At 63.2% G+C, this 47,890-nt stretch carries 46 protein-coding genes and 2 pseudogenes (1 of these 48 running past the window's edge); 16 read left to right on the top strand and 32 right to left on the bottom strand.

Annotated elements, in window-relative coordinates:
• From M1B34_RS21115 to M1B34_RS21100, 4 genes are all read right to left on the bottom strand, one after another.
• On the bottom strand, positions 1 to 277 hold a 277-nt coding region (locus tag M1B34_RS21115; protein ID WP_268266146.1), incomplete at its 3' end, for an EAL domain-containing protein.
• A 124-nt stretch (positions 278 to 401) separates the two neighbouring features.
• Entirely contained in the window at positions 402 to 743 is a 342-nt protein-coding gene (locus M1B34_RS21110; protein WP_123328215.1) for a hypothetical protein, read from the bottom strand.
• On the bottom strand, positions 740 to 1,120 hold the full coding sequence (locus M1B34_RS21105) for a phage holin family protein (RefSeq protein ID WP_123328214.1): 381 nt from the start codon (positions 1,118 to 1,120) through the stop codon (positions 740 to 742). Before M1B34_RS21105 ends, M1B34_RS21110 begins: the two co-directional genes overlap by 4 nt.
• Before the next feature lie 2 nt (positions 1,121 to 1,122).
• Positions 1,123 to 1,437: an ElaB/YgaM/YqjD family protein gene (locus M1B34_RS21100; protein WP_123328213.1), complete on the bottom strand. Its 315-nt coding sequence runs from the start codon at positions 1,435 to 1,437 to the stop codon at positions 1,123 to 1,125.
• 334 nt (positions 1,438 to 1,771) lie between these two features.
• On the opposite strand from M1B34_RS21100, the pseudogene M1B34_RS21095 reads away from it, so the two are divergent.
• Positions 1,772 to 2,979, top strand: a pseudogene (locus M1B34_RS21095) (ammonium transporter).
• Between the two features lie 53 nt (positions 2,980 to 3,032).
• Here the strand turns inward: M1B34_RS21095 and M1B34_RS21090 are convergent.
• Complete coding sequence (locus M1B34_RS21090) at positions 3,033 to 4,991, bottom strand: monovalent cation:proton antiporter family protein (RefSeq protein WP_268266145.1); 1,959 nt, start codon at positions 4,989 to 4,991, stop codon at positions 3,033 to 3,035.
• A 214-nt stretch (positions 4,992 to 5,205) separates the two neighbouring features.
• On the opposite strand from M1B34_RS21090, the gene M1B34_RS21085 reads away from it, so the two are divergent.
• From M1B34_RS21085 to M1B34_RS21060, 6 genes are all read left to right on the top strand, one after another.
• Complete coding sequence (locus M1B34_RS21085; RefSeq protein ID WP_123328210.1) at positions 5,206 to 6,300, top strand: acyltransferase family protein; 1,095 nt, start codon at positions 5,206 to 5,208, stop codon at positions 6,298 to 6,300.
• Between the two features lie 33 nt (positions 6,301 to 6,333).
• Positions 6,334 to 7,305, top strand: a complete 972-nt coding sequence (locus M1B34_RS21080; protein WP_123328209.1) for an acyltransferase family protein — start codon at positions 6,334 to 6,336, stop codon at positions 7,303 to 7,305.
• Positions 7,306 to 7,375: 70 nt separating this feature from the next.
• The gene (locus M1B34_RS21075) at positions 7,376 to 7,612 is read left to right on the top strand and encodes a glutaredoxin family protein (protein WP_123328208.1); all 237 of its coding nucleotides are present in this window, start codon (positions 7,376 to 7,378) and stop codon (positions 7,610 to 7,612) included.
• 107 nt (positions 7,613 to 7,719) lie between these two features.
• Complete coding sequence (locus tag M1B34_RS21070) at positions 7,720 to 8,157, top strand: S24 family peptidase (RefSeq protein WP_123328796.1); 438 nt, start codon at positions 7,720 to 7,722, stop codon at positions 8,155 to 8,157.
• 58 nt (positions 8,158 to 8,215) lie between these two features.
• Positions 8,216 to 8,536 carry a transcriptional regulator gene (locus tag M1B34_RS21065; protein ID WP_123328207.1) on the top strand — a complete coding sequence of 107 codons (321 nt, stop codon included), beginning with the start codon at positions 8,216 to 8,218 and terminating at the stop codon, positions 8,534 to 8,536.
• Between the two features lie 101 nt (positions 8,537 to 8,637).
• Positions 8,638 to 9,528 carry a pseudouridine synthase gene (locus M1B34_RS21060; RefSeq protein WP_268266144.1) on the top strand — a complete coding sequence of 297 codons (891 nt, stop codon included), beginning with the start codon at positions 8,638 to 8,640 and terminating at the stop codon, positions 9,526 to 9,528.
• Positions 9,529 to 9,604: 76 nt separating this feature from the next.
• Here M1B34_RS21060 and M1B34_RS21055 read toward each other — a convergent pair whose 3' ends face one another.
• Together M1B34_RS21055 and mobA are read right to left on the bottom strand one after the other, a co-directional pair.
• A complete protein-coding gene (locus M1B34_RS21055) occupies positions 9,605 to 9,826 on the bottom strand; it encodes a YgdI/YgdR family lipoprotein (protein ID WP_123328205.1) in 222 nt (73 codons plus the stop codon).
• 76 nt (positions 9,827 to 9,902) lie between these two features.
• Positions 9,903 to 10,505: a molybdenum cofactor guanylyltransferase MobA gene (mobA, locus tag M1B34_RS21050; protein WP_268266143.1), complete on the bottom strand. Its 603-nt coding sequence runs from the start codon at positions 10,503 to 10,505 to the stop codon at positions 9,903 to 9,905.
• A gap of 79 nt (positions 10,506 to 10,584) precedes the next feature.
• Between mobA and moaB the strand changes: the two genes are divergently transcribed.
• Both moaB and M1B34_RS21040 read left to right on the top strand, forming a co-directional pair.
• Positions 10,585 to 11,124, top strand: a complete 540-nt coding sequence (gene moaB / locus M1B34_RS21045) for a molybdenum cofactor biosynthesis protein B (RefSeq protein ID WP_268261576.1) — start codon at positions 10,585 to 10,587, stop codon at positions 11,122 to 11,124.
• A complete protein-coding gene (locus M1B34_RS21040; RefSeq protein WP_268266142.1) occupies positions 11,108 to 12,334 on the top strand; it encodes a molybdopterin molybdotransferase MoeA in 1,227 nt (408 codons plus the stop codon). The genes moaB and M1B34_RS21040 overlap by 17 nt, the downstream gene beginning before the upstream one ends.
• Positions 12,335 to 12,384: 50 nt before the next feature.
• Here M1B34_RS21040 and M1B34_RS21035 read toward each other — a convergent pair whose 3' ends face one another.
• From M1B34_RS21035 to M1B34_RS20975, 13 genes are all read right to left on the bottom strand, one after another.
• Positions 12,385 to 12,636 (bottom strand): hypothetical protein, encoded by a 252-nt coding sequence (locus tag M1B34_RS21035; protein ID WP_123328201.1) that lies wholly within the window; start codon positions 12,634 to 12,636, stop codon positions 12,385 to 12,387.
• A 127-nt stretch (positions 12,637 to 12,763) separates the two neighbouring features.
• Positions 12,764 to 13,690, bottom strand: coding sequence for a glycosyltransferase family 2 protein (locus M1B34_RS21030; protein ID WP_268266141.1), 927 nt, complete (start codon positions 13,688 to 13,690; stop codon positions 12,764 to 12,766).
• 16 nt (positions 13,691 to 13,706) lie between these two features.
• Positions 13,707 to 15,122, bottom strand: a complete 1,416-nt coding sequence (locus M1B34_RS21025; protein ID WP_268266140.1) for a lipid II flippase MurJ — start codon at positions 15,120 to 15,122, stop codon at positions 13,707 to 13,709.
• An 8-nt stretch (positions 15,123 to 15,130) separates the two neighbouring features.
• The gene (locus tag M1B34_RS21020) at positions 15,131 to 15,952 is read right to left on the bottom strand and encodes an acyltransferase (protein WP_123328199.1); all 822 of its coding nucleotides are present in this window, start codon (positions 15,950 to 15,952) and stop codon (positions 15,131 to 15,133) included.
• Entirely contained in the window at positions 15,949 to 17,349 is a 1,401-nt protein-coding gene (locus M1B34_RS21015; RefSeq protein WP_268266139.1) for an O-antigen ligase family protein, read from the bottom strand. The genes M1B34_RS21020 and M1B34_RS21015 overlap by 4 nt, the downstream gene beginning before the upstream one ends.
• A complete protein-coding gene (locus M1B34_RS21010; RefSeq protein ID WP_123328197.1) occupies positions 17,349 to 18,449 on the bottom strand; it encodes a glycosyltransferase family 4 protein in 1,101 nt (366 codons plus the stop codon). Before M1B34_RS21010 ends, M1B34_RS21015 begins: the two co-directional genes overlap by 1 nt.
• Positions 18,440 to 19,657: a glycosyltransferase family 4 protein gene (locus M1B34_RS21005; RefSeq protein WP_268266138.1), complete on the bottom strand. Its 1,218-nt coding sequence runs from the start codon at positions 19,655 to 19,657 to the stop codon at positions 18,440 to 18,442. The genes M1B34_RS21010 and M1B34_RS21005 overlap by 10 nt, the downstream gene beginning before the upstream one ends.
• Positions 19,658 to 19,659: 2 nt before the next feature.
• Positions 19,660 to 20,982 (bottom strand): beta-galactosidase, encoded by a 1,323-nt coding sequence (locus tag M1B34_RS21000; RefSeq protein WP_268266137.1) that lies wholly within the window; start codon positions 20,980 to 20,982, stop codon positions 19,660 to 19,662.
• Entirely contained in the window at positions 20,972 to 22,162 is a 1,191-nt protein-coding gene (locus M1B34_RS20995) for a glycosyltransferase (RefSeq protein WP_268266136.1), read from the bottom strand. The genes M1B34_RS21000 and M1B34_RS20995 overlap by 11 nt, the downstream gene beginning before the upstream one ends.
• Positions 22,162 to 24,156, bottom strand: a complete 1,995-nt coding sequence (locus M1B34_RS20990; RefSeq protein ID WP_123328193.1) for a GumC family protein — start codon at positions 24,154 to 24,156, stop codon at positions 22,162 to 22,164. Before M1B34_RS20990 ends, M1B34_RS20995 begins: the two co-directional genes overlap by 1 nt.
• Before the next feature lie 18 nt (positions 24,157 to 24,174).
• Positions 24,175 to 24,951, bottom strand: coding sequence for a polysaccharide biosynthesis/export family protein (locus M1B34_RS20985; RefSeq protein WP_268261567.1), 777 nt, complete (start codon positions 24,949 to 24,951; stop codon positions 24,175 to 24,177).
• Positions 24,952 to 25,019: 68 nt separating this feature from the next.
• Entirely contained in the window at positions 25,020 to 26,474 is a 1,455-nt protein-coding gene (locus M1B34_RS20980) for a mannose-1-phosphate guanylyltransferase/mannose-6-phosphate isomerase (RefSeq protein ID WP_268266135.1), read from the bottom strand.
• A complete protein-coding gene (locus tag M1B34_RS20975; protein WP_123328190.1) occupies positions 26,475 to 27,911 on the bottom strand; it encodes an undecaprenyl-phosphate glucose phosphotransferase in 1,437 nt (478 codons plus the stop codon).
• Positions 27,912 to 28,356: 445 nt separating this feature from the next.
• On the opposite strand from M1B34_RS20975, the gene yegS reads away from it, so the two are divergent.
• A complete protein-coding gene (gene yegS / locus M1B34_RS20970; RefSeq protein ID WP_268266134.1) occupies positions 28,357 to 29,262 on the top strand; it encodes a lipid kinase YegS in 906 nt (301 codons plus the stop codon).
• Here yegS and M1B34_RS20965 read toward each other — a convergent pair.
• From M1B34_RS20965 to M1B34_RS20955, 3 genes are all read right to left on the bottom strand, one after another.
• Positions 29,259 to 29,918, bottom strand: coding sequence for a response regulator (locus M1B34_RS20965; protein WP_268266133.1), 660 nt, complete (start codon positions 29,916 to 29,918; stop codon positions 29,259 to 29,261). The two genes, yegS and M1B34_RS20965, sit on opposite strands and share 4 nt — an antisense overlap.
• Positions 29,915 to 30,808, bottom strand: a complete 894-nt coding sequence (locus M1B34_RS20960; protein ID WP_268266148.1) for a sensor histidine kinase — start codon at positions 30,806 to 30,808, stop codon at positions 29,915 to 29,917. The genes M1B34_RS20965 and M1B34_RS20960 overlap by 4 nt, the downstream gene beginning before the upstream one ends.
• Positions 30,809 to 31,340: 532 nt before the next feature.
• Positions 31,341 to 31,790, bottom strand: coding sequence for a hypothetical protein (locus tag M1B34_RS20955; protein WP_268261565.1), 450 nt, complete (start codon positions 31,788 to 31,790; stop codon positions 31,341 to 31,343).
• Between the two features lie 555 nt (positions 31,791 to 32,345).
• Here M1B34_RS20955 and M1B34_RS20950 point away from each other — a divergent pair.
• Positions 32,346 to 33,281, top strand: coding sequence for a chemotaxis protein CheV (locus M1B34_RS20950; protein WP_123328185.1), 936 nt, complete (start codon positions 32,346 to 32,348; stop codon positions 33,279 to 33,281).
• 104 nt (positions 33,282 to 33,385) lie between these two features.
• A complete protein-coding gene (locus M1B34_RS20945; protein WP_268266132.1) occupies positions 33,386 to 34,189 on the top strand; it encodes an MOSC domain-containing protein in 804 nt (267 codons plus the stop codon).
• 82 nt (positions 34,190 to 34,271) lie between these two features.
• Here M1B34_RS20945 and ppnP read toward each other — a convergent pair whose 3' ends face one another.
• The 8 genes from ppnP to M1B34_RS20905 form a co-directional block, all read right to left on the bottom strand.
• Complete coding sequence (ppnP, locus tag M1B34_RS20940; protein WP_003226701.1) at positions 34,272 to 34,556, bottom strand: pyrimidine/purine nucleoside phosphorylase; 285 nt, start codon at positions 34,554 to 34,556, stop codon at positions 34,272 to 34,274.
• An 80-nt stretch (positions 34,557 to 34,636) separates the two neighbouring features.
• Positions 34,637 to 35,179 carry a 3'-5' exonuclease gene (locus tag M1B34_RS20935; RefSeq protein ID WP_268261563.1) on the bottom strand — a complete coding sequence of 181 codons (543 nt, stop codon included), beginning with the start codon at positions 35,177 to 35,179 and terminating at the stop codon, positions 34,637 to 34,639.
• A 70-nt stretch (positions 35,180 to 35,249) separates the two neighbouring features.
• Complete coding sequence (locus M1B34_RS20930) at positions 35,250 to 37,211, bottom strand: acetyl/propionyl/methylcrotonyl-CoA carboxylase subunit alpha (protein WP_268266131.1); 1,962 nt, start codon at positions 37,209 to 37,211, stop codon at positions 35,250 to 35,252.
• A 78-nt stretch (positions 37,212 to 37,289) separates the two neighbouring features.
• Positions 37,290 to 38,087, bottom strand: coding sequence for an enoyl-CoA hydratase/isomerase family protein (locus tag M1B34_RS20925; protein WP_268266130.1), 798 nt, complete (start codon positions 38,085 to 38,087; stop codon positions 37,290 to 37,292).
• On the bottom strand, positions 38,084 to 39,241 hold the full coding sequence (gene atuD / locus M1B34_RS20920; protein ID WP_123328180.1) for a citronellyl-CoA dehydrogenase: 1,158 nt from the start codon (positions 39,239 to 39,241) through the stop codon (positions 38,084 to 38,086). Before atuD ends, M1B34_RS20925 begins: the two co-directional genes overlap by 4 nt.
• Positions 39,242 to 39,276: 35 nt before the next feature.
• Positions 39,277 to 40,893 carry a geranyl-CoA carboxylase subunit beta gene (gene atuC / locus M1B34_RS20915; RefSeq protein ID WP_268266129.1) on the bottom strand — a complete coding sequence of 539 codons (1,617 nt, stop codon included), beginning with the start codon at positions 40,891 to 40,893 and terminating at the stop codon, positions 39,277 to 39,279.
• Positions 40,894 to 40,896: 3 nt separating this feature from the next.
• Positions 40,897 to 41,766, bottom strand: coding sequence for an SDR family oxidoreductase (locus tag M1B34_RS20910; RefSeq protein WP_268266128.1), 870 nt, complete (start codon positions 41,764 to 41,766; stop codon positions 40,897 to 40,899).
• A gap of 12 nt (positions 41,767 to 41,778) precedes the next feature.
• Positions 41,779 to 43,569 (bottom strand): acyclic terpene utilization AtuA family protein, encoded by a 1,791-nt coding sequence (locus M1B34_RS20905; protein ID WP_268266127.1) that lies wholly within the window; start codon positions 43,567 to 43,569, stop codon positions 41,779 to 41,781.
• Between the two features lie 193 nt (positions 43,570 to 43,762).
• Here M1B34_RS20905 and M1B34_RS20900 point away from each other — a divergent pair, with 193 nt between their 5' ends.
• The 3 genes from M1B34_RS20900 to M1B34_RS20890 all read left to right on the top strand — a co-directional run bounded on the left by M1B34_RS20900 (position 43,763) and on the right by M1B34_RS20890 (position 45,666).
• Positions 43,763 to 44,386: a TetR/AcrR family transcriptional regulator gene (locus M1B34_RS20900; RefSeq protein ID WP_268266126.1), complete on the top strand. Its 624-nt coding sequence runs from the start codon at positions 43,763 to 43,765 to the stop codon at positions 44,384 to 44,386.
• Between the two features lie 121 nt (positions 44,387 to 44,507).
• Positions 44,508 to 45,302: a substrate-binding periplasmic protein gene (locus tag M1B34_RS20895; protein ID WP_268266125.1), complete on the top strand. Its 795-nt coding sequence runs from the start codon at positions 44,508 to 44,510 to the stop codon at positions 45,300 to 45,302.
• Between the two features lie 10 nt (positions 45,303 to 45,312).
• Positions 45,313 to 45,666 (top strand): hypothetical protein, encoded by a 354-nt coding sequence (locus M1B34_RS20890; protein ID WP_268266124.1) that lies wholly within the window; start codon positions 45,313 to 45,315, stop codon positions 45,664 to 45,666.
• A gap of 10 nt (positions 45,667 to 45,676) precedes the next feature.
• Here M1B34_RS20890 and M1B34_RS20885 read toward each other — a convergent pair.
• A pseudogene (locus M1B34_RS20885) lies at positions 45,677 to 46,224 on the bottom strand (RNA polymerase factor sigma-70).
• A 374-nt stretch (positions 46,225 to 46,598) separates the two neighbouring features.
• On the opposite strand from M1B34_RS20885, the gene M1B34_RS20880 reads away from it, so the two are divergent.
• On the top strand, positions 46,599 to 47,890 hold the 5' portion of the coding sequence (locus M1B34_RS20880; RefSeq protein ID WP_268266123.1) for a non-ribosomal peptide synthetase. 11,737 nt of this gene lie beyond the right edge of the window; only the first 1,292 of its 13,029 coding nucleotides appear in the window; its start codon is at positions 46,599 to 46,601; the stop codon falls past the right edge of the window.

The following is a 47,890-nucleotide window of genomic DNA, read 5'->3' as shown; positions in this document are numbered from 1 at the left end:
CGGCGCGCAGGCGGCTGATCCAGCGCGGGGAAATGTTCAGGCTCAGGAACCAGTCGGGCGGCGCTTCATGCAGACGGCTCAGGGCGTTGTCGCGGATCTGCCGGTCAAGGCGGCGCAAGGCGCTGGAAGCGGTCTTCGGTTCGGCGAACAAGGGCCCCACCGACTGCATTCGGCCATCGGCCTGGAGCAGGCGTCCCAGTGCTTCGACGCCGGCGATACGGCCGGTGGCGGTATCGATAAATGGCTGAAAGCAGGCAAGCGGTTGCCCGTCGATCACAGGGCCTCCTTATGAAGAGTCTTGTTGGAATTGGAGCCGTGACTGTCATGGGGACAGGCAGGAGTCGGCCCCCGAAAGGGCCTATCCAGGTTGCTTAGCAAGAATGTAGCCAGATAGTGACTGCTCAGTTTTTGCGTGAGGAGCCTTGCATCACCAACTTGATCAGCGGCAGCAGGCCGGTGCCCAGGCGCACCAGACGAGTCAGGCTGCCGACACCGCGGCTTTTGGCGCCTTTGCCGGTGATGAACCCCAGCAGGGTGACCACAGCCACGCCCCATAACGGCGCGTGCTTGATGCCCAGGCCTTCCTGCCAGTTCTGACCGAGGCCGCGCATGCGTTGCAACGGTTGCATGAGTTGCTGGGACTCATGACGAATTTCCTGGCGGTGCATTTCCATGCGCAGGCGGATCAGGGCCTTGCGCATTTCCCGGCGGGAGTTGCTTTGCGGAATCTCGGGCAGGCTCATGGCAGCAGGCGCTCCCGGTCATTGGCCAGCTCTTCGAGGGTGGCGTGGAAGGGCGAAGATTCATCGTAGATCGCGGCTTTCAGGCGCAGGCCGCAGAACATCGCTGCCAGGGTATAGAACACGCAGAGGCCGATGATGCCGGCCAGGCGATAGCTGTCCCACAACAGGATCAACACCAGCGCCGACAGCCCCACCAGCAACAGCAGGGCAAAGACCAGCGCCAGGCCGGCAAACAGCAACAGGCTGACGGTGCGGGCTTTCTGTTCTTGCAGCTCGATGCCGAACAGCTCGACATGGCTGTGCAACAGGCCCAGGACAGCCGCGCCCAGGCGCCGCGATGAGGAGGTCGAGGACGAGCCGGATTCACCGATCGCCATGATCAGCGCCGCGTGGCCAACAGGCCGATCAGAAAGCCCACGCCGGCAGCGATGCCCACGGACTGCCAAGGGTTGGCCTGTACGTAGTCCTCGGTGGCGGTGACGGCAGCCTGGCCGCGTTCACGCAGGGAGGCCTCGGTCAGTTGCAGGGTTTCCCGGGCGCGCAGCAGGCTGTCGTGGATCTGCTCGCGCAACTCATCGGCCTGATCACCGGCCAGGCTGGCGGTGTGTTCCAGCAGACGCTCCGTGTCACTGACCAGTGCCTGAAAGTCCGCCATGAGTATTTCTTGAGCCGTCTTTGCTGTTTTGCTGGCCATGGTTATCTCCGTAATGGCTTGTGTGTGCTTCGAGTATGAGCCTTGGGCGAAGGTTCACTGCAATTGTCTGGTACAGCTTTTGCTTTGTGCTGGTGCGCCAGGGAGGCCGATTGCGCTGAAAACGCGCATGCGGTGGCGCAGGGCGCGCGAAACCTTAGCCTAAAAAATTAGAAACTTAACAAAACCTCTTCAAGCAGGATTTCGCTCTTCGACGTCGTGCGCCAAAACGGTTCGCCAAACGCGCTTCAATAGCGTGCCCGGCGCCAACTTGGTGCGACTGGAAGGGCGCCATCATTGGCTTGGAGCTGTTGCTGATAGCAGGTCTGCCAACTCCATGGAAAATTTGCAAAGCGCTGTGGACAGTCTGGTCCATGGTTCCAATACCCTGTTCATCCTGATCGGCGCGGTGATGGTGCTGGCCATGCACGCCGGCTTCGCCTTCCTCGAGGTCGGCACGGTCCGGCAGAAGAACCAGGTCAATGCACTGTCGAAAATCCTCAGCGACTTCGCGGTCTCGACCCTTGCTTATTTCTTTATAGGCTATTGGATCTCCTACGGCGTGAGCTTCCTGCAGCCGGCGGCAGTGATCAGCGCGACCACGGTTACGGCCTGGTCAAGTTCTTCTTCCTGCTGACCTTCGCCGCTGCCATTCCGGCAATCATTTCCGGGGGTATCGCCGAACGGGCGCGCTTCGTGCCGCAGTTGTGTGCGACGGCGCTGATCGTGGCCTTCGTCTACCCCTTCTTCGAAGGCATGGTGTGGAACGGCAACTTTGGTTTGCAGGCCTGGTTGCAGGCGCGCTTCGGCGCCGGCTTCCATGACTTCGCCGGGTCCGTGGTGGTGCACGCCATGGGGGGGTGGCTGGCGTTGGCGGCGGTGCTGTTGCTGGGCCCGCGCAACGGTCGCTACCGCGATGGCAAGCTGGTGGCCTTCGCGCCGTCGAGCATTCCGTTCCTGGCCCTGGGCTCGTGGATCCTGATTGTCGGCTGGTTCGGTTTCAACGTGATGAGCGCCCAGACCCTGCAAGGCCTGAGCGGGCTGGTGGCGGTGAACTCGCTGATGGCCATGGTCGGCGGCACCATGGCGGCCCTGATTGTCGGGCGCAACGACCCGGGCTTCCTGCACAACGGTCCCTTGGCCGGGCTGGTAGCGATCTGCGCCGGTTCCGACCTGATGCACCCGGTGGGCGCCCTGGTGACTGGGGCCATTGCCGGTGCCTTGTTTGTCTGGTGCTTTATCGCGGCCCAAGGCAAATGGAAAATCGACGACGTGCTGGGCGTATGGCCGCTGCACGGCTTGTGCGGCGTGTGGGGCGGCATTGCCTGCGGGATTTTCGGCCAGGGCGCCTTGGGCGGCCTGGGGGGCGTCAGCCTGATCAGCCAGTTGATCGGCACCGCGTTGGGTGTGGTGGTGGCACTGGTGGGCGGGTTTGTCGTGTACGGCGCGATCAAGGCCTTGCACGGGCTGCGCCTGACCCAGGAAGAAGAGTATTACGGCGCCGATCTGTCGGTGCACAAGATCGGCGCTGTCAGCCAGGACTGATGGTCGGGGGCGGTGCGGGCGAGGGGCGTGCGGTGCCTCAGCCCCGCCCGATTTCATTGTCCGCCCTGCAACCGTGCCTCAGCGGCTTCGATGGCCGCCAGGGGGCCGGACATCAGCACCGTGTCCCCGGGCTGCAACAGCGGGTTGGTGTCCAGGGCCTGCTCCTGGCCCTCGCGCTGCAGCCCTTGCACATCCACGCCTAACGGCTCCAGGCCGAGGTCCTTCAACGTGCGCTGGCAGGCGTAGGCGTCGGTGTCGAGCTTCACCGCATGCATCAGCACTTTGGGCTGGCCGCGGTTATCCAGCAGGTTGCTCTGGGCGCCGTGGTAGAAACCATGCAGCAGGCGATAACGGTTGTGGCGGACTTCGTCGACCTTGCTTTGCACCTGCTGCTCCGGTACGCCAAGCATGATCAGGGCGTGGGACGCGAGCATCAGGCTCGACTCCAGTAACTCCGGTACTACTTCGCTGGCGCCCGCCGCCTTGAGTTCAGCCAGTTGGCTGTCGTCGCGGGTGCGGACCAGGATCGGCACCTGGCTGTTGAGGTGTCGCGCCGCTTTGAGGACGGCCAGGGCGATGTCGGTTTTATCCACCGCGATCACCAGCAGCCGGGCCCGTTCCAGGCCCACCGCGCTGAGCAGTTCACCTCGGCGGGAATCCCCGTAGTGCACGCAGCTTTCACCGGCGGCGGCCTCTTGCACCCGCACCGGATCGTCGTCCAGGGCCAGGAAGCGCTGTTGCTCGCGCCGCAGGAAGCGGCCGATGGATTGCCCCACGCGGCCGTAGCCACAAATCACCACGTGCCCCGCCATCTCGGCGGTCATGGCACTGATGTGTTCCAGTTGTGCCTCCTGGTTCGGCTTGCGGTGCAGGGCGGCGGCGAGCCGGGGGGCGGCACGCAGCAACAGCGGGGTCAGCAGCATGGAGCAGAAGGTGGCGGCCAGTAGCAGGCCACTGATTTCACCGGGCATCAGTTTGCTCTGTTGCATCTGCGCCATCAGTGCGAAGCAGAATTCACCGCCTTGGGCCAGGGCCAGGCCGCTGCGCCAGGCGGTCTCGCCATCGCGGCCCCGGATGATCAGCACGGCAGCCACCACGCCGCCCTTGATCAGCATCAGGGCCAGGGTCAGGCCGAGGATCAGCAGTGCGTGACTGGTGAACAATTGCAGATCGATCAGCATGCCGATGCTGACAAAGAACAGGCCCAGGAGAATGTCGCGAAAGGGGCGGATATCCGCTTCGATCTGATGCCGGTAATGGCTTTCCCCCAGCAGCATGCCAGCGAGGAAAGCGCCCAGGGCGGGCGACAGGCCCAGCAGGTGAGTAAGCCAGGCTGTCAGCAAGACGATGACCAGGGCCAGTAGCACAAACAGTTCGGCGGAATGGGAAGCGGCGACTTCATGGAACAGGCGCGGCAGTAACCAGCGGCTGGCCAGCAGCAGGCCGACGAACAGCACCAGGGTCTTGGCCAGGGTGCTGGGTAGCGCCCAATACCAGGCCAGGTCGCTGCTGCCGGCAAACACCGGGACCAGGGTCAGCAACAGCACGGCCACCACGTCCTGGAACAGCAACACGCCAATAGCGTTCTGCCCATGACTGCTGAATATCTCCCCCAGGCTGCTCAACTCCTTGCTGACGATGGCGGTGGAGGAGAGCGCCAGCCCGGCGCCGAGCATCAACGCCGCCACCCAGGGCATGCCAAACGCCACCAGCAAGGCGCCGAGTACGCTGCCGGTGCACAGCACCTGCACGCTGCCCAGGCCGAATACCACGCGGCGCAGTGCGAGCATCTTCGACAGCGAAAATTCCAGCCCCAGGGAGAACAGCAGGAACACCACCCCCAACTCCGCCAGGTCCGGCAGGTCCTCGCTGTCGTTCACCCAGTCCAGGGCAGTGGGGCCGACCAGCAGGCCGACGCACAGATAGCCGAGGACCGGCGGCAGGCGCAGGCGTCGGAACAGCGCGATTACCACCAGGGAGGAGGCGAGGATGATCAGCAGATTGGCGAACACAGATGTCTCCCGACAGGGGGCGCTGGCGATAACCGAGCGTAGCGGCAAAAAGGTCGCGAGGGTCGCTCAATCCACAAAGCGTGACGCTGATGTGCATCATTCTTTATGGAAGATGTCTCAAATTGAACATGCTTCGCTATGCTCAAGGGCGGCCGGCGAAGGTCGTGGTGCACCAGGCACAGGGTGGCCTGTCAGTGAGGAGCCGGAGAGGTTTATGGAGCGTCTGTATTCACTGCAAGGGTTGCGCGGGGCGGCGGTGCTGGGAGTGGTGCTGTTTCACATGACGTCTGTGGAGTTCAAGTACGCCGCGGGCGATGTGTTGTTGCCAGCGTTCTTGCAGTTCTTCCAATTGGGTGTCGATCTGTTTTTCGTCATCAGCGGTTTTGTCATGGTCATCGTCAGCCGCGGGCGTTTCCAGAACGTCGTCGAGACCCAGCGCTTCCTGTTCAATCGCTTGTCGCGGATCTACCCCACCTATTGGTTGTATTTTTTTATCACCCTGGGCGTTTACCTCTGGCAGCCGAGCCTGGTCAACAGCTCCCACGGCGGTTCCAACCTGTGGATGTCGTTCCTGTTATTGCCCAATGAACGGGTGCTGCTGGTGATGGTGGCCTGGTCGCTGGTGTTCGAATTGTGGTTCTACCTGCTGTTCAGCGCCTTTATGTGCCTGCGGGAGAAAAGCTTGCCGTGGCTGTTGCTGGGCTGGGCCGGGGTGATCGTGGTCTTCAACCTGCTGTTCAATTGGCAGGATTACTCGCCGGCGCTGAAAATCATGCTCCACCCCTACGCCCTGGAGTTCATTGTCGGCAGCGCCCTGGCACTGTTTTTCTATGGCCCCCACAGTGGCAGGCTGCCGAGCTCCTTGCTCTGGGTGGCACTGGCGGTGGCGCTGCTGCTGGGCTTTCCGTTGATTTACCTGAGTGGCCTGTACGCCAGTGAAGGGTTGCCGCGGATGGTTGCCGTGGGCCTGACCTTTGGTGCCCTGACCTTGTCCCTGGCGCTGCTGGAGCGGCGCAGCCTGATCAAGGTCCCGACGTTCCTGACGGCGGTTGGCGACATGTCCTACACCCTTTATCTGTCTCACCTGCTGGTGCTGGGGGTGATCGGTCGCGCTTGGCAAATGATCGGCGCCTGGCCTTCCAGCCCGTGGGACAACGCGTTTTTTGCCGTGCTGATGATGACCGCGGTGCTTTGTTATGGCTGGGTGGGTTATCACTTCTATGAGAAGCCGATCCTCGACCGGGCGACGGCTTACTGCAAGCGTCGATTCCGCGTGGCCCCGAGCCGCAAACATTACGATCCGGTGTAAGCCGGTTCTGCCTCGTTCCAGCAGGGAGCTTCGATGGCCAAAGTCCTGAATGGCAATCTCGACCTTCTCAAAGTCGTGCTCGCAGTCATGGTGGTGGCCTTGCATTGCAAGTTCCTCGGAGGCAACTACAACGCTCTGGGTTATGTGCTGTGCAATGGCCTGTTCCGGGTCGCGGTGCCGGCGTTTTTCATCATCAACGGTTACTACCTGTTCCAGACGCTGAGCGCCGGGCATTCGTTTGCCCAGTGGTTCAAGCGTGGGCTGCTGATCTATCTGTTCTGGATGCTGGTGTACAGCCCGCAGTACGTGGACCCGGCAACGTTGTTCAGTCTCGGTGGCGTGCTGGGCGTGGTGAAGAAACTGCTGATCGGCTATTTCCACCTCTGGTATCTGCTGGGCATGCTCGGTGGCGGCGTGCTGTTGCTGATGTTGCGCCGACGCGCCTCGGGGCTGCTGATCGGCCTGGCCTTGGGGGCGTTTGCGATCGGCCTATGCCTGCAATATGCGCGGGTGTACTACGAGTTGCCCAACGCCTTCCTGCAGCACTTCAACCAGAACGACTACACCGCACGCAATTTCCTGTTTATGGGCTTTCCGTTCATGACCATCGGCTTTCTGTTCGCACGCCATCAGGTCCCGGAAAAGGTGACCCGGCGTGGGGTCTGGCTTGGGTTGCTGCTGGGCCTGGGATTGATCCTGGCGGAGGCCGGATTGAACTTCGTCCTGCGCGCCGACGTTGAGCAGAACTTCGATTTTCTTGCCTCATTGCTGGTGGTCACCCCGGCGCTGTTTCTATTGCCGTTCGTGTACTACCGGGCGTCCAGCAACGGCATTCCGGCCAAGCTGTCTTCGGCGGTGTATTACGTGCATCCCTGGTTTATCTACGCAGCGCTGGGTGCGGGGCTGGCCTATGGCAATGTGATGAGCGGGCTGGTGCTGGTGCTGGCCTTCGCGGTGGCGCCGCTGCTGATTCTGGCCAGCCGCCGGGTCAAATTCATTCTCTGAGGCTGTGGCGGTCGACGGCTTTTTTACAGGGGCCTAGAATACGTGCCTGTCCTTTTCTGGTTGCACGGTCATGCCATCTGAATGCCAGTTGTTCGGCACCCTGGGGTGCCACCTTTGTGAACTCGCCGAGGCCGAGCTGATGCCCCTGGTGGAGCATGGGTTGATGGTCGAACTGGTGGATATCGGTGAAAGCCAGGCGCTGTTCGACGCCTACGGCTTGCGGATTCCGGTGTTGCGCCGGGTCGACACCGGTGCCGAGCTGGACTGGCCCTTTGATGCTGAACAAGTGGTGGCTTTTGTACGTTGAGCCCTCTCACGATCGGCGTTCCGCTGGTCGCCCCCTGATCTAATTCATTGGCGAGATCCGCTGATTCGTTTACTGTATGCATGTACAGCTATTCGGAATGCCTCGCCATGTCTCTCACCATCCTCGCTCGCGCCGAGCGTTTGCAGCACTTGCCCTCATCCTCCATCGAACCTGACGGCGTCATGGCGTCGCGGGGTGTGGATCACGCCGACGGCGGGTTCTCCCTCGATCGCACCGTGGGCCTTGGCGCGCCGCAGATTCGTGCGGTACTGGTCGACGATGACAGCCTGCTGGGGTTTGGCATCTATCCGGGGGACCGGTTGATTGTCGACCGTTCGGCCACCCCGGTGGTGGACCAGTACGTGGTGGTGCAGTTGGAGGGGGCCGCACCCTTCGGCGTACGCCTGGTGGCGCCGGACCCCAAGGGCGGCCTGTTGCTCAAGGCCTCACGTCCTTCCATCCCATCCATTGCCCTGGATGACCGGGAGACGGGGGCGATCTGGGGCGTGGTGTTGTGGGTGGTCAGTTATGTGGGGCGCAGTTGAGGCCAGGGTATGCCGCTTCAGAGGCTCAGGGCGAATCAAGAGGACAAAGGAACAGATGATGGTCAATGTCGAACAACTGAAAAACAGCGTAAACCGAATGTCCGCCGACGTAGTGCGTGAGGCGGTGCTTGAGTTGCGCCTCGATGGCCTGGTCACGGAAGGCAAGACGCCCTTCAACAAGCTGCACTTCAACACCTGCTTTGCTGAAATCGAGGCCCTGTTCCAGCGTGCGGGTTACCACCGGCAACTGGATGTGGTGGGGTATCAGGGCCTGCTGTATGCGCTCTATGACCCGGGGCGCTGGGACGCCGTGGATGTTCTGCGCTGGCTCAAGGAATTCACCGACGCCGCCGCCCATGCCCGGGGGACACCGGCTTAGGCTCGGTTATGGGTCAGGTGCCGGGTTCGGGGAAACTCCCCTAGGCTCCCCGCAGCCCTTGCTGGATAATGCCGCCTTGCCTTGATCGCTTGAGCGTTTGTATGTCCACCGCATCCTTTTCTGCCGCACAGCACCAAGCCAGCACCCTTTACCTGCCGCCCGGCTCCTGGTTGACGGTGCTTGATTGCCTGTGTGATCACTTCAAGGCCATCAGCCGTGAACACTGGCTGGACCGTATCGCCCGTGGCCGGGTGCTGGACGGGCAGGGGCAGCCCATCGCCATCGACCTGGCTTACCGTGAAGGCCTGCGGATTCATTATTTTCGCGAAGTGCCCGACGAAAAGGTCATTCCGGTGCAGGAGTCGATCCTGTACGCCGGCGAGCATCTGGTGGTGGCGGACAAACCGCATTTTCTGCCGGTCACGCCGGCAGGCGAGTACGTTGAGCAAACCTTGCTGCGCCGTTTGATCCGGCGCCTGGACAACCCCCATCTGGTGCCGTTGCACCGGATCGACCGGCACACGGCGGGGCTGGTGCTGTTTTCCGCCAACCCCGAGACGCGCTCGGCCTACCAGGCACTGTTTCCCACGCGGCAGATCGAAAAGCATTACGAGGCGATTGCCCCGGCGCTGCCTGAGTTGGCGTTTCCCAGGGTGCATAAAAGCCGCCTGGTGGATGGGCAGCCGTTTTTTCGCATGCAAGAGGGGGAGGGACCGAGCAATACCGAAACCGCCATTGAGGTTCGGGAACAGAACGGTGAGCTCTGGCGTTATGGTCTGTACCCGGTGACCGGTAAGAAGCACCAGTTGCGGGTGCACATGAGTGCCTTGGGGGCGGGTATCTGCAATGACCCGTTCTACCCTGAGGTCTTGCCGGATGCGGCCGATGATTACGCCAACCCCCTGAAGTTACTGGCCCAAGGGCTGCGGTTTATCGACCCGGTCACTGGCCAGGAGCGATCATTCGACAGCCGCATCACCTTGCAGTGGTGAAGTGTTTTCTTAGCGCTACAACGATAAAGCCCGAACGAGTCGGGCTTTATTCATTTCAGGGGCAGCGTCTTGAGGCTTACAGCTCTTTGACGGTACGCACCTGATCCTTGTTGATCCGGGTTTGCTTGCCGTCCAACTGTTCGAACTCGTAGAAGCCGGAATCCTTATCGTATTGAGGGGTGTCCACGGCCTGGATTTCACGGCCGTCATTCAAGGTTATCACTGTCGGCGAGGCGCAGCCGGCGAGTGTGCCGAGGCCCAATGCAAGCATCAGCGTGGCGAGGGTCCGTTGAGTCATGGTGTGTCTCCGAAATGAGTACTTTTAAGTGCTGATCTTCAGACGTATAGGCTGTCTGCAAGTTCCTTGACCGCGGTCATTCTGCCACGTTGTACGGTTGAAGAAGCAGCTCCGGTGTATTCAGATTAGCTAACCTTGGGTCATTTTCCGGACATTGCAGGGCTTGAGCCTGCAAGTGGCGCATGACCCGCCCGGGGCTGCGTTCGCCAGCCTGCCAGGCGCGCTCGAATGCTGGCAGCAGGGCTGTGGGAATAACACAGAGCAAGGGTTCCCAATGCGCGCCATGACGCACCATCAAAGGGTGTTCCGGTTGCTGGCTGGCGCTGTGGCGCATGGCCTGGATCAGCGTGGCATCGATTTGCGGTACGTCGCAGGGCAGCACCAGCAGGAACGGGTGGCGGGCCGCGCGCAAGCCGGCGCGGATACCGGCCAACGGCCCGGGAAAATCGTCGCTGTCGTCATGCACCAACTGGTCGGCGTACGGCGCGTAGATCTCTTTATTGCGGTTGCAGGAGATGATCAGGTCATCACTTACGCCTCGGGTCAGGCGCTGCAAGTGGGCAATCAGTGGCTGCCCTTGCCACTCCACCAGCCCCTTGTCCCGGCCGCCCATGCGCTGGCCCCGACCTCCCGCCAGCAGCAGGATGGAGCAAGGGGGCAGCGGCGCGATCAGGGTCATGGCGGGTCTCCAGAGGGGCGGTGAAACAGAGCGCTGTGATATAACACCGGGCTGTTTCTCCGACAACTGGAACGAGCCGATGAAAGCCAAGGCTGATGTACCTTTCGTGCCGCTGAACATCGCGGTGTTGACTGTCAGCGATACCCGCACCCTTGAAACCGACACCTCCGGGCAGGTCTTTGTCGACCGGCTGGGCGCCGCCGGCCACAACCTGGCGGCTCGGGTCTTGCTCAAGGACGATCTGTATAAAATCCGTGCCCAGGTGGCCCACTGGATCGCCGAAGACGTGGTGCAAGTGGTGCTGATTACCGGTGGCACCGGCTTCACCGGCCGCGACAGCACCCCCGAGGCGGTCAGTTGCCTGTTGGACAAGCAAGTCGATGGTTTTGGTGAGCTGTTCCGGCAGATATCCGTGGCCGATATTGGCACGTCCACCGTGCAGTCACGGGCGCTGGCCGGGCTGGCCAATGGCACCCTGGTGTGCTGCCTGCCGGGCTCCACCAATGCGGTGCGTACCGGCTGGGACGGGATCCTTGCCGAGCAGTTGGACTCACGCCACCGCCCTTGCAATTTCGTGCCTCATTTGAAGCAGGCCGCTCCTTGTGAATCCCGTGGGTAAGTCGGGCAAGGGCGGTGCCTTGATGCCGGTTGAAGACGCCTTGGAACGTCTGCTGGCGCTGGCCGAGGCCGCTCCGATCGTTGAGCGCGAGCGTTTGCCGCTGGCCGATACCCAGGGGCGGGTGCTGGCCTCAGACCTGATCTCGACCCTCGACCTGCCGCCTTGGCCCAACAGTGCCATGGACGGTTACGCCTTGCGCGTGGCGGATTGGCAAGGCCAGCCCTTGCCGGTCAGCCAACGGATTTTTGCCGGCCAAGCACCCCAGCCGCTGACCCCCGGCACCTGTGCCCGGATCTTCACCGGGGCACCGGTGCCTGAAGGCGCCGACTGCGTTGAGATGCAGGAAAATGCCCAGGTCCAGGCTGACGAGCGCGTGGTGTTCACCGAGGCCTTGAGCATCGACCAGAACATCCGTCCCCAGGGTCAGGAAACCACCTTCGGTGAATGTGTGCTGCAGGCCGGCACGCAGTTGGGGCCGATCGAACAAGGGTTGGCCGCTTCCCTGGGGTGTGCCGAGCTGGAGGTGGTTCGGCGGGTGCGGGTGGCGGTGTTGTCCACCGGCGACGAACTGGTGGAGCCCGGGCAGCCGTTGGGGCCGGGGCAGATCTACAACAGCAACCGGGTCCTGCTGTGCAGTTGGCTACAGCGCCTGGGCTGCGAAGTTCGGGATGCCGGGATTCTGCCCGATGACCTGGCCACCACCCGCCAGCGCCTGGCGGAATTGGGGGATGTCGACCTGATTCTGTCCACCGGCGGCGTTTCAGTGGGCGAGGCGGACTTCTTGGGGATTGCCCTGCGTGAAGAGGGCGAGATCGCCCTGTGGAAGCTGGCCATCAAACCTGGAAAGCCCCTGACCTTTGGCCATTTCCGTGGGGTGCCGGTGATCGGCTTGCCGGGCAACCCGGCATCGACACTGGTGACCTTCGCGCTGCTGGCACGACCTTACCTGTTGCGCCGTCAGGGCGTGCAGGACGTGCGGCCGTTGCAGTTTCCGGTTCCGGCGGGGTTTACCTGGGGCAAGCCGGGCAATCGCCGCGAGTACCTGCGCGGGCGACTTGAGAATGGGCGAGCAATCATCTACCGCAATCAGAGCTCCGGCGTCCTGCGTAGCGCAGCCTGGGCCGAAGGCTTGGTGGAAGTTCTGGAAGGCCAGACCCTGGCCGAAGGCGACTCGGTCAACTTCATTCCGCTGAGTGAAGTCCTGGGTTGACCCTGCGGAGCGAGCCCGGTCGGCAATGACCGGGCTTGAGTCCCTGGCGGTCAGCGCAGCAGAAGCAGGAGCAACAACCCGAAACGGCTGTGGAAACCCCAGGTCACCAAGGCCAGCATGACCGTGGTCGAGGCACCGAGCCAGGCGAGCCGCTTGAGCAACTGCCGGTGCCGCGCAGGGCGCTGACGGCGTTCGGGAGCCGGATGCCGATCGAGTTGCTGTGCGGAGTGGTTGGCCAGCCAGGCCTGGTTTTCCAGGCGATTGACCGGGTGGGATCCAGCATAAATATTCTTGTCGTTCATCGCGGTGCACTTCCTTGTGTGAGGCATTTGCGCCTGCGATAAACCTTCACCGATTGCCTGAAGGGGGTCAATTCAGGCGATTCTCAATATGCTGTCAGACAAGTCACTTCATGTTGTCGGGCATGCCTTAAGCGTAGGGGCTGTCCCAGTAACGCCGGTACATTCCCAGGTTCTTTTTCAGGCCCAGCGGCAAGAATCGCTCTTGTTGGCTGAGTTTGTAGGCGACCAGTTTCACCGCGTTGCGCAGCAGCGAGCCGGGCCATTGCAGCACGCGCCCGGGGCCGAGAAACGCCAGCTCCGATTTGACGTAGCGCAGGCCTTCGCCGCCGGCGCCGCCGAAGGTCTGGCGGATCCAGGGTTCGCGGCCATGGAACACGCCAATGTCGAAGTAGCGGCGGAATTCTTCCTTCAGCGAATAGTTGTGGGAGTGGTGGGCGCAGGCCTGCCCTTCATAAGCGATTTTCCAGCCGGCGATGAGCATTTTGGCGGTGACGTACATGTCCTCGGAGAGGATCACGTGCACGGGGAACCCCCCGACCTGCATCAGCGCCTCACGCCGGTAGGCGGCGAAGGAGTTGGACATGAAGACCGTCTTGATGCCCAGGGTCGGCGCGTCCTCCAGGCTTTTGACCTGGGACTCGGCCGGGTAGTTGAAGCGCCGTGCATGCTCGGCCAGCGGAGTGGCATTGAGGTGGGGCAATTGCCGGCCACAGACCGCGCCCACCTGGGCATCGGCAAAGGGCCGCACGATTGCGGCGATCCCTTGCGAATCGGCCAGGTAGGCGTCCTGGGTCATGAACACATAGACGTCATAGTCGGGGTGACGCTGCACCATCAGTTGCCGGGTGCCGCCGTGGTTGAAGTCCTTGCTGTCGATGCGCAGCACGTTGGCACAGCGTGCTTGGGCCAACTCCCAGGTGCCGTCGCTGGAGCTGGAATCGACGATCAGCGTATCGAAGGGCGCGCTCTGCCGTTCCAGGGAGTCCAGCAGGCGCGCCAGGTCGTTTCGGCCGTTGTAGGTCGGAATCACAACGGCCACTTTGAGTGTCGACATCATTCACCCTCCAGCTTCAGGACGCAGGGGCGCGCCAGGGTCGTAACCAGGCGGCAAGAACCAGCAACAGCAGGAGCCCCACAGCGGTGCTCAGCCCCAGTTGCCAGGCAATCGATTGCAGTGGATGCAACAGCAGCGCTGCCAGCAGCATGCCGCCGGCACCGATCAGCCAATGACTGCGCCAGGGCACCAGGCCCAGCAGTTGCTGGCGACGTAGCAGCAGCAGCCCGGTCAGGATCACGCCGCCGATGGCTGCCAGGGCAATGCCGATCAAGCCGAAAAAGTACGGCAGCAGCCCCAGCAGTACAGCGTTGAGCAGGCTGCCCAGCAGCTCGCAGTTGAGGGGCAGGCGCGTGTCGCCGGCAGCGTAGGCATAGCGCGCCAACAGGGCGTTCCAGGCCCCGAACATCAGCGGCACCGAGAACCAGGCGAGCAGTTCCGGCAGCGGGCTGTCGGCCGCCTGGTTGGGCAGCAGCAGGTGCACCAGGGCCGCGGCGGCGCCGATCAACCCGACTACCGCCGGAACGGTCAGCAAGGTGGCGCTGCTCAAGCCTTTACGCAGCAGGACCAGGCGCTGTTCGCCGGCGCTGCCGCTCATCAGCCCGAGCAGCACCTGGTTGAGGCTCATCAGGGCGATCAGCGGCAAGTTGATCAACTTGCGCGCCAGGTTGATCCAGGTCACCGCGCCTTCGCCGAGCAGCGACGCAGCCATGCGCTCCAGCAGGGCCAGGCCCTGGCTGGCCAGGTTGCTGCTAAGCAGCGGGCCGATGCGTTGTAGCAGTTCCCGGCCAGCGCCCGGCAGCCGCTGCCAGCGCCAAGGGCGCCAGCCGTCTCGGTACAAGCTGGGCAACAGCACACTGGGCATCAGCAGGCTGCCCAGTACGCAGGCCGCCGCCAGGCCATCGGGGCTGGCGGCGTGCCGATACAGCGCCAGGTACAACACGGGCGGCAAGTTGAACAGCAAAGAGCCCAGGCCTGCGAGGACGAAGCGCGCCCGGGCTTGCAAGGGCACGCAGAACAGGCCGTGGAGGAGGAACCCGGGGGCGCACCACGCCAGCCAGTGCAGGCCGCTGCTGGCCAGTGCATAGCCGTCGCTGCCCAGCCCCGGCCCGATCAGTCGCACCCACAGAGGGGCTCCGACGCTCAGCAGCGCCGCGAGCAACAGGCCGCACAGCAGCAGCCACGGCACGAGGGTGCTGAGCCAGGCCTGCTGCTCGGTACTGTTGCGTTGCTGATAAAGCGGCAACGCCGCGGCGCTGAGCAATCCGGCGGCCAGGGCCATGCGCAAGGCTTCCGGCAGAAACATCGCCACCAGAAAACCGTCGCTTTGCCCGCCGGCCCCCCAGGAGGCCACCAGCAGCCATTCCCGAGCGAAGCCGGCAGCCAGCCCTGTCAGGGTGGCCAGGGTCAGCCAAAGCGTCGAGCCGAACATGGCGCGGCTCAGTGAAACAAAGTGAACAGGCCTTTGCCGCCCACTTTGTAGGTCAGGTTACGGCAGCGTTCGCCTTTGATCGCGGCATCCGGCCCACCGACGATGGCGTAGGCCGGGATGGGTTTGCTCACCACGCAGTTGCCGCCGACCACGGCGCCTTCGCCGATGTCGGCACCGAAAGACAGCAGTGCCCGGCTGGCGATCCAGGCGTAGTCATGAATGTAGATAGGCCCGCCGACGGCCCAGAATTCAGGGGCCTGCAAGTCGTGGCCGCCGGCGATGATCAGCACATGAGAGGCGATGGTGACGTGGTCGCCGATGATCAGGCCGCCTCGGGCATCGAGTTGGCAGTGCCAGCCCACGGTGCTGTCCGCACCGATGCGCAGGCTGTCGACCCCCAGCACCTCGGTGTTGCGCCAGACCGACGAGCCCTTGCCGATCTTCGCCCCGCCGATGCGCAACCACAGCAGGCGCAAGGTGTGGCTGGGAATCTTGCAGATGAGGATGTTGTAGGCCTGTTCCCAGACCCGCAGCATGCGGTCGCGGAGGGTGGGCCAATTGATCCCGTACAGGGGAATCAGCGCGCCCTTGAGTTCGCGTGCCAACACCCCGTAGAAACGCCGGGGCAGAGGCGGCTCGATGCGGGTTTCGATGTTCAGGTAGCTGATGAACGTCAGCACATTGCCCTTCAGGGGCTGCTCGAAAATCACGTTGTTTTCCAGCATCCACTCATAAGCCGCTTCGAGCTCTTCCAGGCTGACGGCCATTTTTTGCGCGTATTCAGGCAGGGCCTGTCTCAGGTTCAGCGAGTGCATCAGGCGATGTTTCATAGGCGGCTTCCTGAAGGAGATAAGTCTGTAGGGGCGCTTTTGCGCTTGAGGCGCTGGGCCTCGTGCAGGTTCAGGCCCAGCAGCAGCCAGAACAGGGCGATCAATACCTGGGTGAAGCTGAAATAGTGGTCGAACACGCCGCTGATCAGCGCCGCCGTGACCCCGGCTCCGGTGCCGAGCCAGATGGCGTTGTCTCGGGTCAGTGTCAGGGGTTTGAACGGCAGGCGAGTTTCTCGCCACCAACTCCAGATCACCGCGACGAACAGCAGCATGCCGGGCACGCCGAGCTTATAGATGAAGTTCAGCCAGAGGTTGGAGATGCCCCACAATCCGGTGCCGGGTACGGGCGGGTCGACCTTGAAACCGATGCCGAAGGGGAACATGGCCATGGCGGCGGGGAAGTGTGAGTACTCGTCGAAACGCACGCTGGTACTGGCATCGGATGAGGAGAACATGGTCCCCAGGCGATCCTGCAGCGGCGGGTACAGCATCAGCAGCAAGGTGCCCAGGGCGACCCCGGCCATCAGCATGCGCCCGGTGTAGGGGATGCGGTTGCGGGCCATCCACACCAGCACCACCAGTAGGCTGAGCAGCGCCCCGCGGGACCCGGACAGCAACAGCCCGACCGCGCCCAATGCCGCCACTGCCAGGCCCAGGGCCCGGGGCCAGCCGCTGCGGGTCAGGCCAAAGCAGAACGCCAGGGGCAAGGTCAGGGCCATGGCGCCGCCGGTGACGTTGGGGTGCATCCAGGGCGAACCCATGCGCGTGGACAGCGCGCTGAGGCTGTCCCCCAGTACGTCGATGCCGCCATAGCCAAGGCCGGCAAGGATTGGGGTCATGGCGGTGGCGGTGCCGTTCTTGAGGAACACCGGGATCGACAGCAACAACAGCAGCAGGGTGCCGAGCAGCAGGCCGATGACCATCTGCTCCCGGGCTTTTTCCTGGTCCAGCAGGCGCGGCACCAGGAATAGCACCGACAGGTTCATCAGCCAGCGCACCCAGTTCACTGGGCCATTGCCATCGGCATTGACCGTCAGTTGGCCGATCAGGAACGGGAATGCGCTGAACGCCATCAGCGCCAGCAGGAGTTTTTCGGTGCGCAGCAATTTGCCGGTGCGGGTCAGGTTGGAGAACAGCCCCTGGGCCAGCACGCTGCCCCAGACCAGCAGGATCAGCGCCTCGGACACCGTGGTGCGCAAGCCGATCTGCACGGTGGAGTAAGGCAGGAAGGTGGCGATCACCGCGAACAGCAGCAAGCCACGCAACGGGCGCCGGATGATCGTCACCGTCGCCATGATGCCAACCATCAGCACCAGCACTTTAAGCGGCGGCAGCAACCAGACCAGCACCCCGAACAGCAGGCTGCAGATCAGCGCGATTGGCATGGCCATGGGCATTACTGGAGTTCCTCGAGCAAGGCGTTGAAGCGTTCCTGGTAGGCCGCTTCGGCATACCGTGCGGCCCAGGCCTTGAGCTCGTCGGGGTTGTCCGGCGTGGCGCTGGCCAATTGCACCATCAGGTGGGTTAGGGCCGGGCTGTCGGTGGGCGAGAAGCGCGGACTGTGGGGCGGGGTGATCTCATCCAGGGCCGAGCCGCTGGCCACTGCCACGCCGGTGCCGACACTCAGGGCTTCGATCACCGGCAGGCCGAAACCTTCGGCATACGACGGTTGCCACAAGCGCTGGGCCTGTTGATACACGGCCTGTAGCTGGGCATCGCTGAGGTCGCTCAGGTAGTGCAGGCCCGGCAGGTGCCGCAGTTCATCCGGCAGGTGCTCGGCGGCGCCCACCAGCACCAGTTCCGGCACCTCGGGGCTCTGCTGCCGAGCAGCGTGCCAGGCACTGACGAACCACGGGATGTTCTTGCGCGGCTCGCGGGTGCCAACGGCCAGCCAGTAGCGGGCAGGCAGTTGCAGGTCGCTGATATCGGCCGCGGCACCGGTGAAGCCAGGCACCAGGTTGGGCAACACCCGCACCTTGTCCCGGGCTTCGGGGAACAGCTTGACCAGCTCATCCGCGGTGTATTGCGAAGGGGTCCAGATACGGTCGGCCTGTTTGACCGAATGGCCGATCGACAGGCGATCGGTGAACCGGTACACGCGCTCCTTGAGCCGGGAGCCATGGCTGTTGTTCAGGGTCAGTTGGAACAGGTCATGCAGTTGTAGGACATAACGCAGGCCGGCGGGCTTTTTGCCCAGGGGCAGGCCCATGTTGAAGTTGCAGATGTACAGCTCGACTTCGGCCCGGCGCAGGGCGTCGGGCAGAAAGGCGCCCTCGAACCTGAGCCGGCCGGGCAGGCGATGGATGCCTTGCAATGGCGCGCCCCAGCTTGGGCAATGCACGCGGCGGCGCAGCGGGTGGTCTTCGGGTGCCACGCCGAATAGTTGCAGGCGTACCTGCGGGTTGGCGCGCAGGGCGTCTTCCAGGGCCAGGTTCTGCCGGCCAATGCCACTGTTGCTGTAGCCCGCGGCGGGGCGGTAATCCAGACCTATGCGCATACGGACACTTCTTCTTTGAGAGGGGAAAGATGGTGGTAGACCGCTTCCAGTTGGGCGGCGGCCACGGCCCAGTCATGTTCGGCCCTGACGTAGGCACGGCCGGCTTCGCCCACTTGCAGCAGGCGCGCCGGGTCGGCCAGGGCATCGGCGAGGATCTGGGCCAGTGCGCCAGGGTCTTCGCTGCCCAGGTAATGCTCGCCGTTTTTCACCCGTAGGCCGGAGCTGCCCTGAGCGGTGGTGACCACAGGCAGGCCGGCGGCCATGGCCTCCAGCACCTTGAGCTTGGAACCGCCACCCTGGCGCAGGGGCGCGAAGAACACCGCCGAGTTTTTTTGCAGGTCCCGCAGGTCGGGCACAAACCCCTGCCACTCGATGCGTGGATCAGGCCAGCGCTGACGGAAACTGTCGGGCAGGGCATAGCCGCAAATGGCAAAGCGCACCTGCGGGTTGAGTTGCCACAGGCGCGGCAGAATCGCCTCCAGGGCCCATTCCACGGCATCCAGGTTGGGGCTGTATTCGTAGTTGCCGATAAACAGCAGGCGCTGGCTGTTCAGGTCCGGGCGCACACCCGCGTAGTGCTCGCAGTCCACGCCGTTGACCACCACCGCCGTAGGTTTGCCGGTCAGTTGCTGGAGGTTGGCAGCGTCTTGTTCAGTGACCGCGATGACCTGGGTCGCCTGGCTGAACACCCGGTGCTCCCAGCGCCGGTAGCGCCATTGGTCATAAAGGGTGAAGGGCTTGGCCCAGGTGGGCAAGCGATCGTAGCTGGCGGCGCCGAGGGCGGACTCGACGTTGTGCTCGGTGAGGATAAAGTCCCGCTGCAACTGCTGGAGGGGGGCTTCAAAGGGTTGGAAGCTGTAGCTGTGTTCGATCTGGATCACGTCCCAGGGCTCGTCCAGCAACTGGCGAAAGCGCGCCTGTAGCGATGGCGTCAGGCCGTTGACAGAGGCCAGCATCGGATAGGGCGCCAGCAACACCGCAAGCAGCGTTCGCAGGCTGCGCAAGGGCCGGCGCGGCAGCACGATCAGGCGTTCCAGCCAGGGCTCCAGGGCCTGGCGGGTGGCGTCATCGAGGGCGGTCTTGGACTGCACCAGCAAGGTGATGCGATGCCCCCGCGCTGCCAGGGCACGCAGCAGGTGGTACTGGCGGGTCTTGCCGCCGCTGGTGGCCGGCCAGGGCAGATAGGGCAGGGTCCAGAGAATTTTCATCGTTACCACACCAAGAGTTGCAAGCTGGTTTTCAGCGGCACCCGCACCCCTTGCCCATCGGCAAGGGGCGTCTGGGTGCCGGTCAGAGGGTCGAACAAGGTGGCGTTGTGCACCGAAGGCACATGCAGGCTGGTGCCGCTGGCACTCCATAGCATCCACACGTGGGAGCCGTCGGGACGGGTCCAGGCAATGCTGTAGAGGTCACTTGGGGCATCGTTCAGGGCCGGTGGGTCGGCCGGTTCCAGGCGCGGGCCGGTGATTTCGAGGAAGCGTTTGAGGGCCGTGTACACCGGCTTGGGTTCGCCGTTCAGGTCCAGCAAGCCGTAGGACTGGTCACGGTTGCTGGCACGGGCATCCAGGTCACTGAGGTTGAACAGGAAGATCCGCTGATAATCCATGCTGGCCATCAGGGCCAGGCGGCGCAGGGTGTAGTCGGCCTGGCCGTCGACGCCGATCATGGCCTGCATTTCCCGGGCGCCGCTGGTGTAGCTTGACCACCCCCATTCGGTGGCCCAGACCTGTTTCACACCATGGCCGTGCAGGGCGTCGTTGAGGAAGTTGCCCTGCACCAGAAAGTCCCGGGCGTCGGGGTCGTCACCCTCGGGGTGCTCCGAATATGGGTGATAGGCAGCGATCAGATCCTGCTGACCCAAGCCTTGTTGCAGCAGGTTTTCCAGCATCAGGCCCGGGGTGTTGCGCATCTGGCTGTAGTAGGCCATGCCGGCGGTGGCCACCGGTTTACCGGGGATGGCGCTGCGGATCGCCTGGGCGGTGGTGTTCAACAATTGGCCGTAGGCAAGCGGGTCTTCCTTGGGGCGCCAGACGATGTTCGGCTCGTTCCACACCTGCCAGGTGTTCACCTGTGGATAACGCTGGGCCAGCATCGCCATGCGCTGGGCGAAGACATTGGCGTCCTTGGGCGGGTACTGATCGGTATTGCTGGCGCCCGCCGGGGCCGAGGTGGCAAAGGGCGCCGAACCTACCAGGTACGCCAGGGTGTTGTAGCGATGGTCGTTGATGGCATTCATCGCGCCATCCAGGCTGTCGAGCTGATAGTGGCCCTGGTCCGGCTCGATCATCGCCCAGTGGATCGTCAGGCGTACCCAGTTCAGGCCCAGATCGTCGAGGCGGCTCATCTGCTTTTGGTAGGTGCCCGGGTTGAAGTACTGGAACTGCGCGTTGACCCCGAGAAAATCCTTCCACTGCACCGCCCGAGGCGCCCGCAACGGGCTCTGGGCTTCGGCTGTTCCGGACCAGGGCAGGCTGCTGATGGCGAAGGCCAGCACCAGCAGCGCCGGCAGCCAGATCACCGGTTTACGCCACATGGCCGGGGCCTCCGCAGGCGTCCTGGAACACCTGGATAAAACGTTGGGCGGTGTGCTGCCAGACCCGCTGGGCGCCGATCATGCTGGCGTGTTCGGCCCAGCGCACAGCCAGTTCCGGGGTGGCGCACAGGTGGCTGATCTCTGCCGCCAGGGCCACGACGTTGCCTTGGGGGAAGATCACGCCGTTGTCCTGGGCCACCTCTTCGGCGAAGGAGCGGGCATCGGACGTGATCGCCCCACGCCCGCAAGCCACGGCCCAGGACAAGGCGCCGCTGGTGCCGCGCAGTTGGCCGAGCAACTTGAGTTTGCTCGATTCCCGGTACGGCAAGACCATCACATGGTGGGCCTGGATTACCCGCGGGATGTCGGCGGCCGGCAGGTCCAGTCGCCAGTCGATGCTGTCTTGCAGGTTCAGGCGCTGGATGTGTTGGCGCAGTTGATCGAGGTAGCTGCCACTGCTGCCGAAGGCCATTTCCGGCTCGCTGCCTCCGGCCAGGGTCAGGCGCAGGCGGCTGCGCAAGTCGGGTTGTTGGGCAAAGGTCATGGCCAGGGCGTCCAGTAGGTCCTCTATACCCTTGCCGCGATAGATAAAGCCGAAGTACAGCAGGCGTATGGGGTTCAGCGGTGGCAGGGGCTGTGGTTCGATCACCAGGTTGCCGTGGGGGATCACCACCATCTGCTCGGCCCGCAGGCCCATGCGTTGTCGCAGGCTGTGGCCGCCGGCTTGGGTCAGGGTAATCAGCCGGGTCAGGCTGCGGGCCAGTTGTTTCTCTTCATGCAGGCACAGCGGGTCGGCGAGCACCGTGGCGATTTGCGGCAAGGGCGAAGGCCAGCGGCTGGCCAGGGACAGCGGCCAGGGCAGCGTGGCCCGGCGCCAGACCAGGCGTTCCGGGTCATGCACGGTGGCGGTCAGGGGCAGGTTTGGAAAACGCTGGCGCAAGGCCCGCAAGGCATGGAATTCCGCCAAGCGTCCGCCACCGATTTCGGCATGCACCAGGTCGATGCCTTGCCAGTCGAATTCGGCCACCTGTTGCAGCGCCCGGGGCAGCAGGTTGCCAGACCCGGCCAGGGGAGTGCTGACGCGCACGCCATGGCTTTCCAGGGCAGCCTTCAGATGCCCGGCATAGTCGGCGATGCCGTTCTGTTCCGGCGGCAAGGGGGCCAGCAGGGCAATGTGCATCAGCCGTGGCTCCTGAATCGCGCCATGACGTTCAGCACCTTCTCGGGAATGCCGAAGCGCCGGCGATTGATGATGATGCCGTCGACACGCTTGAAGGCGGTGTTGAGAATCGACAGGGCATTTTGCAGCACCGGCACCGTGGTGGTTTCGGCCTCGACGATCAGGGCGATCAGGTCCGCTTCACGCAGGGTGACGAAGGCCTCTTGATTGGAGAAGAAGCCCGAGGCCTCCAGCAGCAGGATTTCCCCCGGGGCTGCTGGGGGGGCGCCATTGACCCGCACGGTGTGCCCGCGCTCCTGCAGCAGGTTGCGCAGGTGCTCGGTGACAAAGGTCACCCCTTCACCCTTGCGCGCCGAGGTCAGGCCGATGGCCAAGCCGTGTTCGGCCACCTGTTCCAGAGGCAGGATCCCGTACAGCCGGTAGAGGCTGGCGATGAAGGCGCTGTTGCGTTGCGGCAGGTGGCTGTCGAGGTCTTGCAGGCTGCTCCAGACCTTGACCCCAAAGCGTTCTTCGATCTGGTCGCCATCGTGGATGCGCTGGTCCAGCAGGTAGAAGAAATACAGCGCCATCAGGCCCACCGCCAGGCTCAGGGGCAGGGCCAGGAACAGCATGGCCAGGCTTTTGGGGAAGACGCGGCTGGGCTTGAACGTGGCTTCTTCAATTACCGCGATGTTGCTGATCTGGCTCTGGTCGAGCTCACGGTCGATGCGGGCTTTTTCAGTGCTGTCGCTGTACAGGGCGAAGCTCTTTTCCGCGGCATCCAGTTCACGCTGCAGGCGCGCCAGTTCGGGCTCGATGGCCAGGGCCTGGCGTCGATCTTCTTCAAGTTTGGCCAGCTGGGTTTCCTGCTGGGCGGCTTGGGTCTTCAGGCGGCTGAGGCTGGCCTGCTGGTCGGCGAAGCTGTTTTGCAGGCGGGTGTACACCGGGTTGGGGGCGAGGTTTTCGCTGCGTTGCACCGTGGCGTTTTCGGCCTTGAGCAGGGCTTGCAGGTTGGCGATCGCGGTGTCCATGGCGCGCACGGGCGGTGCCCCTTCCTTGAAGGTGCGGAGCATCTCTTGGCGCTCGATCTGCTTGGCGTTGATGCGCTGCGACAGGTCCTGGCGATCCGGGTTGAGGCTCATCTGCCGGCCGATGCTGATTTCTTTTTTCATGCTGTTGAGCTGGGCCTGGATGGTGTCCAGGCCGCTCTGGGTCGAGGCCACGGCGCGGGTGGTGTTGAGGTGCTCGCCGCGCAGGTTGTTGAGGTTGCGGGAAATGTCATTCAAGCGCTCGGCAATGCTCACCGCACCCAGGCGATTGAGGTAGTCGGCGATCTGCTGTTTGTAGCCCAGGATGCGGGCATTGGTGGCGGTGCTTTCGCCTTCATAGAAGGCGTACAGGCTTTTTCGCCCCAGGGTCTGGGTGCGCTCCTGCTGGTACAGCTCGACCCAACTCTTGACCACGGCCTGGGCCACGGCGGGGTTGTTCCAGGAAAAGCTGATTTCCATCACCGAGGAGCCGGGGGCGTGGGTCACGCTGAAGCTCTTGAGCAGGCGTTCGGTGAGGCGGTCGACCGGGGATTGTTTTTCCACCAGGCCAAGCAATTGCAGGAAGCTGCGAATGCCTTCGACCATGCCTTCCAGTGCGCTTTTCACCGCGTTTTTCACGCTGGCCAGAAAGCCCTGCTGTTCCGGCTGGCGGGACAGGTCGGCGAGGTACTTCTCCGCCACCTTGCGGGCGATCGGCGCGCCGCTGAGCATGCGCTCCTCGTCGATGATCGGGTCACGCTGGGCGCTGGGAATAACCACCGCCTGGCGATCGGCAATCTCGATCGGCAGGGTGCTGGTGTCGCGTCCCGGCTTGACCAGCAGCAGCGCCGTGGACTCGAAGCGATTGGGCAGCAGGAAGGCCCCCAGCAGGATGATGATGAAGGTCACCAGCACGGTGAGTTTCACTTCGCGCTTGAAGATGAAGAACAAGCGCAGCAAATCGCGGAAGGAACGGATATTGATCATCTGGGCTGTCCTTGGCGATCAGTTGTTGTTATTGCGGTTCAGTTCGTAACTCGCGCCGATACCGATCGACTTGGTGAACGGGATCAGTTGGTTGAGGTACAGGTCGACCCATTCGATGCCGTTACCCACGCTGGACTTGGGCACGAACACCACATCGCCCCGTTGCAACAGCACCGGCGCGGCACCGGCGGTGCCAGCGATCATGAAGTTGCGATAGTCGAAGAAGTAGGTCTTGTAGCGACCGTCCTGCTCCTGGCGCAGCAGGGCGATATTGCGGCTGTCGGCTACTGGCAGGATGCCGCCGGCGCCGATGATCGCTTGCTCCACCGTGGTCGCCACCGTGACCGGCAGTGACGCCGGGTTACGTACGAAGCCACCGATAAACACGGTGTTGCTCGGGGTCTGGGAGATGTTCACGGTCAGGGCCGAGTCCTGATAGATGTCCTTCAGCTTGGCTTCCAGCACCTGGGTCAACTGGTCCGGCGTCAGCCCGGCGGCCTTGATCCGGCCCACGTAGGGATAGGCAAAAGTGCCGTCGTTGAGCACGACGAACAGGGTCAGTTCGTAGATCGAGTTGGCGGTGAAGGCCGAGATCGACGGCGCTTCACCGGTGTTGCGCACGATACGCAAGGTGTCGCCGGCGCGGATCCGCTCCGGCGGCAGGGGCTTGCCGGCCAGGGCCAGCCCTGCCTCATGGCCGGCCTTGAGTTCCTCGCTTTGGGGCAGTTCAACCTTGGCGGGAATGCTGCAAGCGCAGAGCAGCAGAGCGCTGATAATCAGCAGGCATTTTTTCATTGCGGGTTCTTCCTGGCGTCCATGGTTACAGCTCCCTGTCGGGTTGCAGGTCAAGCCTGGTGCCTGTTTCAGCTCGTTGGGGTGGCGGGAACCCGCCCGTAAATATCGGTGAAGCGCACGATGTCGTCTTCGCCCAGGTACTCCCCGCTCTGCACTTCAATCATCACCAGGTCGATCACCCCGGGATTGACCAAACGATGGGTGCGGCCGGGTTTGATAAAGGTCGATTCATTGGTGTTGAGCAGGAATTCATCCTCGCCGTTGGTGACCCTGGCCATGCCGCTGACCACGATCCAGTGCTCGCTGCGATGGTGGTGCATCTGCAGCGACAGCGAGGCCTCGGGGCGCACCACGATGCGCTTGATCTTGAAGCGCGAACCCTCTTCCAGAACCGTGTAGGTGCCCCAGGGCCGGGTGACGGTGCGGTGCAATTTGTAGGCGTCGTGCCCCAGACGCTTGAGCTCCTGGGCGATCAGCTTGACGTCCTGGCTGCGCTTGCCATCGGCAATCAGCAGGGCATCGGGGGTGTCGATGATGATCAGGTTGTCCAGGCCCACGCCGCCCACCAGGCGTTTGCGCGAATCGATGTAGCAGTTGGTCACGTCGTACAACACGGTCTCGCCATTGCACTGGTTGCCCTGGGCATCCGCTGGGCTCAGCTCACGCACCGCCTGCCAGGATCCGATGTCGCTCCAGCCCAGTTGGCAGGGCACCACCGCGACTTTTTTCGAGCGCTCCATCACTGCGTAGTCGATGGAGATATCCGGCACCCGGGCAAAGCTGTCGCTGTCGAGTTCCAGTTGCAGTTCGTGGTTGCCTTCACGGCGATGACTGAGGTCCAGGCACGCCTCGACCGCGCTCACCACGTCGGGGGCGTGCTCGCGCAATTCCTGGAGGATGCTGTCGGCACGCATGCAGAACATGCCGGCGTTCCACAGGTGCAGGCCGCCATCGACATAGCCCTGGGCCGTGGCCGCATCGGGTTTTTCGACAAAGCGTTTTATCTGGAAGCTGTCGCTGTTCAGGGCCTGGCCCTTTTCGATATAGCCGAACCCGGTTTCGGCCTTGTCCGGCACCAGGCCGAAGGTCACCAGCCAGCCTTGTTCGGCCAGTTGCCGGGCACTGTGCACGGCTTCGGTAAAGGCGCCGAGGTCCTTGATCAGGTGGTCGGCGGGCAGCACCAGCAGCTGCGCGTCCTCACCGTACAGGCGGCTGACGTGCAGCGCCGCAGCGGCAATCGCCGGGGCGGTGTTGCGGCCGAACGGTTCGAGGATGAAGTCCAGGTCCAGCTTGCGACGATTCAGCAGGCGGTAGTCATCCACGGTGCGGAAGAACACCTCGCGGTTGGTCACCGTCAATAGGCGCGTCACATCGTCCAGGCCGCTGGCGCGCACGAAGGTCTTCTGCAACAGGCTCTCGCCATCGGGCAAGCGCATGAAGGGTTTGGGCATCGCCTCCCGGGATACGGGCCACAGGCGGGTGCCGGCGCCGCCGGCGATGATGCAGGGAATGAGAGTGCTCATTCAGAAGGCCTCGCGAGTCATGATCACGGATGGAACGGTGCGGAAGAGGATGTACAAGTCAAACCAGACCGACCAGTTTTCGATGTATTCCAGGTCGAATTCGACACGCTTCTCGATTTTTTCCAGGGTGTCGGTTTCGCCACGATAACCGTTGATTTGCGCCAGCCCGGTAATGCCCGGCTTGACCCGGTGGCGCGAGGTGTATTCCTTCACTGCCTCCTCGAAAAGAATGCCAGCGGCCTTGGTGGCGGTGGCGTGTGGGCGCGGCCCGACCATGGACATGCTGCCGCCCAGCACGTTGAGCAGTTGCGGCAGCTCATCGAGGCTGGTCTTGCGAATGAAGCGTCCGACTCGGGTGATGCGCGGGTCGCCTCGGGTGGTTTGCTGCTCGGCATTGGCGTCTGCCAAGTGCTGGTGCATGGAGCGGAATTTGTAGACCTTGATCAAACGGTTGTTGTAGCCATAACGCTTCTGCTTGAACAGCACCGGGCCTTTGGAGTCGAGCTTGATGGCCAGCGCCACCGCGAGCATGACCGGTGACAGCAACACCAGGGCCAGGGTCGACAGGAGCATGTCTTCAGCGCGCTTGAAGAACGGCGACCAGCCGCGCAACGGCACTTCCGAGGCGTTGAACATCGGCAGGCTGGCCACTTCGGTGATGCGGTTGTGGGCATGCCGAAAGGCGACCATGTCCGGCACCAGCAGCACGTTGACCGGCAACCGGCGCAACTCACGAATCACGTAGGCCATGCGGTTTTCCGCGGACCAGGGCAGGGCCACCAGCACCTGGGTGACCTGGCCCTCGCGGATCAGTTTTTCCAGGTCGCTGGAGTTGCCCAGCAATGGCAGGTTGCACAGGGTCTTGGGCAGGCGGCCGATGCGGTCGTCGATAAAGCCGATCACGCCGGAGCGGATGTCCTGGTGCTGGGCCAGGTATTCGGCCAGGCGCTGGCCGTTCTCGGTGGCGCCGAGGATCACCGCGTTTTGCAGGAACACACCGCGTTGCATCAGTTGCTGGAACAGGGTCAGGAGAATCAGGCGTTCGATGCCGAACAACACCAGGCTGCCGCAGAACCAGATCAACAATTCGCTGTTGCTGAAGTCATCGAACATCTGCATGGCGCGGTGCATGAACATCAGCACGCAGAAGGAAGAGGCCCAGGCAAAGAGGGTCAGTTGGAAGCGCAGCCGGTTGCTGAAAATGCTTTCGGCGTAGACCCCCAGCGCCTGGAAAATCATCACGCTGATGACCCCGAAAAACAGCAGGACGGTCAGGTCATTCTTGATTTGCGCGTGGTTTGGATCGGGGACCAGCATCATCAACAGCAACCCCGGGAGGATCGCCGTAACGCCGTGGACCAGGCGGATACCTAACAGAAAGTACTCGACCATGCTCGGCCGGGTAAGTAACAAACTATCGACTGGTTGCAACCGCATAAGATCAATTCCCTCGACCCTTGGCGACAGCCTCTGCTGAAAACCTCTTCAGCCAGAGCGTCAAAAAACGACTTGTCACGCCTGACCATCCCTGATGTTTCTACGATAGCTTTGACGCGGCCAATATGGGACCCGTGAATGTTAAGAGACCCGTGTTCTTGACGAGTTCAGTTGAATTTCTGGCGTAGTGCCGCGCGCCGATATCGACCACTCGTCATCTCTGGAACTCCGGCTGAGTAAAGCCCATGAAACACTGACTCGCGAATAGAAAGCAGGCTAATGGGTCAGAAAAATTTCCGGGGCCCGTAATTGTTGGCCCAAGTGCGCGGTCGTTGGGAGACGTTTGCAGTCAGGCAAAAAATATCTGCGTCGCCGCCGACTTTTTTCTTCGCGGTCGGGGTCAACATCCTTCAAGCATCTTTTTGAATCCTGGGAGTCGTGATCCATGAGCGAGCGTAAGGCACTGTTGATTTTGCATGGCAAGCAGGCCCTCAACGACGACGTGCGCCAGGCCGTGGAAGCCAAGCGCGCGGCGGGCTGGGAGTTGGCGGTGCGCGTGACCTGGGAGGCGGGCGATGCCCGGCGACTGGTCCAGGAAGCCCTGGCCGCGGGCTACTCGCAGCTGATCGCGGGTGGCGGTGACGGTACCTTGCGTGACATTGCCGAGGCCCTGGCCGAGGAGCAAGGTGACGCCAGCCTGGTGCTCTTGCCCTTGGGCACCGCCAACGACTTTGCCCGGGCCGCCGGCGTGTCGCTGGAGCCTGCCGTCGCCCTCGACCTGCTGGATGTACCCGCGCGGGCCATCGACCTCGGCGAAGTCGGCGGCCAGGTGTTCCTGAACATGGCGACGGGTGGGTTCGGCAGCCAGGTCACGGCCAATACTTCGGAGGACTTGAAAAAGGTCCTCGGTGGCGCGGCGTACCTGTTCACCGGGTTGTCGCGTTTCGGCGAACTGCACGCGGCCTCTGCCGAATTGCAGGGGCCGGATTTTCACTGGAGCGGCGAGCTGCTGGCCCTGGGGATCGGCAATGGCCGGCAAGCCGGCGGCGGGCATGTGCTATGCCCCCAGGCCCTGGCGGATGACGGACTGCTGGACGTGAGTATTTTGCCGGCGCCCCAGGAAGTGGTTGGCACCCTGAAAGAGCTGATGACCGATGGTTGGGGGCTGGACAGCATGTTTGTCCGGGCGCGCTTGCCCTGGGTCGAGATCAAGGCATCCCAGGGCTTGTCCATCAACCTCGATGGCGAGCCCCTGGAGGGCAACGACCTGCGTTTTGTCGCTCGGCCCCAGGCGTTGCGCGTGCATTTGCCGGCGGACTCGCCACTGCTGGGCGCCGTGGAGCAGGGTTAGTCGTCGAGGCTGATGATCTGTTCGCGCACGGCAAACAGCACCAGCCCGGCGACGTCATAGATCTGCAGGCGTTTCATGATTTGCGAACGGTGGGTTTCCACGGTCTTGATGCTCAGGCCCAGGCCTTGGGCGATCTCTCGGGTGGATTTGCCGCGCACGATCAGGCGCAGGATTTCCAGCTGGCGCGCCGTCAGGTTGTGCACCAGCGTGGGCTCGGGCTGGTTCTTCTGAGTGCGGGTCAGCGCTTGGTCGATCACCGTGTGGGCGATTGCCGGGCTCAGGTAGCGCTCGCCGTTGCGCAGGGCGTCCAGGGCGTGTTCCAGCTCGGTGGCAGTGGTGTCCTTGAGCAGGTAGCCATGGGCGCCGGACTCCAGGGCTTGCATGATCAGCGCCGGGTCGGTGTGCATCGAGAGGATCAGCACCTTGCTCAGGGGGCGTGCCGCCTTGAGTCGTTGCAGGGCCTCCAGGCCCCCGATGTCCTTCATCGAGATGTCCAGCAGGACGATGTCCGGGCGCAGTTGCTCGACCATCTCCAGCAACTGATTGCCGTCGTTGGCCTCGCCGATCACGGCATAGCCTGGGATATCCGTTACCAGGGCACGTACGCCGGCCCGAATCAGAGAGTGGTCATCCACCAGAAGTAAATTACAGGTCAATGTAGAACCTTATCGGTACTGGCCCGTTCAAGGGCGCGGGGGCTCCAGGGGAAAAGTGCTTCGATCAGTGTGCCTTGCTCAGGCTGGCTGGTGACGCTCAGGGTGCCTCCCAGTTGCGCCACGCGTTCCGCCATCCCGGCCATGCCGCGCTGCCCTTGGGCGCCCGGGTCGGTGGCGGGGGAGAAGCCTTGGCCGTCATCGCTGATCAGCAGCGACAGCCCTTCGGGCAAACGCTGCAGGCGTACCAGCAGGTTCGTCGCCCGGGAATGCCGGAGGATATTGGTCACCGCTTCCTGAGTGATCCTGAAGGCGGCCACGGCCATCTCTTCCGGAATCCCCGCCAGCTGCTGTCGGCACTCCAGGCTCCAGTGCACCGAGGTGTTTTCCAGGGTCTTGAGTAAATGGGCGCGCAAGCTGGCTTCCAGTCCCAGGCTGCTCAGTTGCCGCGGATTGAGGATCGCCGAGACGTCGCGCACTTTGGCCAGGGTTTCGTCGAGGGTGTTGCCCAGGCTCGCACAATGCCCTTGCAGGTCATCGGGCAGGCGGCGCTTGAGCCACTCGTTCTGGAGCTTGGCGGCCGTCAGAAGTTGGCCGATATCGTCGTGCAGTTCACGGCTGAGGCGATGACGTTCGTTTTCCTGGACTTGCAGCAGGCGGTCGGCGAGTTCCTGGGGCTGGAACTTGATCGACTTGCGCCAGTAGTCGTACTGGATCCACAGGCAAGCGAGGGTGGCGATGTTCAACAGCAGCAACGCCAGGGACAGGGGGCGCTCCAGGTAAAAAATCAACAGATTGCCAAGGGTCGAGCACACCCCCAGCAACAGGCAGAGCCAGTGCAGGTTTTTGCGCAGGAGTGGCCAACAGATAACGGACTTGAGGCTGGCGTACATAACGGATGGAGCCAATGAATGTTCGCTGCGGTAAGGCCACCTGGGAAACTGACGGGGCCCTGTTTAAAAACGATACGGTTTTATTAAACGATGTTAATTGACGTTGTTCTAAATGTTTCGAGCATGTTAGGCAGTGATTCAAGAGCCTGAGTCAATGTGCCACTAATTGTGTCGGTTAGTGGCCGGCATACTACCACTCTTGGTTACCCTCGGTCGCGTGTCCGGGCATCGGTATATATGTCCGGCAGGTCAGGATTACGGGCTTTAGGTACGTGAGTGCCAGCTCTTGCTATTACTCCCTAGTGTATTTATTCAGTCACTCTGTTTGATCGGGCTTAACAGCAAAACCGATAAGGCAGCGAAAGATCAAGTATCAGCGCTGACATCCTAGTTAAGGTCATAGTTGCTTATGTCGTTTACAGGCATGGGATGTTGAATCGCGACATATGCAATGGGGTCGCAAGTCAGAGGGTAGTAGCAGGGGGCCGCGCTGCTGTGAGTGGCTTGGCGGCATCAGGTTTCACGGTGGGGATCAGTGATTGGCGTGGGGCATGGGCAGGGCGCCGTGTTCTCCGACGTGTTCAGCCAATGCGGCAATCAGCAGGGCCTGTTCACTGTCATCCATGTGGAGTTGGCCGTCGTGCGGGTCGATCAGTTCCAGTTGCCAGGCCATCAAGGTCAGGCAGCCCTTGATCACCTCAAGTAGCCGCTCATTCAGGTCGATGGACCGCTGGGCCTGATGCAGCAACTTGTGCACATGCCGGGAGAATTCGCAGAGCGGCGCCACGCCATGGTCGGCCGCGGTTTGCGCCAGGTTCGACAGGCTGCCAAGCAAGCACTGTATGGCCTCTTCATCGTTATGGATCAGGTGCAAATGGCTCAGGCAGTCTTCCGAGCGTGCCAACAGGGTTTGCGCTTCGATGAAGAAGGTGGGTTGGGGATGAATGGGCTGCTTGCCGTCCTTGAGCATGCTTATCTCCATGACCTGATGTCCGTTGAAGGGAGAGTGCGTTGGCTGAACGGTTGTAAGGCAGAGCGTGTTGTTGGTTGGCCGATTGAAGGCAGTGCCGAGGTGTTTGCTGTGTGCACGCAGGGCTGCTCGTACCGGTCTTTATGAGGGCTGAAAGGAGTCTTCAGGCCACTGAACAAGTGGCGCAGGCGCACGGGCTCGGCAGCTCGACGAGTCGGGGTCATGCCGTATGAGTAGGCACCGAGCCAAGTTCCTGCGAGAAAAAACAAAAGCCTGACTCCATTCATGCAACTGAGAATGGCGTCACATTAATGGCTATTGGATATCGCGAATATCAGGTTGGACCTGATTGTTACTAGGGGATTCCCTTAGGCGCGGGAACCTAACGGCGAAATAAAGGTCGTGCCGCGAGGGATGGGGTGCGGGGTAGCTGCTGGGCGCAGTAAAGCATGATGTTAATGTGACATCAATGCCTTTACATGGCATTTTGTCTGGGGGTCAAGCTACGGCTTGATCGGCCGATAACTCTATTCAGTGAATTCATCAGAACAAGCCCAGGAGTCATTAATGGCCGGCATTCTCGACACGGTAGATCAACGCACCCAGCTGGTGGGTGAGAATCGCCTGGAAATCCTTATGTTCCGCCTGGCCGGGCGCCAGTTGTTCGCAATCAACGTTTTCAAGGTGCAGGAAGTCCTGCAACTGCCCAAGCTGACCCTGATGCCTCAGCGTCATCCCTTCGTCTGTGGCGTGGTCAACTTGCGCGGCCAGACCCTGCCGGTGATCGACCTGTCCCAGGCCATCGGCATGCGTCCGCTGGTACCGGGCCCCAACAGCACCATCATCGTCACCGAGTACAACCGCTCAGTGCAGGCCTTCCTGGTGGGCGGTGTCGACCGCATCGTCAACATGAACTGGGAAGCCATCATGCCGCCGCCGACCAGCGCCGGGCGCCAGCATTACCTGACGGCCATCAGCAAGGTCGACGACCAGTTGGTGGAAATCATCGACGTCGAGAAAGTCCTGGCCGAGATCGTGCCCTACAACGCCAAGGTTTCCCGCGACAAGCTGGAAGATCCAGTGCTGGAGCGCGCCCGCGGCCGTGAAGTGCTGCTGGTGGACGACTCCAACGTGGCCCTCTCGCAACTGCGCGACACCCTGGGCCAGCTCGGGGTGAAGATGCACATCGCCAGCGACGGTCTCAAGGCCCTGAACATGCTCAAGGCCTGGGCCGACACCGGGGTCGACATGACCGAAAAGCTGCTGATGATCTTCACCGACGCAGAAATGCCGGAGATGGACGGTTACCGCCTGACCACCGAAATCCGCAACGACCCGCGCCTGCGTGGGCTCTATGTGGTGCTGCACACCTCGCTGTCCGGCAGCTTCAACGACTCCATGGTGAAGAAGGTCGGTTGCGACAACTTCCTCTCCAAGTTCCAGCCGGACAAACTGGTGGACGTGGTCCGCCAACGCCTGTTGCTGGATGAAGTCAGCGCCTGACCCTGGCCGGCGGACAGGCGCCCGACCTGTCCGCCTATCTGTGTCTTTTATTCGCCGGTGAGCTCGTATAGGGTGGCGTTTTTTGCCCAACCCAGGGAGCTGCCATGCGTCTGAGCGCGCTGTATCGATACCCCATGAAGTCCGCCCGGGGCGAGTCCCTGCAACAGGTCGCCCTGGACAAGCTGGGCCTGGACGGGGATCGCCGCTGGATGCTGGTGGATGAGGCCAGCGGGCGCTTTCTGACCCAGCGCGCCGAGCCGCGCATGAGCCAGCTGTCGGCCCTGTGGAATGCCCAGGGCGGTCTGACCCTGAGTGCGGCCGGGCGACCCACCCTAGACGTCGATTTGCCCGGTGCCGATGCGCCTTTGCGTGGCGTGACCATCTGGCGCGACACGTTGCGCGTGCCGGATGCCGGCGATGCGGCGGGGGCCTGGGTCAGTGACTTTATCGGCAAGCCTACGCGGTTGGTCCAGGTGCCCCTGGAGCGGGCGCGCACCACCCAGGCCGGTTATGGCAAGGACGATGATCAGGTGGCGTTTGCCGACGGCTTCCCGCTGTTGCTGATCGGTCAGGCGTCCCTTGAAGAGCTGTCCGGTCGAGTCGGGCGCCCCCTGGAGATGCTGCGCTTTCGCCCCAACCTGGTGATCGAAGGCAGTGCTGCCTATGCCGAAGACCAATGGAAGCGGGTGCGTATTGGCGACGTGGAGTTTCGCGTGGTCAAGTCGTGCTCGCGCTGCATCCTCACCACCATCGACCCGCAGACCGGCGAGCGCAGCGCTGACCGGGAGCCCCTGGCAACCCTGCAGAAATACCGGGCCCAGGAAGACGGTGCGATGTTCGGCCAGAACCTGGTGAACGATGGCCTTGGCTTGCTTGAGGTGGGCATGCCGGTGACCGTGCTCGAGTAGCACGGCTGGCCCATGACGAAAAATGCCCGTATCGCAGGATACGGGCATTTTTTTTGGCCGGCGGGAGGAGCCTAAGGCCGACTCAGCCGCGGTACTCGCACAGGTAAGCGGTATCGACTGCGACCTTGAGCTGGAACTTGCTGTTGGCCGGGACGTTGAACTGGCTGCCGGCGGCGAAGGTTTCCCAGTCGCTGCTGTCTGGCAGCTTGACGGTCAGGGCGCCGGAGACCACGTGCATGATTTCCCGCTGTGCGGTGCCGAACTCATATTCGCCCGGAGCCATGACGCCGATGGTAGCCGGACCTTCGGCCGTGCCGAAGGCAATCGACTTGACGGTGCCGTCGAAGTACTCGTTGACTTTAAACATGGGCGATTCCTCGAAAAGGGTCAAAAAGGCTGGCCAGTATGCACAAGGGCTTCAGGTGCGTCACCTGTTGCCCGCAAGGTTCAGCCCGGAAGAATCAGCGGCAGCAGGCGCGCGGTATTTCGCGCATCTTCCAGGGCCCGGTGCTGCTGGCCATTGAAGTGCATACCGGCCAGTTGCAGGGCGCTGATCAGGCCCAGGGGGCGCTCCAGGCGACGGGCCTTGGCAAAGCGCTGTTTCAGGTTCATGTGCGGCAAGGGCTGGAGCAGGCTGGTCAATCGCAGGCGCTGCCATTCCTGGAGCAGTTGCTTGCGGTCGTAATCGCCCCAACTGGCCCAGCCTTCCAGGCGTGCCTGATGGGGGCCGAGCCAGCGCTCGAACAGCGGCCAGACCTCCGTCAGCGGCGCGGCGCTGTCGATATTGGCCTGGGTAATGTGGGTCAGTTCACGGCAGAACGGGGTCAGGGCAGGGCGCCTGAGCGGTCGCACAAAACGCTGGAAATGGTCCAGCTCGCGGCCCTCGCGGTTGACCAGGGTGGCGCCGATTTCGATGATTTCCATCTCCGTCACCGGCCAGCCCCCTTCATCCGTAGTGGCTTCCAGATCTATTACCAGCCAGTGGGGCATCGCAAATTCCAGCCTTGAACATCGTGAAGAGGCTTGAGCGTAGCCAATGCCGGCACGCCCGCCTAGATGCTTATTCCACCTCCAGCAGGATCTGTCGATTTTTTACCTGGTCGCCTTGGCTGACTTGCAGGCGTTTGATCACTCCATCGATGCCGGCCTTGAGCGGGTGCTCCATCTTCATGGCCTCCAGCACCACCAGCAACTGGCCCTTGCTTACCGCTGTGCCTTCGCTGACCAGCACCTCGACAATCGCCCCGTCCATGGGCGCCTTGAGGGTGCCGGAATGGGCGCTGGCCTGGCCGGCCGCCTGGGCCTGGGTCAGGTCTTGCAGGGCCAGGCAGCCGGGCGCGGTGAACAGCCACAGGTGCTCGGCGTCCTGCAGATAGGCATGGCGACGGCGCAGGCCGTCGACTTCCAGGCTGGCCCAGCGACCGTCGGCCTCCCGCAGGACGATAGCCAACACCTGCCCCTCAACCTGAATGTGCAGCGCCCCCGACGGCTGCGGTGTGAGGGCCACGGACCAACTGTTCTCCAGCAGCCCGAGGCGGTAGTGCAAGGGCACGCTGGCCGTGCTGCGCCAACCGGCCAGGGGGCCGGCATGCGCCTGGGCGCTGTGGTGATAGAGCAGGGCAGCGGCAATCGCCAGTTGCTCGGCACTCGGCGTCTGCGGAATCATGCTGGGGTCGTCGGCGAACTGTTCAGCGATAAAGGCAGTGCTGAAGTGGCCACTGACAAACACCGGGTGCTTGAGCAGGTTGGTCAACAACCGCTGATTGCTGGTCACCCCCATCAACACCAAGTCTTCCACGGCCCGCAGCAGTTGGCGGCGAGCGTCTTCGCGGCTGGCGCCATGGGCGATCAGCTTGCCCAGCATCGGGTCGTAGAACGGGCTGATGCGCTGGCCTTCGAGCACGCCATGGTCGATGCGCACCGGGCTGTCCGTCGGCGGTTCCCAGCGCAGCACATGCCCGGTCTGGGGCAGAAAGCCCTGGGCCGGGTCTTCGGCGTACAGTCGCACCTCGATCGCATGACCCCGGAGCTGCACCTGCTCTTGGCGTAACGGCAAGGGCTCGCCGGCCGCCACGAGCAGTTGCCAGGCCACCAGGTCCAGGCCGGTGACGAACTCGGTCACTGGGTGTTCCACTTGCAGCCGGGTGTTCATTTCCAGGAAATAGAAGCGGCCCCGGGCATCCAGCAGGAACTCCACGGTACCGGCACCCACGTAGTTCACCGCGCGTCCGGCCTTCAGAGCGGCCTCGCCCATGGCCTGGCGCAACGCGACGGTCATCACCGGGCAGGGGGCTTCCTCGATGACTTTCTGATGGCGGCGCTGGATCGAGCAGTCCCGCTCCCCAAGGTGGATCAGATTGCCGTGGTGGTCGCCGAACACCTGGACTTCCACGTGCCGCGGTTCGATCAGCGCCTGTTCCAGAATCAGTTCGTCGCTGCCAAAGGCGTGCAGGGCTTCGGAGCGGGCGGTGCGGATCTGCTCCAGCAATTGCTCGGCGTGGTGCACCAGGCGCATGCCGCGGCCGCCGCCGCCGGCACTGGCCTTGATCATCAGCGGGTAGCCGATGCCCTCCGCCTGTTGTTGCAGCGTCGCGTCGTCTTGCTCGGCGCCCTGGTAGCCGGCAATGCAGGGCACCCCGGCGGCCAGCATCGCCACCTTCGACAGGCGCTTGCTGCCCATCAATTCGATGGCCTCGCTGCTGGGGCCGATAAAGGTCAACCCGGCGGCCTGGCAGGCCCTGGCGAACTCGGCGTTCTCCGACAGAAAGCCGTAGCCGGGGTGCAGCGCATCGGCTCCGCTGCGCCGGGCAGCGTCGAGCAGGGCGGTGGGGTTCAGGTACGACTGCTGCACCGCCGAGGCGCCGATGTGCACGGCTTCGTCGGCCATGCGCACGTGCCGGGCATCGGCGTCGGCATCGCTGTACACCGCCACGGTGCGATAGCCCAGGGCCTGGGCCGTGCGCTGGATGCGGCAGGCGATTTCACCGCGGTTGGCGATGAGGATCTTGCTGAAGGCGGGCATGGCAGGCTCCCTGGAATCCATGGGGTTCGAACGGGTTTCAATATGGCGCAGGCGTCGCTGACTGAGCGCTGGCGGGCGTCAACTGGCCCACGCCGGTGGGCGTTTTTGCGCGAACGCCAGGGTGCCCTCGGCGCCTTCCTCACCGGTCAGCGCCTGGCTGAACGCTTCGGCAGCCTGATCCAGCAAGCCCGGCGCCAACGCTGGCGCACTGGCCAACAGCAACGCCTTGGTCGCCGCATTGGCCCCGGGTGCACAACGCAGCACCTGGTCCAGCACCTGGTCCAGGCGTTCGGCCAGGGCCTGTGGGTCGCGCTCGACAAAATGCACCAGCCCCAGGCGCTCGGCCTCGACCCCGTCGAAGCGTGCCGCCGTCAGCGCCAGGCGCCGGGCCTGGGTCAGGCCGATGCGCTGCACGACAAAGGGCGCGATCTGCGCCGGCAGCAGGCCCAGGCTGGTTTCCGGCAAGCCGAACTGGGCCTGATGATCGGCCAGGGCAATGTCGCTGACGCAGGCCAGGCCAAAGCCGCCTCCCAATACCGCGCCTTGCAGCACGCAGATCAGCACTTGCGGGCTGTGCTGGGCCTCTTCCAGCAAGCGGCCAAAGGCCCGGTTCAACTCGCGGTAGGCCTCGGCGCCCTGGGCCCGGGCCTCGACCATGTCCTTGAGGTCGGCACCGGAGCAGAAGTGGCCGCCCGCGCCGCTCAGCACCAGGGCCCGCACGCGACGTTCCCCGCGCACTGCCGCCAGTACCGCGCGCAATTCGCTGACCATCTGCAGGCTCATGGCATTGCGGGTGTGTGGGCGATTGAGGGTGATATGCAGGACCCCGCCATGGGGCTCCAGCAACAGGGTCTGGCAAGTGGGCAGGGCGTTCATTTTTTCTTCCCCGGCAGGATGCCCATGAGCTTGCAGATGATGCCCAGCATGATCTCGTCGGCACCGCCGCCGATCGACACCAGGCGCACGTCGCGGTAGGCCCGGGCCACCGGGTTGTCCCACATGAAGCCCATGCCGCCCCAGTACTGCAGGCAACTGTCGCTGACCTCGCGGCCCAGGCGCCCGGCCTTGAGCTTGGCCATGGAGGCCAGGCGGGTCACGTCCTGGCCGCGCACATACTGTTCGGTGGCTTGATAGACCAGGGCCCGCAGGCATTCGATTTCGGTTTGCAGTTCGGCCAGGCGGAAGTGGATCACCTGGTTGTCGATCAGCGGGCTGCCGAAGGTCTGGCGCTCCTTGCAGTAGTCGATGGTGCTGTTCACGCAGTACTCCAGGCCCTTGAGCATATTGGCCGCGCCGAACAGCCGTTCCTCCTGGAACTGCAGCATCTGCATCATGAACCCCGCGCCTTCGTGGCCGATGCGGTTGCGCTGGGGCACCCGCACGTTGTCGAAGAACACCTGGGCGGTTTCCGAACTGCGCATGCCCAGCTTGTCCAGGTGCGAACTGAGGCTGATCCCCGGGGTGTTCATCGGCACCATGATCAGCGACTTGTTGATATGGGGCTTGTCGTCCGAGGTGTTGGCCAACAGGCAGATGAAATCGGCGCTGGGGGAGTTGGTGATCCACATCTTGCTGCCGTTGATCACGTAGTCGTCGCCGTCCTTGCGGGCATGGGTCTTGAGCCCGGCCACATCGGAACCGGCGCCCACTTCCGAGACGCCGATGCAGCCCACTTGTTCGCCGCTGATGGCCGGGCGCAGGAACTCGTCGCGCAACGCGTCGGAGCCAAAGCGCGCCAGGGCCGGGGTGCACATGTCGGTCTGCACGCCGATGGACATCGGGATGCCGCCGCAATGGATGGTGCCGAACTCTTCTGCGGCGACGATGGAGTAGCTGTAGTCCAGGCCCATGCCGCCGAATTTCTCCGGCTTGGAAATGCCCAGCAGCCCCAGCTCCCCGGCCTTGCGGAAAACCTCGTGGATGGGAAAGCGCCCGGCCTTTTCCCATTCATCCACATGGGGGTTGATCTCGCGGTCGACGAACTGGCGCACGGTGCGCCGCAGTGCTTCATGTTCCTGGGTAAAGATCATTTTTATGCTGCTCCTGATCGCGATGGGCGCCCGGGTTAAAAGCGTGGCACACCGAAGCTGTTGGGCATCAATTGACGCAGTTCGGCTTCGTGGCAGATATCCAGCAGGTAGCCCAACAGGGTACGGGTCTGCCGGGGGTCGATCAGCCCGTCATCCCACAGGTTGGCGCTGGCGTACAAAGCCGTGGACTGGCTGTCGAGCTTCTGCGCGGTGACCTGTTCGAGCATGTCGAGCATTTTCGGGTCGGCCACCAGGCCGTCCTTGGCGTGCTTGGCCTCGGTGACGATGCGCAGCACCTTGCCGGCCTGGGCGCCGCCCATCACCGCGGTGCGGCTGTTGGGCCAGGCGAAGATAAAGCGTGGGTCCAGGCCGCGGCCGCACATTGCATAGTTGCCGGCACCGTAGGAGCCGCCGACGACGATGGTCAGCTTGGCCACTCGGGCATTGGCCACGGCCTGGATCAGCTTGGAGCCGTGCTTGATCACCCCTTGCTGTTCCGACTCGGTGCCGACCATGAAACCGGTGGTGTTGTGGAAGAACAGCAACGGCGTGCGGCTCTGATCGCACAACTGGATAAACTGCGCCGCCTTGATTGCACCCTGGGGCGTGATCGGGCCGTTGTTGCCGATAAAACCGCACGGCCTGCCCTGGATCTGCAGATGACCGCAGAGGGTCTGCGAGTCGAACTCGCCCTTGAACTCCAGGAACTGCGAGCCGTCGGCCAGGCGGGCAATGATCTCGCGAGCGTCGTAGGGTTTCTTCGCGTCGTCGGGGATCAGGCCCAGCAGTTCGTCGATGGGGTACAGCGGTTCGCGATAGGTGATCGGTGCCTGCTGGGGCAATTGGGCGTTCCACGGCAGCAGGCTGAGGATCTCGCGCACGATGCGCACACCGTCGGCGTCGTTTTCCGCCAGGTACTCCGCGGTGCCGGCCACTTGCGCGTGCATCTCGGCGCCACCCAGTTCTTCATCGGTGGCCACTTCGCCGGTGGCGGCCTTGAGCAGCGGCGGCCCGGCGAGAAACAGCTTGGCCTTGCCGCGCACCACCACTACATAATCCGATAGCCCCGGCTGGTAGGCGCCGCCGGCGGTGGCCGAGCCGTGCACCACGGTGATCTGCGGCAGGCCCATGGCCGACATGCGCGCCTGGTTGGCAAAGCTGCGGGCGCCTTCGACAAAAATCTCCGCCGCATAGTTGAGGTTGGCGCCGCCGCTTTCCGCCAGGGTCACCACCGGCAGTTTGTTTTCCACGGCGATCTGTTGCAGGCGCAGGGACTTTTTCAGGCCACTGGGAGAGATGGTCCCGCCCTTGATCGCGCTGTTGTTGGCCACCACCAGCACCCGTACCCCTGACACATAACCGATGCCGGCAATCAGCCCGCCACCGGCCTGGCTGCCGTCTTTGTCGTCATGCAGTTTGTAGCCGGCCAGGCTGGCCAGTTCGAGAAACGGCGCGCCGGGGTCCAGCAGCAGATTGAGGCGCTCCCGGGGCAGCAGTTGGCCGCGTTTCTCGAACTTGGCCTTGGCTTCGGCGGCCTTGTGCAGCAGGTTTTCTTCCAGCTGGCGGATGTGATCGAGGCAGGCCAGCATCGCTGCCCGGTTCTGGGCGAACTGCGGGCTGTGGGGGTCAAGTTGGGAGGTGATCACCGGCATGGCTTACTCCTTGTCCTTGAGGACGTCCGGCAGGTAGGCACGGTGGAAGCCGTTGTAGGACTCGCTGTTGCGGGCCTTGTACAGCGGCCAGGCGCGGCTGCCCAGGCTGGCGGCGCCGTCGATGCGCAAGGTGCTGCCGCTGATAAAGGCCGCCGCCGGGCTCAGCAGGAAAACAATTGCCGCGCTGACCTCCGATTCGGTGCCGATGCGCTTGAGGGGCACATGCTCGCGCAAGGTCGGGATCACCGCCTTGAACGCGCCTTCGTAGGTGTCCATGCCGCTGGACGCAATCCAGCCCGGCGCCACCGCATTGACCCGCACCCCGGCGTGCCCCCATTCGACTGCCGCGGTCTTGGTGAAGTTGTCCATACCGGCACGCGCCGCACCGGAGTGGCCCATGCCCGGCATGCCGCCCCACATGTCGGCCAGCATGTTGACGATGCTGCCGCCGTGTTGGCTCATGGATTGGTTGAAGACTTCCCGGGCCATGAGGAAACCACCCACCAGGTTGGTGCGCAGCACGGTCTCGAAGCCTTTCTGATTGATCGATGCCAGGGGTGCCGGATATTGGCCACCGGCGTTATTGACCAGGCCGTGAATCGGCCCGTGTTCGGCGATCAGTTGCGTTACCAGGGCCTTGACCGCCTCTTCATCACGAATGTCGCAGGCGTGCCAGGCCGCCTGACCGCCGTCGGCGCTGATCTCGGCGGCGACCTTTTGCAGTTTTTCCGCCTTGCGCCCCACCAGCAGCACCCGAGCGCCGAGGGCTGCCAGCTCATGGGCGGTGCAGCGGCCGATACCGCTGCCGCCACCGGTGACGATCAGGGTTTGAGCGGCGAACAGGTCGCGGCGAAAAATCGAGTCATAGACCACGGCAAGCCTCCTCTAGTTGACGGCGTCGGCGATGCTTTGCGGCACCGGGATGGGGATTTCCAGCAATTGCTGGGCGAAGGCCTTGCCTTGTGGGTCGATGCGCAGGCTGGCCACGCCGCCACCGCCCAGGGCGTTTTCCAGCAGGAAATTCAGGCTGTGGGTGCCGGGCAGGTACCAGCGCGTGACCCGGCCGTGGACCGGGTCGAGCACGTGGCTCATCCAGTCCATCAGCACCTCCGGGGTCAGGGCTTCGGCGATCCATGGCAGGTATTCGGCGGCGCGAGGCAGCACGCCGATATTGCTGTGGTTGCCCTTGTCGCCTGAGCGCGCCACCGCCAGCTTGACCAACGCCACCTGTGTGTCGGCCCGGCCTCTGGGTGTCGGTGGCAGCGGTGGCGTGGGCAGGGTGCTGCTGCCGGGAGAGGTGCTTTGCGGCAGGGGGCAGGGGTGGCGCTGGCCATTGATGTCGAGGCTCAGCAGGCAGGCGCTTTTATCCAGCAAAAAGGAAAACAGGCGAATCAGCGGGTACACCGTCGGCCGCCCGCCGACAATCCCGGTCAGCCCCGGGGCCATGCCGGTTGCGGCTTGGGCGATCTCCCGGGAGAACAGAATCAGCGCCTGCTTGCTGGGGTGGCGCACCGCCAGTTTGATCACCACTTCGCGGCTGTCCTGGCGCTGGCCGTGGGGGCCGTACGTGGCCTCGCTGCCCAGCAATTCGATGTTGACTTCGGTGTAGGGTGCCCAGCCGCGCTGGCTGAACATCTCGCTGGTCTTGTCGATGATCGCCTGGCTGACCCGGCGGGCCTTGGCCACGGCATCGATGCCGGCGATCAGGCAACTGGCGGTGCAACGGAACCCGTCGAGGTAGGTGGCGCTGACCTTGTACTGCGCCGTCGGCGGCAAGCCCCTGGCACCCTGGACCTGCACCCGGTCCGGGCCTTGTTGTTGCAGCTGCACCTGGCTGAAATCGCAGATCACATCGGGCAACTGATAGGCCTGGGGATCGCCAATCTCATACAGCAGTTGTTCACCCACGGTCAGCGGCGTCACCAGGCCGCCGGTGCCTTCGACCTTGCTGACGACGAACTGGCCGTCGGCGCTGACTTCAACGATGGGGAAACCGATGTGTTCGTAGTCCGGCACGGCGCGCCAGTCGGTGAAGTTGCCACCGGTGCATTGGGCGCCGCATTCGATGATGTGCCCGGCGAGGGCGGCCTGGGCCAGTTTGTCGTGGTCTTGCCAGCACCAGCCGAACTCGTGCACCAGGGCGCCGCTGACCACGGCGCTGTCCACCACCCGCCCGGTGATGACGATGTCCGCCCCCAGGCGCAGCGCTTCGACAATCCCCGGTGCCCCCAGGTAGGCGTTGCTGGAGACGCACATCGACGGCAGGGGCGCGCCGCTGAACATTTCCCTGACGCCGGCCTGGCTCAGTTGCGGCAGTTGCGGTTGCACGTCGTCCCCCAGCAGCACCGCGATCTTCAAGGTGATACCGGCGCGGTCGCAGGCCGCTTGCAGGGCGGCGGCACAGGCCAGGGGGTTGACCCCGCCGGCGTTGCTGATGACCCGTATGCGCTGCTCGGCGATGGAGCCCAGCAGGGGCGCCAGCACTTCGATGAAATCCGTGGCGTAACCGGCGCCCGGGTCCTTCATGCGGGCCCCGGCCATGATCGACAGGGTGATCTCGGCGAGGTAGTCGAACACCAGGTAATCCAGGTGGCCACCGTTTACCAGTTGTGCGGCGGCGCTGGAGGTGTCGCCCCAGAAGGCGCTGGCGCAGCCGATGCGTAGAGTCTTGGTCATGGCAGGGCTCTCGGAAAAACAACTGTGGCGAGACTACCAAGCAAGCGCTTGGTTTGTAAACGAGCAAACTATCTTCGACCCGAGCGCTTGCTTGGTCGTCCCCAGCGGCTTAAATTGCGCGCGCCGGCCGCCTGTTTTCAGGGGCTTTGCCGCACTATTGATTGATTGATTGAGTGAATGTAGGAGAACAGCCGTGGACGAGCAAAAAGCCTTGCAGGTAGTCAGCGAGCTGATCGCCAACGGACAACTGACCGATCCGGACAGCGCCCGCGGCAAATTGCTGCAAACCGCCGCCCACCTGTTTCGCAACAAGGGCTATGAACGCACCACGGTGCGCGACCTGGCGAGCGCGGTGGGGATTCAGTCGGGCAGCATCTTCCATCACTTCAAAAGCAAGGACGACATCCTGCGGGCGGTGATGCAGGAAACCATCCTCTACAACACGGCCCTGATGCGCGCCGACCTGGCCGAGGCCGGCAGCGTGCGTGAACGGGTGCTGGCGCTGATTCGCTGCGAGCTGCAATCGATCATGGGCGGCAGTGGCGAGGCCATGGCGGTGCTAGTCTACGAATGGCGCTCGCTGTCGCCGGAAGGGCAGGCCGCCGTGCTGGCGCTGCGGGATATCTATGAGCAGATCTGGCTGCAGGTGCTGGGCGAAGCCAAGGACGCAGGGTTTATCAAGGGTGATGTGTTTATCACGCGGCGCTTCCTGACTGGCGCCCTGTCCTGGACCACCACCTGGTTTCGCCCCCAAGGCAGCCTGACGCTTGAGCAGTTGGCCGATGAAGCCTTGACCCTGGTGCTCAAGCAAGGCTGAGGCCGCCCGCGTCAGGCAAAGTGCCAACGCACTAATTCTTCAGCATAAAGTTGTCGAAGTGGACGAAAACGCCTAGCTTAGTCGCATTCCCCCTTTCTCTGGTTTGAGGTGCGGTGCCTTGATGTCTTCGCCTAGGCGTACGGCGTTGCCACTGTTGATGCTGGCACTGACGGTTCTATGGGGTGGTTCGGCTTCTGCAGCGCAGTTGGTGCGAGTGGCTGCGGCACATTTCCCGCCTTACACCGTGCGCCCCGAGCAAGGGGCGGACACCGGCTTGCTGCCGCAATTGGTCGAGGCGCTCAACGCTCTGCAAAGCGACTATCAGTTTGTGCTGGTGCCGACGTCCATCCCCCGACGTTTTCGCGACTTCGAGCAGGGCCGGGTCGACCTGGCGATCTTCGAGAACCCGGCCTGGGGCTGGAAGAACATCCCCCACAGCAGTGTCGACATGGGGCTGGAAGACGCTGAGATCTTTGTCGCCCATGACCAGCCCGGTCGCCAGCAAGACTATTTCAACGAACTCAAGGGCAAGCGATTGGCGCTGTTCAGCGGTTATCACTACGCGTTTGCCGATTTCAACGCCGACCCCAAGTACCTCGCCGACACCTACAACGCGACCCTGACCTACTCCCACGACAGCAATCTGTTGATGGTCCTGCGGGGGCGGGCAGACATGGCCCTGGTCACCCGTTCCTACCTCAGCGAATTTCTCGTGGCCAATGCCGATGAGGCTCGGCAGTTGCTGATCTCTGAGCGCATCGACCAGATCTATCACCACTACGCGCTGCTGCGCCCCAAGGCGCCGATCAGCGCCGCAGCCTTTGCTCAATTGCTCCAAGGGCTGCGCGATAACGGGCAGATGCTGAAGATCTTCGAGCCTTACCGCATTGCCGTGATGCCCGTTCCCCCAGGCTAAATTTTTGCCCATGGCTCACGTCATTGGATTAAGTACCGATGATGATTTCTCGAGTCCTGCCATGTGCCTTCCCGAGTCGCCAAGCGCCGTCCTGTCCTCTTCCAATGCTGAGCAAATGGCCGGCTGGCTGGCGGCTATGGTGCATGCGTTGTGCCTGGACCTGGCGGCCACGGCAGCGCCCGCCGCTCACCCGCCGGTGGTGGGGCCCGCCGCGTGCAACCAGTGCCTTTACTGCCAGAAAGAATTCGACTTTCCACACAAGCGTGCGGCCCTGCTGATCCTCGCCCGCGAAGGTGGGCGGGCGATGGCGGGAACGCAGACGCCCCGCATCGTTGATGTGGCGAACCAGTGTGCTCTGGGTTAAGCGGGGTGTTTCAGCGACGGGCGAAGGTATCGCTGCGGGTGCCGGATACTTTGCGGCAATGGATCAGGGCATCCCGAATCATGAAGTTCACCAGGGTCGGGGAGACCCCCAGTTCCTTGGCAATGTCCTTTTGCGGGACACCGTGCAGGCGGTACATCTCGAACGCATAGCGGGTGCGGCTGGGCAGCTCGGTCAGCGCATCGGCGATGTGTTCCAGGGTTGAGAAGTTCATGTGGGAAGTTTCAGGTGATGCACCGTGAACGACCACGTTCAAACCCTCCTCTTCCGTCCCCGAATACTTTTGCTCCAGGGCCTGCTTGCGGTAGTGATCGATCGCCAGGTTGCGCACGATCTGGAACAGATAGCTGAGCTGGGCCTTGAAGGATGAGGTGATCTGCGGCGCCGATTGCAAGCGGAAGAACGCATCCTGCACCACATCCTCGGCACGGGAGCGCAGCCGGTGATGCGGGCTGCGATTTTGACCAGGATCAGTCGATTGTCGACAAAGGCCTGGAGTAACGGTGAGTCGCACCTGCTTGTGGATACTTGTTCCGTCATGGAATTCACCTTGCTGCAAAGAGGTAAGTGGGACGACAGGAAAATCGGAAGCGTCCTACACATCGAGCGACAAATTAGGTTGAATGATAATGATTGTCAATTGAGAAAGAGAATTAATGCTCCAGTCGAGTGCAGATTGAGAACCACTGCTCGTCCGTGTGCGTGAGGGCGACCTGGAAGGGGAGGATGCAGACTAATTATTTCAAGACGTCATCCGTTCTCATTGGTGAAAGGTTCCGGGCCAAAAGCCCCGCCGCGCAGCCTGTACAAAGCCTTGGGTGAGTAATCAAGGCTTTGTTTTTTAAGGGATTATTTCCTGCGTGGTGCCCTGGATCCCGATACCAATGGCATGCACTCTCCTGGCAGGAAACCCCATGACGGACGCGTTCGAACTCCCCAGCACCCTGGCTCAAGCCCTTCAACGCCGGGCGGTGCAGACCCCCGACCAAGTGGCCTTGCGCTTCCTTGCCGAAGAGCAGGAACAGAACGTGGTGCTCAGCTATCGGGATCTGGATCTGCGTGCGCGGACCATCGCCAGTGCCCTACAGGCCAATGCCCAGGTGGGCGATCGCGCGGTGCTGCTGTTCCCCAGTGGGCCGGACTATGTGGCCGCGTTTTTTGGCTGCCTGTATGCCGGTGTGATCGCGGTGCCGGCCTATCCGCCGGAGTCCGCCCGTCGCCACCATCAGGAACGCCTGCTGTCGATCATGGCCGATGCCGAACCGCGCTTGCTGCTGACCAGCAGCGCGGTGCGCGAAGCCTTGTTGCAGATGGACGAACTCAATGCCCAGGACGCACCGCAACTGCTCTGCGTCGATGCCTTGGAGGCCAGCCTGGCCCAGGCCTGGGTCGAGCCGACGCTGCAGGCGGATGACATCGCCTTCCTGCAATACACCTCCGGCTCCACCGCCTTGCCCAAGGGTGTGCAAGTCAGCCACGGCAACCTGGTGGCCAACGAACTGTTGATCCGCCGCGGCTTTGGCATTGATCTCAACCCTGACGACGTGATCGTCAGCTGGCTGCCGCTTTACCACGACATGGGCCTGATTGGCGGCTTGCTGCAACCGATCTTCAGCGGTGTGCCTTGCGTGTTGATGTCGCCGGCCTACTTCCTGGCCCGGCCGTTGCGCTGGCTGGAGGCGATCAGCCAATACGGCGGCACCATCAGCGGTGGTCCCGACTTTGCCTACCGCCTGTGCAGCGAGCGGGTCAGCGAGTCGGCCCTGGAACGCCTGGACCTGAGCGGCTGGCGCGTGGCCTATTCGGGCTCTGAACCGATCCGCCAGGACACCCTGGAGCGTTTTGCCGAGAAGTTCGCCCCGTGCGGTTTCACCTCGAACAATTTCCTTGCCTCCTACGGCCTGGCCGAAGCCACCCTGTTTGTCGCCGGCGGCACCCGTGGCCAGGGCATCCCCGCCCTGGGCCTGGACGATCAGGCCCTGGCGCAGAACCGCGCCGAGCCGGGAAGCGGCACGGTGATGATGAGCTGCGGCACCAGCCAGCCGGAACACGCGGTGTTGTTGATGGACCCGGCCAGCCTCACGGAACGGGCGGACGGCCAGGTCGGTGAAGTCTGGGCCGCCGGCCCGAGCATCGCCCTGGGCTACTGGCGCAACCCTGAAGCCACCGCCAAGACCTTTGTCCAGTATGCCGGGCGCACCTGGTT

The sequence above is a fragment of the Pseudomonas morbosilactucae genome, assembly GCF_023241715.1.
GTDB classification, from domain to species: Bacteria; Pseudomonadota; Gammaproteobacteria; order Pseudomonadales; family Pseudomonadaceae; genus Aquipseudomonas; species Aquipseudomonas morbosilactucae.
Note: the sequence above shows the minus strand (reverse complement) of the source record. Positions and strands in the feature narration are given on the sequence as shown.

Coding starts and splice junctions, on each gene's coding strand:
- M1B34_RS21110 (WP_123328215.1), bottom strand. CDS start 743: ATGAGCCTGCCCGAGATTCCGCAAAGCAACTCCCGCCGGGAAATGCGC.
- M1B34_RS21105 (WP_123328214.1), bottom strand. CDS start 1,120: ATGGCGATCGGTGAATCCGGCTCGTCCTCGACCTCCTCATCGCGGCGC.
- M1B34_RS21100 (WP_123328213.1), bottom strand. CDS start 1,437: ATGGCCAGCAAAACAGCAAAGACGGCTCAAGAAATACTCATGGCGGAC.
- M1B34_RS21085 (WP_123328210.1), top strand. CDS start 5,206: ATGGAGCGTCTGTATTCACTGCAAGGGTTGCGCGGGGCGGCGGTGCTG.
- M1B34_RS21080 (WP_123328209.1), top strand. CDS start 6,334: ATGGCCAAAGTCCTGAATGGCAATCTCGACCTTCTCAAAGTCGTGCTC.
- M1B34_RS21075 (WP_123328208.1), top strand. CDS start 7,376: ATGCCATCTGAATGCCAGTTGTTCGGCACCCTGGGGTGCCACCTTTGT.
- M1B34_RS21070 (WP_123328796.1), top strand. CDS start 7,720: ATGTCTCTCACCATCCTCGCTCGCGCCGAGCGTTTGCAGCACTTGCCC.
- M1B34_RS21065 (WP_123328207.1), top strand. CDS start 8,216: ATGGTCAATGTCGAACAACTGAAAAACAGCGTAAACCGAATGTCCGCC.
- M1B34_RS21060 (WP_268266144.1), top strand. CDS start 8,638: ATGTCCACCGCATCCTTTTCTGCCGCACAGCACCAAGCCAGCACCCTT.
- M1B34_RS21055 (WP_123328205.1), bottom strand. CDS start 9,826: ATGACTCAACGGACCCTCGCCACGCTGATGCTTGCATTGGGCCTCGGC.
- mobA (WP_268266143.1), bottom strand. CDS start 10,505: ATGACCCTGATCGCGCCGCTGCCCCCTTGCTCCATCCTGCTGCTGGCG.
- moaB (WP_268261576.1), top strand. CDS start 10,585: ATGAAAGCCAAGGCTGATGTACCTTTCGTGCCGCTGAACATCGCGGTG.
- M1B34_RS21035 (WP_123328201.1), bottom strand. CDS start 12,636: ATGAACGACAAGAATATTTATGCTGGATCCCACCCGGTCAATCGCCTG.
- M1B34_RS21030 (WP_268266141.1), bottom strand. CDS start 13,690: ATGTCGACACTCAAAGTGGCCGTTGTGATTCCGACCTACAACGGCCGA.
- M1B34_RS21025 (WP_268266140.1), bottom strand. CDS start 15,122: ATGTTCGGCTCGACGCTTTGGCTGACCCTGGCCACCCTGACAGGGCTG.
- M1B34_RS21020 (WP_123328199.1), bottom strand. CDS start 15,952: ATGAAACATCGCCTGATGCACTCGCTGAACCTGAGACAGGCCCTGCCT.
- M1B34_RS21015 (WP_268266139.1), bottom strand. CDS start 17,349: ATGCCCATGGCCATGCCAATCGCGCTGATCTGCAGCCTGCTGTTCGGG.
- M1B34_RS21010 (WP_123328197.1), bottom strand. CDS start 18,449: ATGCGCATAGGTCTGGATTACCGCCCCGCCGCGGGCTACAGCAACAGT.
- M1B34_RS21005 (WP_268266138.1), bottom strand. CDS start 19,657: ATGAAAATTCTCTGGACCCTGCCCTATCTGCCCTGGCCGGCCACCAGC.
- M1B34_RS21000 (WP_268266137.1), bottom strand. CDS start 20,982: ATGTGGCGTAAACCGGTGATCTGGCTGCCGGCGCTGCTGGTGCTGGCC.
- M1B34_RS20995 (WP_268266136.1), bottom strand. CDS start 22,162: ATGCACATTGCCCTGCTGGCCCCCTTGCCGCCGGAACAGAACGGCATC.
- M1B34_RS20990 (WP_123328193.1), bottom strand. CDS start 24,156: ATGATCAATATCCGTTCCTTCCGCGATTTGCTGCGCTTGTTCTTCATC.
- M1B34_RS20985 (WP_268261567.1), bottom strand. CDS start 24,951: ATGAAAAAATGCCTGCTGATTATCAGCGCTCTGCTGCTCTGCGCTTGC.
- M1B34_RS20980 (WP_268266135.1), bottom strand. CDS start 26,474: ATGAGCACTCTCATTCCCTGCATCATCGCCGGCGGCGCCGGCACCCGC.
- M1B34_RS20975 (WP_123328190.1), bottom strand. CDS start 27,911: ATGCGGTTGCAACCAGTCGATAGTTTGTTACTTACCCGGCCGAGCATG.
- yegS (WP_268266134.1), top strand. CDS start 28,357: ATGAGCGAGCGTAAGGCACTGTTGATTTTGCATGGCAAGCAGGCCCTC.
- M1B34_RS20960 (WP_268266148.1), bottom strand. CDS start 30,808: ATGTACGCCAGCCTCAAGTCCGTTATCTGTTGGCCACTCCTGCGCAAA.
- M1B34_RS20955 (WP_268261565.1), bottom strand. CDS start 31,790: ATGGAGATAAGCATGCTCAAGGACGGCAAGCAGCCCATTCATCCCCAA.
- M1B34_RS20950 (WP_123328185.1), top strand. CDS start 32,346: ATGGCCGGCATTCTCGACACGGTAGATCAACGCACCCAGCTGGTGGGT.
- M1B34_RS20945 (WP_268266132.1), top strand. CDS start 33,386: ATGCGTCTGAGCGCGCTGTATCGATACCCCATGAAGTCCGCCCGGGGC.
- ppnP (WP_003226701.1), bottom strand. CDS start 34,556: ATGTTTAAAGTCAACGAGTACTTCGACGGCACCGTCAAGTCGATTGCC.
- M1B34_RS20935 (WP_268261563.1), bottom strand. CDS start 35,179: ATGCCCCACTGGCTGGTAATAGATCTGGAAGCCACTACGGATGAAGGG.
- M1B34_RS20930 (WP_268266131.1), bottom strand. CDS start 37,211: ATGCCCGCCTTCAGCAAGATCCTCATCGCCAACCGCGGTGAAATCGCC.
- M1B34_RS20925 (WP_268266130.1), bottom strand. CDS start 38,087: ATGAACGCCCTGCCCACTTGCCAGACCCTGTTGCTGGAGCCCCATGGC.
- atuD (WP_123328180.1), bottom strand. CDS start 39,241: ATGATCTTTACCCAGGAACATGAAGCACTGCGGCGCACCGTGCGCCAG.
- atuC (WP_268266129.1), bottom strand. CDS start 40,893: ATGCCGGTGATCACCTCCCAACTTGACCCCCACAGCCCGCAGTTCGCC.
- M1B34_RS20905 (WP_268266127.1), bottom strand. CDS start 43,569: ATGACCAAGACTCTACGCATCGGCTGCGCCAGCGCCTTCTGGGGCGAC.
- M1B34_RS20895 (WP_268266125.1), top strand. CDS start 44,508: ATGTCTTCGCCTAGGCGTACGGCGTTGCCACTGTTGATGCTGGCACTG.
- M1B34_RS20890 (WP_268266124.1), top strand. CDS start 45,313: ATGGCTCACGTCATTGGATTAAGTACCGATGATGATTTCTCGAGTCCT.